Annotated in this window: 50 protein-coding genes and 1 pseudogene (2 of these 51 running past the window's edge); 26 read left to right on the top strand and 25 right to left on the bottom strand. The window is 70.3% G+C overall.

Annotated features, from left to right (window positions below; translation table 11 throughout):
- From V6V47_RS01905 to V6V47_RS01885, 5 genes are all read right to left on the bottom strand, one after another.
- On the bottom strand, nt 1–1,675 hold the 5' portion of the coding sequence (locus V6V47_RS01905; protein ID WP_334626165.1) for a PEP/pyruvate-binding domain-containing protein. 266 nt of this gene lie to the left of the window's left edge; 1,675 of the gene's 1,941 nt are visible here — the first part of the coding sequence; the start codon lies at nt 1,673–1,675; the stop codon falls past the left edge of the window.
- Nucleotides 1,665–2,216, bottom strand: a complete 552-nt coding sequence (locus tag V6V47_RS01900) for an adenylyltransferase/cytidyltransferase family protein (RefSeq protein ID WP_334626164.1) — start codon at nt 2,214–2,216, stop codon at nt 1,665–1,667. Before V6V47_RS01900 ends, V6V47_RS01905 begins: the two co-directional genes overlap by 11 nt.
- Nucleotides 2,217–2,548: 332 nt before the next feature.
- The gene (locus V6V47_RS01895; RefSeq protein WP_334626163.1) at nt 2,549–3,391 is read right to left on the bottom strand and encodes a SigB/SigF/SigG family RNA polymerase sigma factor; all 843 of its coding nucleotides are present in this window, start codon (nt 3,389–3,391) and stop codon (nt 2,549–2,551) included.
- Entirely contained in the window at nt 3,388–4,800 is a 1,413-nt protein-coding gene (locus V6V47_RS01890) for an AI-2E family transporter (protein WP_334626162.1), read from the bottom strand. The genes V6V47_RS01895 and V6V47_RS01890 overlap by 4 nt, the downstream gene beginning before the upstream one ends.
- A 105-nt stretch (nt 4,801–4,905) precedes the next feature.
- Nucleotides 4,906–5,331 carry a hypothetical protein gene (locus V6V47_RS01885; protein WP_334626161.1) on the bottom strand — a complete coding sequence of 142 codons (426 nt, stop codon included), beginning with the start codon at nt 5,329–5,331 and terminating at the stop codon, nt 4,906–4,908.
- Between the two features lie 304 nt (nt 5,332–5,635).
- Here V6V47_RS01885 and V6V47_RS01880 point away from each other — a divergent pair, with 304 nt between their 5' ends.
- Nucleotides 5,636–6,358 carry a GAF and ANTAR domain-containing protein gene (locus tag V6V47_RS01880; RefSeq protein WP_334626160.1) on the top strand — a complete coding sequence of 241 codons (723 nt, stop codon included), beginning with the start codon at nt 5,636–5,638 and terminating at the stop codon, nt 6,356–6,358.
- Nucleotides 6,355–7,143: a GAF and ANTAR domain-containing protein gene (locus V6V47_RS01875; protein WP_334626159.1), complete on the top strand. Its 789-nt coding sequence runs from the start codon at nt 6,355–6,357 to the stop codon at nt 7,141–7,143. The genes V6V47_RS01880 and V6V47_RS01875 overlap by 4 nt, the downstream gene beginning before the upstream one ends.
- Before the next feature lie 102 nt (nt 7,144–7,245).
- On the opposite strand, the gene V6V47_RS01870 is transcribed toward V6V47_RS01875, so the two are convergent.
- The 3 genes from V6V47_RS01870 to V6V47_RS01860 form a co-directional block, all read right to left on the bottom strand.
- Nucleotides 7,246–8,574, bottom strand: coding sequence for a M1 family metallopeptidase (locus tag V6V47_RS01870; protein WP_334626158.1), 1,329 nt, complete (start codon nt 8,572–8,574; stop codon nt 7,246–7,248).
- A gap of 5 nt (nt 8,575–8,579) precedes the next feature.
- On the bottom strand, nt 8,580–12,428 hold the full coding sequence (locus tag V6V47_RS01865) for a Pls/PosA family non-ribosomal peptide synthetase (RefSeq protein ID WP_334626237.1): 3,849 nt from the start codon (nt 12,426–12,428) through the stop codon (nt 8,580–8,582).
- 218 nt (nt 12,429–12,646) lie between these two features.
- Complete coding sequence (locus tag V6V47_RS01860) at nt 12,647–15,448, bottom strand: AfsR/SARP family transcriptional regulator (RefSeq protein ID WP_334626157.1); 2,802 nt, start codon at nt 15,446–15,448, stop codon at nt 12,647–12,649.
- A gap of 386 nt (nt 15,449–15,834) precedes the next feature.
- Here V6V47_RS01860 and V6V47_RS01855 point away from each other — a divergent pair, with 386 nt between their 5' ends.
- Nucleotides 15,835–16,920 (top strand): hypothetical protein, encoded by a 1,086-nt coding sequence (locus V6V47_RS01855; RefSeq protein WP_334626156.1) that lies wholly within the window; start codon nt 15,835–15,837, stop codon nt 16,918–16,920.
- A gap of 20 nt (nt 16,921–16,940) precedes the next feature.
- Here the strand turns inward: V6V47_RS01855 and V6V47_RS01850 are convergent, their stop codons facing one another.
- The 3 genes from V6V47_RS01850 to V6V47_RS01840 form a co-directional block, all read right to left on the bottom strand.
- Complete coding sequence (locus V6V47_RS01850) at nt 16,941–17,546, bottom strand: class I SAM-dependent methyltransferase (protein ID WP_334626155.1); 606 nt, start codon at nt 17,544–17,546, stop codon at nt 16,941–16,943.
- Nucleotides 17,547–17,576: 30 nt separating this feature from the next.
- On the bottom strand, nt 17,577–18,290 hold the full coding sequence (locus V6V47_RS01845; protein WP_334626154.1) for a VOC family protein: 714 nt from the start codon (nt 18,288–18,290) through the stop codon (nt 17,577–17,579).
- Between the two features lie 103 nt (nt 18,291–18,393).
- Nucleotides 18,394–18,936 carry a GNAT family N-acetyltransferase gene (locus V6V47_RS01840; protein WP_334626236.1) on the bottom strand — a complete coding sequence of 181 codons (543 nt, stop codon included), beginning with the start codon at nt 18,934–18,936 and terminating at the stop codon, nt 18,394–18,396.
- A gap of 149 nt (nt 18,937–19,085) precedes the next feature.
- On the opposite strand from V6V47_RS01840, the gene V6V47_RS01835 reads away from it, so the two are divergent.
- Both V6V47_RS01835 and V6V47_RS01830 read left to right on the top strand, forming a co-directional pair.
- Nucleotides 19,086–21,116: a hypothetical protein gene (locus V6V47_RS01835; protein WP_334626153.1), complete on the top strand. Its 2,031-nt coding sequence runs from the start codon at nt 19,086–19,088 to the stop codon at nt 21,114–21,116.
- Nucleotides 21,117–21,232: 116 nt separating this feature from the next.
- Complete coding sequence (locus tag V6V47_RS01830) at nt 21,233–21,937, top strand: VOC family protein (protein WP_334626152.1); 705 nt, start codon at nt 21,233–21,235, stop codon at nt 21,935–21,937.
- 3 nt (nt 21,938–21,940) lie between these two features.
- On the opposite strand, the gene V6V47_RS01825 is transcribed toward V6V47_RS01830, so the two are convergent.
- The 4 genes from V6V47_RS01825 to V6V47_RS01810 all read right to left on the bottom strand — a co-directional run bounded on the left by V6V47_RS01825 (nt 21,941) and on the right by V6V47_RS01810 (nt 23,589).
- Nucleotides 21,941–22,144 carry a hypothetical protein gene (locus V6V47_RS01825; RefSeq protein ID WP_334626151.1) on the bottom strand — a complete coding sequence of 68 codons (204 nt, stop codon included), beginning with the start codon at nt 22,142–22,144 and terminating at the stop codon, nt 21,941–21,943.
- Between the two features lie 65 nt (nt 22,145–22,209).
- Nucleotides 22,210–22,356, bottom strand: a complete 147-nt coding sequence (locus V6V47_RS01820; protein ID WP_334626150.1) for a hypothetical protein — start codon at nt 22,354–22,356, stop codon at nt 22,210–22,212.
- Nucleotides 22,357–22,433: 77 nt separating this feature from the next.
- A complete protein-coding gene (locus tag V6V47_RS01815) occupies nt 22,434–22,916 on the bottom strand; it encodes a nuclear transport factor 2 family protein (RefSeq protein WP_334626149.1) in 483 nt (160 codons plus the stop codon).
- The gene (locus V6V47_RS01810) at nt 22,906–23,589 is read right to left on the bottom strand and encodes a pyridoxamine 5'-phosphate oxidase family protein (protein WP_334626148.1); all 684 of its coding nucleotides are present in this window, start codon (nt 23,587–23,589) and stop codon (nt 22,906–22,908) included. The genes V6V47_RS01815 and V6V47_RS01810 overlap by 11 nt, the downstream gene beginning before the upstream one ends.
- Before the next feature lie 140 nt (nt 23,590–23,729).
- On the opposite strand from V6V47_RS01810, the gene V6V47_RS01805 reads away from it, so the two are divergent.
- Nucleotides 23,730–24,254 (top strand): CGNR zinc finger domain-containing protein, encoded by a 525-nt coding sequence (locus V6V47_RS01805; protein ID WP_334626147.1) that lies wholly within the window; start codon nt 23,730–23,732, stop codon nt 24,252–24,254.
- 16 nt (nt 24,255–24,270) lie between these two features.
- On the opposite strand, the gene V6V47_RS01800 is transcribed toward V6V47_RS01805, so the two are convergent.
- From V6V47_RS01800 to V6V47_RS01790, 3 genes are all read right to left on the bottom strand, one after another.
- Nucleotides 24,271–25,497 carry an RNA polymerase sigma factor gene (locus tag V6V47_RS01800; protein WP_334626146.1) on the bottom strand — a complete coding sequence of 409 codons (1,227 nt, stop codon included), beginning with the start codon at nt 25,495–25,497 and terminating at the stop codon, nt 24,271–24,273.
- Nucleotides 25,497–25,877 carry a YciI family protein gene (locus tag V6V47_RS01795; protein WP_334626145.1) on the bottom strand — a complete coding sequence of 127 codons (381 nt, stop codon included), beginning with the start codon at nt 25,875–25,877 and terminating at the stop codon, nt 25,497–25,499. Before V6V47_RS01795 ends, V6V47_RS01800 begins: the two co-directional genes overlap by 1 nt.
- 147 nt (nt 25,878–26,024) lie before the next feature.
- Entirely contained in the window at nt 26,025–26,609 is a 585-nt protein-coding gene (locus tag V6V47_RS01790) for a hypothetical protein (RefSeq protein ID WP_334626144.1), read from the bottom strand.
- Between the two features lie 144 nt (nt 26,610–26,753).
- Between V6V47_RS01790 and V6V47_RS01785 the strand changes: the two genes are divergently transcribed.
- The 4 genes from V6V47_RS01785 (at nt 26,754) to V6V47_RS01770 (ending at nt 29,603) form a co-directional block, all read left to right on the top strand.
- Entirely contained in the window at nt 26,754–28,151 is a 1,398-nt protein-coding gene (locus V6V47_RS01785) for an acyl-CoA synthetase (protein WP_334626143.1), read from the top strand.
- Nucleotides 28,152–28,357: 206 nt separating this feature from the next.
- On the top strand, nt 28,358–28,498 hold the full coding sequence (locus V6V47_RS01780; RefSeq protein WP_334626142.1) for a hypothetical protein: 141 nt from the start codon (nt 28,358–28,360) through the stop codon (nt 28,496–28,498).
- 13 nt (nt 28,499–28,511) lie between these two features.
- Nucleotides 28,512–29,081, top strand: a complete 570-nt coding sequence (locus V6V47_RS01775) for an alpha/beta fold hydrolase (RefSeq protein ID WP_334626141.1) — start codon at nt 28,512–28,514, stop codon at nt 29,079–29,081.
- Between the two features lie 102 nt (nt 29,082–29,183).
- Nucleotides 29,184–29,603, top strand: coding sequence for a VOC family protein (locus tag V6V47_RS01770; RefSeq protein ID WP_334626140.1), 420 nt, complete (start codon nt 29,184–29,186; stop codon nt 29,601–29,603).
- 32 nt (nt 29,604–29,635) lie between these two features.
- Here the strand turns inward: V6V47_RS01770 and V6V47_RS01765 are convergent, their stop codons facing one another.
- Nucleotides 29,636–29,929 carry a helix-turn-helix domain-containing protein gene (locus V6V47_RS01765; RefSeq protein WP_334626139.1) on the bottom strand — a complete coding sequence of 98 codons (294 nt, stop codon included), beginning with the start codon at nt 29,927–29,929 and terminating at the stop codon, nt 29,636–29,638.
- A 76-nt stretch (nt 29,930–30,005) separates the two neighbouring features.
- Here V6V47_RS01765 and map point away from each other — a divergent pair, with 76 nt between their 5' ends.
- Nucleotides 30,006–30,824 (top strand): type I methionyl aminopeptidase, encoded by an 819-nt coding sequence (gene map / locus V6V47_RS01760; protein ID WP_334626235.1) that lies wholly within the window; start codon nt 30,006–30,008, stop codon nt 30,822–30,824.
- Between the two features lie 348 nt (nt 30,825–31,172).
- Here map and V6V47_RS01755 read toward each other — a convergent pair whose 3' ends face one another.
- Nucleotides 31,173–31,811 carry an NAD(P)-dependent oxidoreductase gene (locus V6V47_RS01755; protein WP_334626138.1) on the bottom strand — a complete coding sequence of 213 codons (639 nt, stop codon included), beginning with the start codon at nt 31,809–31,811 and terminating at the stop codon, nt 31,173–31,175.
- A 75-nt stretch (nt 31,812–31,886) separates the two neighbouring features.
- On the opposite strand from V6V47_RS01755, the gene V6V47_RS01750 reads away from it, so the two are divergent.
- The 3 genes from V6V47_RS01750 (at nt 31,887) to V6V47_RS01740 (ending at nt 39,956) form a co-directional block, all read left to right on the top strand.
- Nucleotides 31,887–32,411, top strand: a complete 525-nt coding sequence (locus V6V47_RS01750) for a MarR family winged helix-turn-helix transcriptional regulator (RefSeq protein WP_334626137.1) — start codon at nt 31,887–31,889, stop codon at nt 32,409–32,411.
- 278 nt (nt 32,412–32,689) lie between these two features.
- Nucleotides 32,690–35,620, top strand: a complete 2,931-nt coding sequence (locus V6V47_RS01745) for an ATP-binding protein (RefSeq protein WP_334626136.1) — start codon at nt 32,690–32,692, stop codon at nt 35,618–35,620.
- A 286-nt stretch (nt 35,621–35,906) separates the two neighbouring features.
- Nucleotides 35,907–39,956, top strand: coding sequence for a S8 family peptidase (locus tag V6V47_RS01740; protein WP_334626135.1), 4,050 nt, complete (start codon nt 35,907–35,909; stop codon nt 39,954–39,956).
- Between the two features lie 48 nt (nt 39,957–40,004).
- Here the strand turns inward: V6V47_RS01740 and V6V47_RS01735 are convergent, their stop codons facing one another.
- Entirely contained in the window at nt 40,005–40,439 is a 435-nt protein-coding gene (locus tag V6V47_RS01735) for a RidA family protein (RefSeq protein WP_334626134.1), read from the bottom strand.
- Between the two features lie 99 nt (nt 40,440–40,538).
- Nucleotides 40,539–41,312, bottom strand: coding sequence for a DNA alkylation repair protein (locus V6V47_RS01730; protein ID WP_334626133.1), 774 nt, complete (start codon nt 41,310–41,312; stop codon nt 40,539–40,541).
- 71 nt (nt 41,313–41,383) lie between these two features.
- Between V6V47_RS01730 and V6V47_RS01725 the strand changes: the two genes are divergently transcribed.
- From V6V47_RS01725 to V6V47_RS01690, 8 genes and pseudogenes are all read left to right on the top strand, one after another.
- On the top strand, nt 41,384–42,268 hold the full coding sequence (locus V6V47_RS01725; protein ID WP_334626132.1) for a pyridoxal-phosphate dependent enzyme: 885 nt from the start codon (nt 41,384–41,386) through the stop codon (nt 42,266–42,268).
- A gap of 232 nt (nt 42,269–42,500) precedes the next feature.
- Entirely contained in the window at nt 42,501–44,636 is a 2,136-nt protein-coding gene (locus tag V6V47_RS01720) for an MMPL family transporter (RefSeq protein WP_334626131.1), read from the top strand.
- A 120-nt stretch (nt 44,637–44,756) separates the two neighbouring features.
- Nucleotides 44,757–45,281, top strand: a complete 525-nt coding sequence (locus V6V47_RS01715) for a hypothetical protein (RefSeq protein WP_334626130.1) — start codon at nt 44,757–44,759, stop codon at nt 45,279–45,281.
- A 53-nt stretch (nt 45,282–45,334) separates the two neighbouring features.
- Nucleotides 45,335–46,180 (top strand): DUF4097 family beta strand repeat-containing protein, encoded by an 846-nt coding sequence (locus tag V6V47_RS01710; RefSeq protein WP_334626129.1) that lies wholly within the window; start codon nt 45,335–45,337, stop codon nt 46,178–46,180.
- A 193-nt stretch (nt 46,181–46,373) separates the two neighbouring features.
- Nucleotides 46,374–47,003 (top strand): VOC family protein, encoded by a 630-nt coding sequence (locus tag V6V47_RS01705; RefSeq protein ID WP_334626128.1) that lies wholly within the window; start codon nt 46,374–46,376, stop codon nt 47,001–47,003.
- Nucleotides 47,004–47,145: 142 nt separating this feature from the next.
- Nucleotides 47,146–47,262: pseudogene (locus V6V47_RS01700) on the top strand (IS5/IS1182 family transposase); the annotation flags it as partial.
- Nucleotides 47,263–47,411: 149 nt separating this feature from the next.
- Nucleotides 47,412–48,572, top strand: coding sequence for a hypothetical protein (locus tag V6V47_RS01695; RefSeq protein ID WP_334626127.1), 1,161 nt, complete (start codon nt 47,412–47,414; stop codon nt 48,570–48,572).
- Nucleotides 48,573–48,667: 95 nt separating this feature from the next.
- Nucleotides 48,668–49,630 (top strand): TAXI family TRAP transporter solute-binding subunit, encoded by a 963-nt coding sequence (locus V6V47_RS01690; protein WP_334626126.1) that lies wholly within the window; start codon nt 48,668–48,670, stop codon nt 49,628–49,630.
- Between the two features lie 26 nt (nt 49,631–49,656).
- Here the strand turns inward: V6V47_RS01690 and V6V47_RS01685 are convergent, their stop codons facing one another.
- Together V6V47_RS01685 and V6V47_RS01680 are read right to left on the bottom strand one after the other, a co-directional pair.
- Nucleotides 49,657–51,138 carry a sensor histidine kinase gene (locus V6V47_RS01685; protein ID WP_334626125.1) on the bottom strand — a complete coding sequence of 494 codons (1,482 nt, stop codon included), beginning with the start codon at nt 51,136–51,138 and terminating at the stop codon, nt 49,657–49,659.
- 6 nt (nt 51,139–51,144) lie between these two features.
- Complete coding sequence (locus tag V6V47_RS01680; RefSeq protein WP_334626124.1) at nt 51,145–51,828, bottom strand: response regulator transcription factor; 684 nt, start codon at nt 51,826–51,828, stop codon at nt 51,145–51,147.
- Between the two features lie 144 nt (nt 51,829–51,972).
- On the opposite strand from V6V47_RS01680, the gene V6V47_RS01675 reads away from it, so the two are divergent.
- From V6V47_RS01675 to V6V47_RS01660, 4 genes are all read left to right on the top strand, one after another.
- On the top strand, nt 51,973–52,995 hold the full coding sequence (locus V6V47_RS01675; RefSeq protein WP_334626123.1) for a tripartite tricarboxylate transporter substrate-binding protein: 1,023 nt from the start codon (nt 51,973–51,975) through the stop codon (nt 52,993–52,995).
- Nucleotide 52,996: 1 nt separating this feature from the next.
- Nucleotides 52,997–53,458, top strand: a complete 462-nt coding sequence (locus tag V6V47_RS01670; protein ID WP_334626122.1) for a tripartite tricarboxylate transporter TctB family protein — start codon at nt 52,997–52,999, stop codon at nt 53,456–53,458.
- A gap of 20 nt (nt 53,459–53,478) precedes the next feature.
- Nucleotides 53,479–54,984: a tripartite tricarboxylate transporter permease gene (locus V6V47_RS01665; protein ID WP_334626121.1), complete on the top strand. Its 1,506-nt coding sequence runs from the start codon at nt 53,479–53,481 to the stop codon at nt 54,982–54,984.
- 933 nt (nt 54,985–55,917) lie between these two features.
- The gene (locus tag V6V47_RS01660; RefSeq protein ID WP_442934174.1) at nt 55,918–57,324 is read left to right on the top strand and encodes a DUF4132 domain-containing protein; all 1,407 of its coding nucleotides are present in this window, start codon (nt 55,918–55,920) and stop codon (nt 57,322–57,324) included.
- A 35-nt stretch (nt 57,325–57,359) separates the two neighbouring features.
- Here V6V47_RS01660 and V6V47_RS01655 read toward each other — a convergent pair whose 3' ends face one another.
- Nucleotides 57,360–57,406: the 3' portion of a DUF488 domain-containing protein gene (locus tag V6V47_RS01655; RefSeq protein WP_334626119.1), read on the bottom strand. It continues 502 nt past the right edge of the window; the window shows 47 of its 549 coding nt (coding positions 503–549); its start codon lies off the right edge, out of view — the gene reads right to left on this strand; it ends in the stop codon at nt 57,360–57,362.

Raw genomic sequence — 57,406 nt, 5'->3', positions numbered from 1 at the left:
GGAACACCATGTCGACGAGGCGGTCGTCGTCGGCGAGCCGGTCGTGCAGGTGAGCGTTCAATGAGGTGCTCGCCTGACGGGCCCCGACAACCGTGGCCCGACCCCGGGCCCGCCCCGCCGAGATGACACCGGTGGCGATCAGGCCCGTGTCCAGTCGATCCGTCGGCCGATCCGTCTCGGCAACGTCGATCAGATACGCGCTGACCGAACCCCGATCCTCCAGAAATCCGAACTCCAATGCGCCGTCCTCGATCGTCTCGAAGATCGGTAGCAGTTGCGTGACACCGTCGACCAGTTGCGGGTCGCTGGGCAGGTGCCGGGCGGGCTGCTCCTCGCGCAGGACGTGCCCGTCGGCGAAGCGGTACGCGATCGCCTGGTCGGGGCAGTCCCGCGACGCGATCCGCAGCGTGGTGTCCAGGATGTAACGCGACGTGACTACGACACCCTTCGGTACGAAGTGGCCCTGCGCCAGCTCGACCAGGTACCCGTCGGCGGTTCTGCGGAGGATGCCCGTCCACGGCGCGTCGTAGATCTCCTGCACCAGGCAGACCGACAACCACGCGGTCCCGAGACCCTTCTCGAGGACGGCGCTCACGGTCGACGCCACGTCCCGAAATCCTGGGTATCGGCGGATCGCGTACCGCTGGCGTTCTTTGGTGAAAAGCTCGACATCGTCGTGGCGCGTCGCGGCGAACTCTCGTACCACGCTGTCGTCGACTCTCTCCGGAGAGAGCAGGACCACGCTGAGGCCGGCGGTTTGCGGGCTCGGCCGGAAGCCCAGGTCGTGGCCGTTGGCGCCGCTGTGAGCGACCAGCGCTGCAGCCCGCGACATCGGCACGCCGGCCCGCAGCGCCGTGCGACGCAGCGCCAGCTTGGAGTGCCCGGCGACGATCCTGGGCAGCGAGTCGATCGCCTCGACACTGGTGAGTTCGACCTCGTCGCGGGCGGGCAGGACCACCGGCCGCGCCTGTAGCAGCCAGACCTTCCCCGTCCCCGTCTCGACTGCCCATTCCAGATCCACCGGCGCCCCCCAGAGCGCCTCGACGCGCAGGCAGACCTGCCGAAGCTCGGCCACCTGCGAAAGCATCTCCGCGAAGGGGCCGGCGACCTGGTCCGGAATGTCACCGGTCCTCGGCAGCTCGACGTACTCGCCGGCGATCCGGCCGGCGACGAAATCGTCGCCGCGGCCGCGAGTCCCGGCAAGCACCAGGCGACGTCGGTCGTAGGAGATGGGATGCGCCGAGAAGAGGACCCCGGCGAAGGCGCAGTCGATCATCCGCTGCGCGATGACGCCGGTCTGCCTGCCTGCGGCGCTGCCCCGCACCGTCGCCATGGCCCGCACCGCCTCTGCGGCGGTCATCTCGTCGAGCACCGTCACGAAGGATCCCGCCAGGGACTGGCGGGAGCTGTCCTCGCCGTACGCGGAACTCCTGATGGCCAAGGGAGCACGGTCGGGCATCGTCGGGCCGTCGAAGAGCACTCCCAGCGCGGCCCGCAGCTCGGCCGGCGACGGCAGCGGCACGTCGGCGGGGACGACAACAGCGGGCGGCACGGCGATCCCCGCCTCGGCCAGGCGCCGCAGGTTCCACGCCTTCTCGCCCCAGCTTCGACGCTGCGGCGGCAGCTCCCGGCGCAGCGACCGGATCACGTGCGCACCGCCGACGTCAGATGTCACGGGCGTAGCTTTCGAGCAGCGGGGCGACCCGCGCGGGGACGTACCGCCTCCACTCCGACGAGCCGGCCCGCAGGGCCGTCCTGATCTCCGTGCCCGAGGTCAGCCGCTCCTCCATCGTGCGCCGCCACAGCGTCTCGACCGGGTACCCGAGTCCTTCCAGGCGGCGTTTCTTGGACTCGCCCCACTCGTCGTAGATGGTGACGAAGAAGGTGGCCTGATCGGGCGGGGGGAGATACTGCGTCAGCCGGTCGAGCTGGTTGATCGGCGCCGGGACGATGAGGTGGTCGCCGGACGCCCAACCGTCGTCCAGGCAGGCGGCCTCCACCATCATCGCCCGCTGGTGGTACGTGAAGGGGTTGTTCCGGCTGGCCCCGCGCGCCGGATCATCGGTGGTCACCCCGAGCTCATGCAGGTCTGGGTTGGTGATGCCGATGACGAGCCGCGTACATCGCTGCTTGGCCGCCCGCAGGTATTCGACGTGGCCGAGGTGCACAGGCTGAAAGCGACCCAGGACGAGACCAAACTGTCGCTGCGCTAGCACGGGTGCATCACCTCGAATCGGCCTGTCCTCGATCGGTCTGGCTCGGCGTCGGGTCGCGCCCGCCCCGTCGACGCCCGGTTGGCGGTTCAGGACATGTCCGCAATCGAATGCGGCCCTGCGGGGGTGCACCTGACGACGTGGTGGGGGTCGGCCCGGTGGCGCGGCGGCTCCCGTGCGCTTGGCCCCCGTGTGACACGATGTCCCGATCGTATTCACCGATGACGATCCTGAGTGATCGTCCGAACAGGCCGATCTGGCAGCGTCGCCGCTCTCCGCAGCGGGTCTGCCTGTCGGCCGTCAGCGTGGCGTTGCGGAGGCGGTGCGACCGCCCCCTAGCGGACGTCGTCGGTGAGGTAGCCGTGCAGCCTGGCCAGGGCTGTGGCGATCAGGCGGGACACGTGCATCTGGGAGACGCCGACCTGCTCGGCGATCTGGGCCTGGGTCATGTTGCCGTAGAAGCGCATAGTGAGGATCTTGCGCTCGCGGTCGGGGAGGGCGGCCATCGCTGGTGTGAGGGCGACGTGCAGTTCGACCAGTTCGTAGTCGTGCTCGGTGGTGCCCAGGGTGTCGCCGAGTTCGGTGGTGCTGTCGGTGCCGAGTGGGGTGGAGAGCGAGGTGGTCCGGTAGGCGCGGGCGCCCTCGATGCCCTCCAGTACCGCCTCTTCGGTGACGCCGAGGTAGGTGGCGATGTCGGCAACCTTCGGGGAGCGCCCCAGTGCGTGGGTCAGGGTGCTGTTCGCCGCGCTGATCGCCAGGCGGAGTTCCTGGAGGCGGCGGGGCACCCGGACGGCCCAGGCGCGGTCGCGGAAGTGGCGTTTGAGTTCACCCAGGATGGTCGGGATGGCGTACGCCGTGAAGTCCACGCCCCGGTTGTCGTCGAAGTGGTCGATCGCCTTCACCAGGCCGACTGCGGCGGTCTGGATCAGGTCGTCGATGTGCTCGCCGCGGCCGGCGTAGCGCTTGGCGAGGTTGTTGGCCAGCGGCAGCCACGCCTCGATCGCGCGTTCTCGCAGCGCCGGTCGGTGAGGATCCCCGATGGCCGTCGAGGCCACCTCCTGTAGCAGGTCATCCCCATTGGCCGCACTGCGGCGACTCGATCGGCTCGCGGGATGTGACGTGGCAGCTGCCGGGGGACTGGCGGTCACGGGAAGACCGGACCTCGCGCCCCGGGTCATGTGGTCCTCGCCGATGTGAGCGGCTGCTGGTCGTTGGTGTCCTCGCGTACCCCGACGGACGTGGCTACCGGAGGCGGCGCTGCGGGGTCGGCCTGCTGGTCGGCTCGGTCGGCAGCCTCTTCGATATCGGCCTGCTCGTCGTCGGTCGGCCGGGTACCCGGCGGTGTGCGATCGGGGGTCGGCTCGCCTGCGGGGTGGTGGGCCAGGTAGCGGATGGCGGTGTTGAGCACGGCGAGCAGTGGGACGGCGACCAGGCCGCCGACAATTCCGGCGACGAGGACGCCGGTGGCGATGGCGAGGATCACCGCGAGCGGGTGCAGAGCGACCGCGCGTCCCATGATGAGCGGCTGGAGCAGGTGTCCTTCGACCTGCTGGACCGCGATGACGACGCCGAGGATGATCAACGCGCTGACCGGCCCCTCGGTGACCAGCGCGACGAGGACGGCGACGACTCCGGTGATGGTCGCGCCGACGACCGGAATGAATGCGCCGAGGAACACCAGCGCGGCCAGTGGCAGCGCGAGGGGGATGCCCAGCACCGCGAGGCCGATGCCGATGCCGACCGCGTCGACGAGCGCCACCAGGACGGTGGCGCGTACGTAGGAGACCAGGGTGTGCCAGGCGTAGTGCCCGGCCCGAGCGGTCGGGATGCGGGCGTTCCGGGGGAGCAACCGGCAGAGGAAGGCCCAGATCTGACCGCCGTCGCGGAGGTAGAAGAACAGCGTGAACAGGACGAGGAAGAATCCGGCCGCTACTTCACCGATGGTGGCGGCCGTGTTCAACGCGCCGGAGGTGAGGGCGGCCTGGTTGTCGGTGACCGAGGCCTGGAGGCGGTCGACAGCGTCGCTGAGTTGGGTCTGGGACAGATGCAGCGGGCCCTGCGCCAGCCACGTCTGGATCTGGTCGACGCCCTCGCCCACCTGCGTGCTCAGGTCGTCCAGTTGCGAGATGAAGGTTTGCACGATGAGTGCGAGGCCGCCGAAGACCACGGTCAGACCGGCGACGAGAACCAGCACCGCGGCCATGGACCGATTCATGCCTCGCCGACGGAGCGCCGCGGCCATCGGCTCGAACAGCGCGGCCAGTAGCAGGGCGACCGCGACGGGGATGACCACTACGCGCAACGCGCCAACGACTCGGATGATCAGGTACGTCGCACCGATGAACAGGACGACCCGCCACGCCCAGGCTGCCGCCGTGCGGACTCCGCGGGGAAGACCGTCGTCGACGGTCGGTGCCTGCTTGACGACCATGACCGGCGCCGACGTGTCCCCGAGCTGCGGCCCGGCGGTGAACGGCGGCGGCTCCCACCCCCGCCGCGCTACGGCGAGGCGGTTGCGTGCGCGTCGCCGGGCGGTGTCCGCCCAGGTGGTGACCGGATCTGTGGGGCCAGGAGATGGTACGGGCATCGAAACTCCTCAAGGTGGTGTCCGCCGGACCAGCGTTTCGGTGCGGCGAGCGAGAGCTGGAAGCGGCGGCGGGCCCGGCAGAAAGAGCGCCGCCGAAAGGTGGAGTCAGCCGATGCGGCCGGAGACCGCCGGCGCGACATCCTCGGACTCGAGCCGTCTTGAGCCCTTGGTCGGCGCCCAGGAATCAGACGGTGGCAGATCGTCGCGCAGAGTCGCGATGTGCCCCGCGTCTGTCAGATCCAGCAACCGCTGGATGCTGGTCGTAGGACGGCACACGAGCAGTGCGGAGCGGTCGGGAAGATTGAGGTGCACCCGGGCCAGGAAATTCGGCAGGGTGGAGCAGGCGAAGGTGACCTCAGCCACGTCAACGACGATCTGGGTCGGCGCGATGGCGGACAGGCGGTCGGCCACGGCCGATAACGCCGAGTTGGCCGCCAGGTCGATCTCGCCCGCGAGGCAGACCAAAGCGGTGGGAACCTCTGGGGCGGCCAGGACGGTGATGGAGAAGTGATCGCCCGATACCTGGGCCATAGCCTCACCTCGGCATGATGTGACTATGCCGGGGGCTAGGGCAACGGCCCACCTCGGACCGTTTCTGAATGCTACCGCGCAACGACCCGCTGCGCGAAAGCTCAGTCAATGTCGAAACGGCTCGCCATGCAGTGCGGCCGATCCGCGCCTACGATGAGCTAACCGGATCTGCGAGTCCTGCTGCCCCGGCCTTCGGCGGCGCCTCACCTGGAAGGTGCCGTCGTGCTGCATCCACATTTCACAATTTCCTGCACGTCACCGCTCTGCCGGTGCGTCGGTGCGTCCCGCGACATCGGTGCGAGCCATGTATGACCGCGCTGCGGTCATCAAGGACCTCATCCTGCGGCAGCCCGACGGGTCTGGCGGCAGCGATGGCCTGCTACGCCGGGTGTGCGATGTCGCCGCGCAGGAGTTGGCGGCGTCCGGCGTCGGAATCAGCGTGATCACCGAGGACGGAGTCCGGGGGGCCTCCGCCGCGTCCGATCCGGTCAGCGAGCGTATCGAGGAGCTGCAGTTCGTGTTCGGTGAGGGACCCTGCATCGACGCCTTCGCCAGCCGTCGCCCGGTGTTGATTTCCGATCTCGGTGATCTCGTGAACGGCGCGGACGGTCGTTGGCCCTTCTACGCACCTGCCGCCCACGCGGACGGTCTGCGCGCGGTGTTCGCGTTCCCGCTGCAGATCGGTGCTGCCCGCCTGGGCGCCCTGGACGTGTTCCGTGACCGTGCCGGCCCACTGACCGACGCTCAACTCACCGATGCCCTCACCTTCACCGACGTCACCGTGACCGCCCTGCTCGACCGGCAGGCGCAGCGGGCCACCGGCGGTCACGCCGACATCGATGACGGGGCCGAGTACCGTGCGGAGTTGTTCCAAGCCCAGGGAATGGTCATGGTGCAGCTCGGGGTCACCCTCGCTGAGGCGATGGTGCGCATCCGGGCCTACGCGTACACCGAGGATCGCCGGCTCAGCGACGTGACCCGCGACGTCGTCGCACGCCGGCTGCGGTTCGACCACGACGAGCGGTGACTCCAGATGCCGATGACTGCGCGTATGAGGGCCGGACGAGCCGGGAGGCAAGCATGACCATCGTTTCCGCCGAACGGATGGCGAAGATCTTTGTCGAGGTGGCCGACACCCTGGTGGACGACTTCGACCTGATCGACTTTCTCCACATGCTGACCGATCGGGCGGCAGACCTGGTCAGCGCGGCCTCCGTCGGGCTCCTCCTGGCTGATCAACACGGCCGGCTCGAGTTCATGGCAGGCTCGAACGAGAACGTCAAACTGGTGGAGCTGTTCCAGCTGCAGAATCATGAGGGTCCGTGCCTGGAGGCCTTCCGGACTGCCGTGCCCGTCATCAACGTCAACTTGGGCGAAGCAGGTGGTCGGTGGCCCCAGTTCGCGCCACGTGCCACCGCCGCCGGTTTCCAGTCGGTGCACGCGTTCCCGCTGCGGCTGCGCCACCAGGTGATCGGAGCGTTGAATGTCTTCGGTGGCACCAAGGGTGGTGACCTGGAGGACACCGACGTGCCGGTGATGCAGGCCCTGGCCGATGTCGCGGCGATCGGGCTGCTTCAGGAACGCGCCATCCGGCGCGGCGAGCACCTGACCGAGCAACTGCAAGGCGCATTGAACAGCCGCATCGTCATCGAACAGGCCAAGGGGGCGGTCGCGCAGGCCGTCGGTGTCGACGTCGATGAGGCGTTCGCCCTCATCCGCGGTTACGCCCGCCGCCACAACCGCAAACTGACCGACGTGGCCCGCGCCTTCGTCACGGATCCGGCCGTACTGGCCCGCGTTCTCCGCGACTGAGGGGGCGCCAGGCACGGTCGCCGACGGACGGGCCGTCTACCTCGTGCCGGGATGCCACCCGGGGCAGCAGCGCAGACCAGATTGGCGTACGCGTGCCCGTGGTCAGCGAGGCAACGGGGGCAGCTCCGGGCTGTCGAGCCAGGCGCCGAACAGGTCGTCCAAGGGCTCGCGGGCGAAGCGCTGGGCGTGCGATCGGAACTGCTCGGTCGTCACGGTCGCGTGCCGGTGCTCGGCGACCCAGGACCGCAGGAGCGCGAAGAAAGACTCGTCGCCGACCCTCTTTCGCACCGCGTGCACCGTGAGCGCGCCACGCTTGTAGACCAGCGGGTCGAACATCCGGTCGACGCCGGGATTCGCGACGAGGACGTCCCGCGCGTGCTCCGCGATCCGCGCGTACCACTGTGCGGCCAGAGCGTCCGCCGGCAGATCGCCGCAGATGCCGGACCAGAGCCATTCGGCGTACGTGGCGAAACCCTCGTTGAGCCAGATGTGCCGCCAGTCCGCCACCGTGAGGCTGTTGCCGAACCACTGGTGGGCCAGTTCGTGCACGACCAGCCGCTCGTGCGTGCGCCGCCCGTCGACGTGGTTCCGCCCGAAGACGGCCATGCCCTGCGCTTCGACCGGATCGTCGAGCTCGTCGTCGGCGACCACGACGACGTACTCGCGGAACGGATACGGCCCGAAGAGCCGCTGCAACGCCGACATGATCTCGCCGTGCCGGCCGAAGTCGTGGGCGACCTCCCTACGCAGCGCGGGCGGGATCGCGGCACGCTGCACCACGCCACCGACAGCCAGGTCGACCACCTCGTACCGGCCGATCTGGACGCTCATCAGGTACGGCGGGGTGGGCTCGTGCCGCTCGTAGACCCAGGTCGTGCTGCCCGCGCCGCGCCGCCGCGACACGGGATCACCGGTCACCAGGACGGCGTACGGGGAGGAGGTCGTGACCGCCACCCGGAAGGTGGCCTTGGCGCCGGGCTGGTCGTCGCACGGGAACCACGAGGGTGACCCGTTCGGCTGGCTGGCCACGAGCACCCCGTCGGTGAGCTCGTCCCAGCCGAGGTCGCCCCAGCGGCCGGAGATGGGGACCGGCTTCCCCGCGTACCGGATGTCCACCCGGAAGGTGTCCTCGGCGCCGATCGGCCGCTCGGGCTTGATCTGCAGCTTGTCCGGCCGGTGGACGAACTTCGCCGGGCGCCCGTCCACCCGCACGTCCTGAACGCGGAACCGACCGAGATCGAGAGTGAACCGCGACAGCGGCTGCCCAGCCACTGCGGTGATGTCCGCGCGCCCGGCGAGCCGGTTCGACACGACCCGGTAGTCGAGGTCGAGGTCGTAGTGCAGCACCCGGTAACCGCCGTTGCCGTGTTCGGGGAGGTACGAGTCGCTCGAGTGGTCGGCACCGGGCGTGGCGAGCGCCTTCGGAGTCATGCCGGTCACGAGGCCGGCGCCGGCCAGGTGGCGATCGGATTGCCCAGCCACCGGCTGTCGGCCGGCACGGCATCACCGCGGGTGACCAGCGAACCGGGCCCGACGGTGGTGCCCGCGCCGATGCTCGCGCCGGGCAGCACGATGCCGTGGGGTCCCAGCGTCGCACCCGCGCCCAGGGTCACCTCGTCCATGCTCATGACACGATCATGGAACAGGTGGGTCTGCACCACACAACCGCGGTTGACCGTGGCGCCGTCACCGAGCCGAACCAGGTCGTACTCGGGCAGCCAGTAGGTCTCCAGCCAGACGCCTCGGCCGATCTTCGCACCGAGTGTGCGCAGCCACGCCGTGAGCAGCGGCGTGCCGGTCGCGAAGCGGACCAGCCACGGCGCGGCGAGGACCTCGACGAACGTGTCGGCGAGTTCGTTGCGCCACACGAAGCTGGTCCACAGCGCGCGCTCCGCGACCCGGAACCGCCCGACCAGCAGCCACTTCGCGGCCGTCGCGACGCCGGCGGCGACGATCGCCGCGCCCAGCAGCACCGGCCCGGCGGCGAGCGCGGCCACCCACCAGCCGGCGGTGCCCCAGATGAACGCGAGCACGGCCAGGACACCCAACGCCAGGGCGGCGGCACACATCACCGGAACGACCCGGCACAGCTCGATCGCGGCCCGGGCCAGCTTCAGCCGGACCGGCGGATCGAAGGTGCGGCTGGTGTCGGCCGCCTCCACGGTACGACGCAACGGCATCGGCGGCGCGCCGAGCCACGACGAGCCCTTCTTCGCCTTGCGTGGCGCCGACGACAGCACGCCGACAAGACCGCGCTTGGGCACCGTACGGCCGCTCGCCGCCATCCCGGAGTTGCCGAGGAACGCCTGCTTGCCGATGCGAGCCGGGGCGACACGCAGCCAGCCGTGACTCAACTCGTACGTGGCGACCATGGTGTCGTCGGCCAGGAAGGCGCCGTCGGCGACCGTGGTCATCGCTGGCACCGCGAGCACCGTGGAGGCCTCCACCCCACGCCCCACCCGGGCACCCAGCAGTCGCAGCCACACCGGTGTGAAGAGGCTGGCATAGAACGGGAACAACCCGACCCGGGCCAGTCCCATCAGCCGCTCGGTCGTCCACACCTGCCACGCCACCCGCCCCTGCACAGGGTGGTACCCGGCGCGCAGGCCGAGGCTGAGCGCCCGGACGGCCCCGAGCACCAGCAGCGCAAAGCCCACGACATAGGCGACGGTCGCCACCGCGACGGCAGCCAGCACAGTGCCAGCAGCCGGTCGGACCTCGAGCGTCCAGCCGACCAGGGCGAGCGCCGGCAGGGCGGCCACGACCGGCACCAGCCCGAGCAACTGGGCGGTCAGCCCGTACGCGGCCGCCCAGAAGCGCGCCCTCGTCCGCGTACGCGGGGGACGCTGCCGGGGCCAGTCGGCGGGGTCCTTGGCAGCGGGTGCGGCCGGTGAGCCGGCCCAGAGCTGGTTCGCCGGCACGGCGCCGGCCACGGTCGAGCCGGCGGCGATCCGCGCGCCCTTGCCGACGCGGGCGCCGGGCATCAGGGTGCTGCGAGACCCGACCCGGGCACCCGCGCCGACGCGTACCTTGCCGATTCGGACGACATCGCCGTCGACCCAGTGGCCGGACAGGTCGACCTCCGGCTCGATCGCCGCGCCGCGACCGAGCCTCAGCAGGCCAGTGACCGGCGGCGCGGAGTGCAGGTCGACGTCGGGGCCGATCTCCGCGCCGAGTGCCCTGGCGTAAGTGATCATCCAGGATGCGCCGGCGACGCTGGTGGCGCCGGTCAGCTCGGCGATCCGTTCGGCGGCCCACAGCCGCAGGTGCACGCTGCCACCGCGCGGGTAGCTGCCCGGGCCCACCCCGCGGAGCAGCAGTCGCGCTCCTCCGGCGGCCAGGGCGATCCGGCCGAGTGGGCTGAACAGCAGCGCCCATCCCAGCGCCACCCACCACCAGGACACCTCCGGCGCCCAGGGCACCGGGGCGAGCAGCGCGAGAACGTTGCCGAGGGCGGCCAGCACGGTCAGCCAGCGCAGCCCGACCAGAGCGAGCATCGGCACCATCAGCACGGCCTGGACCAGCCCGGCGCGCCGCGGGGTCCGCCGGACCTGCCGGTGCGTCGGAGCGGTGGTCTGGAGCGCGTCGAGCACCGTCGCGAGCTGCGACAGCCTCGGGTGCAGGTAGATGTCCGCCACCGACACCCGCGGATGCCGACGCCGGATCCACGCCACGAGTTGCGCCGCGTTCAGGCTGCCGCCGCCGTGGGTGAAGAAGTCCGCGTCCGCCTCGGAGGGACGTACACCCAGGATCTCCGCCCACCCGCCGGCGAGCCACTCCTCGGTCGCGGTCAGCTCACCCGCCGCGTCCTGCGTGGTGGCAAGCGGCCAGGGCAGCGCGGCCCGATCGACCTTGCCGGACGTCCGGGTCGGCAGCGCACCCACCACGGTCAGCAGCGGCACGAGCGCGGCCGGCAGTTGCTCGCGGATCCGCAGCGCCGCCGCCGCGACGTCGAATTCGACGCCGTCGTGCGGGACCACGTACCCCACCAGCAGTTCGTTGCCCGCAGCGGTCCGCTGCACGGCGGCGGCCGCACCGGCGACCCCCGGCAGTGCCTGCAGCGCGGCGTCGATCTCACCCAGCTCGATCCGGCGACCGCCGAGCTTGACCTGTTCGTCGCCGCGCCCGACGAAGACAAGTCCCTCGGGCTCCGCGCGCACGATGTCGCCGCTGCGGTACGCCCGCTGCCAGCCGAGTGCGGGCAGCGGGGCGAACTTCTCTGCGTCCTTGCCGGCGTCCAGGTAGCGGGCGAGTCCCACCCCACCGATCACCAACTCGCCGATCTCGCCCATCGGGACCGGAGTGCCGGAAGCGTCGACCACCGCGAGTTCCCAGCCGGCCAGTGGCAGCCCGATGCGTACCGGCCCCTCACCAGTCATCCGCGCGGCGCAGGCGACCACGGTCGCCTCCGTCGGCCCGTACGTGTTCCAGACCTCGCGACCCTCGACGGCCAGACGCTGCACGAGCTCCGGCGGGCACGCCTCCCCGCCGAAGATCAGCAGCCGGACTTCCTCCAACGCCTCGACCGGCCACAACGCGGCGAGCGTCGGCACCGTCGACACCACCGAGATGCGCTGCTCGGCCAGCCACGGACCGAGGTCGACACCGCTGCGGACGAGCGACCGCGCGGCCGGCACCAGACAGGCACCGTGCCGCCACGCCAACCACATCTCCTCGCACGACGCGTCGAACGCCACCGACAGCCCGGCCAGGACCCGATCCTGCGGGCCGATCCCCACACTGGCGTCGCCCGCGAGGAACAGGTGCGCCTCGGCGTCCACGAAAGCCGCCGCCGCGCCGTGGCTGACCGCGACACCCTTCGGCGTGCCCGTCGAGCCGGAGGTGAAGATGATCCAGGCGTCGTCGGCCGGGCCGGGCCGGCCGGTCCGGCCCGCAGGGGTACGACGGAGCGACACCCTCAGCCCGTCACCGAGCACCGCGGCGACACCCGCCTCAGCGAAGACGAGCTCGGCGCGTTCCTCGGGATCGTCCGCGTCGACCGGCACGTAGGCCGCGCCCGCCGCGAGCACACCGAGGATCGCCAGGTACAGCTCGGCCGTACCGGAAAGGATCCGGATGCCCACCCGGTCGCCGACGCCGATCCCGTGTCCGGCGAGCGACACCCGGACGGCCTCGACCTCATCGGCCAGTTCGCGGTACGTCAGTACCGTGCCACCGCTGTCCAGAGCACCGGCCGCGGGGTGTGCGCGGACGGTCTCGTCGAGGATGTCGACCAGCGTGCGGCGGGCCGGGGCCGCGGAGGAACGGAACACTGCGGTAGCCATCGGCGAAGGCGCGACCAGCCGCGGGTCAGTCGTCACGGTCACCGGGCGTCCACCATCTTCACCTCGCGGGTCAGCGTCAACCAGGCGTGCGGCATGCGGACCCGCCCTGGGCAGCCCTCAACGCTACGTCGCACTATCGGAAAGTGACGGTGGTGCAGCGGATTCGTGTCCACCACCACAGCGATCCGTCTACTGATCACCGCCGCCGATCGGCACCGCTACGTCGTCGATCGTTCGGACGGTGTCCGGCCGACGGTGCTCTCCAGAAGCAACTCCGCCAGCCGAGTACGCATCTCGTCGAGGCGACGATCGCCCATTGTCTCGAGAATGGTGACGGCTTCCTGCAGGGCCGCGACCGCGGCGGGAATGTCTCGTCGCGCTGCTGCGACGTCGGAGCAGCCGTGCAGGGCCCAGGCTTCCTGCATTCGGTCGCCGGTGCTCCTGGCCAGTCGTACGGCGGTGTCGTAGTGGTGCTCGGCCAGGTCGACGTTGCCGCGCAGAAGGTGCAGCCGGCCGAGATTGGTGTGGACGCTCGAGGACAACCAATCCCGGTTGCTGGATCGTTCGGCTGCGGCCAGCGCCGCCGTGTAGGCATCGAGTGCCGCCTGCTGGCGGTCGGCCCGGCGATGCAGAAAGCCGAGGTTGAGTTCGACCTTGAAAATGAGATCGGGATCGTTCAGCAGGGTCGCGGCGCGTTGGGCCCGCAGCAGTGGTGGGAGTGCTTCGTCAAGCTCGCCGCTCTCGGTGAGCATCGCGCCGAGGCTCGCTTCGACGTCAGCCTTGCCGGCATGGTCGCCGTCACGTTCATACAGCGCGCTGGCGCGCTGGTACGCGGCGCGGGCCTCAACGCGGTGCAGCAGGAGGCTGTGTGCCACGCCCAGGCTCCCTTGCAGCATGGCCTCGCCGGTTCTGCTGCCGGCCAGGGCCGCGGCCCGGATCCCCTGCTCGGTGACGGCGATCCAGGTGTCTCGGTGGGCCCGGCGCAGTAACCAGCCGCGAATGTTCACGGTGAGGGGCCAGACGAGATCAGGGTGCCGCCGTGTGTGCTCGGTGATCATCTTGATGATCGTGTCCGCCTCGGTGTCGACCCAGCTGGCGGCTGTCGCCGTATCGGGCAGGTCAGGGAGGAAGAGGTGAAGCGGATCAAGGGCGGCCTTGCCGCCAGCTCTGCCTACCGTCGATGGAAGGCGTTGCTGTGCTTCGCCGGTTGCCTGCCCGTACCAGGACAGCAGTTGTCGTTCCGCGACAGCGCGGTCGGCCGACGTGTCCTCGAGTTGGCCCTGCTCGCGGGCGAACATGCGAGTCAGCTGGTGAAAGGTGACTCGACCCGCTTCGAGGGCGACGAGGTTGGCTGCGGTGAGCCTGCCGATCAGTCCGGTCAGCACCGCGCCAGAGGTGACACCGGCCAGTGCCGCGACGGCACCCAGCGGGACAGCACCGGCACCGGACAGCCCGAGGCGGCGCAACAGCCGACGTTCCGGGGGCGCCAGCCGCCGGTATGACACCGCGATGACGGCGCGCACGCTGACATCACCGTCGGATGTGGTCAGCCGGGCGATGCGGGTTCGTTCATCATCGAGGGCCGCCACGAGGGCGCTCGGCCGTGCTCCCAGCCGCAGGTGAGCTCCCACGATCCGGAGGGCCAGCGGCATGCCGTGGCACAGCTCCACCAGCGTCCCGACGTCGCCACTCGCGGGCTCGGACATCCCGGCGGTCGCCTGGAGCAGACGGGTGGCCGGCTCGACGGGCAGGGGGGCGAGCACCAGCAGGTGCAGGCCTTCACGGGCGACGAGCCCGTCGAGACGGTTCCGACTGATGATCACCAAGAGGCTGTCACCGCTGCCGGGCAGGAACGGCCGGGCCTGCTCGGCGGTGCTCACGTTGTCCAGGACCATCAGGATCGTTCGGCTGGAGAGCAGTGAGCGCAGTTGCGCCGCGCGCGCCTCCGCCTCCCGTGGCACCTCGTCCGGGGTGACTCCGAGATCGACGAGGGCTCTGGCCAGGGCGGCCGCCGCCGGAGCGTCGTTGTCGAGGTCGAGGTAGAGCTGCCCGCCGGGGAAGCTTCGCCGGTGTTGATGGGCCCAGTGGGTGACCAGGGCCGTCTTGCCCATACCGCCGGCACCGGTGACGACCATCGAGCCGCTGACCCGTTGGCCGCGAGCGGCCTTCGGGTGAACGCTGTCAAGGACCGCAAGCTCGTCGTCGCGTGCGACGAAGTTGCTGGGTGGGGCGGGCAGCTGCGCCGGCCGAACGGCATCGGGAACGGCCGACGGCGCACCTGCTGGCGCGGGACCGCGCAGGATGGCGGCGTGCAGCTGTTGCAGACGCGCGCCCGGGTCGGCGCCGAGCTCGTCGGCGAGCAGGTGCCGGGTCCGCTCGTAGGTGGTCAACGCCTCCGCCCGGCGGTCACTGCGCACGAGCGCCAGCATCAGCTGTGCTTGAAGGCGCTCACGCAGCACGTTCTCCGCCGCCACGGCCGACAGTTCGGCGCACAACTCGCGGTGCAGGCCAAGGCTGAGCTCGATGTCCACGCAGCTCTCGTAGGCGGTCATCCGCTGCTCGCCCAGGTGGTCGGCGGCCGCCCGTACATGCGCGGTGTCGGCGGTGCCCTGGTATGCGTCCGTTCCGCGCCACAGACGAAGCGCCTTCCGGTAGCTCCCGCGCGCCTCGGTGAGTCGGCCCCGCGCCTCGTCCTGCGCGGCGCTGTCGATCAGCGCCGCGAACTCGTTCGCGTCGAGTTGGTGCCCGTCCAGCCTGATTCGGTAACCACCCGTCGCACGAACGATCGATTCGTCGCCCAGGTTGCGACGCAGGTGATGGACGAGCACCCGTAGTGCCACGCGCTTGCTGTCGCTCGGGCCGTGGCCCCACAGGGCTCCCATCAACGTGCCATCGCTGACCGTACGACCGCCGGCGGCAAGCAGGCACGCCAGCACCACCTGATGCTGACGCCCGCCCGCCGGCACCCTCGACCCGGATACGTCGACGGCTCGCAGGGGTCCCAGGACTTCGAATCGCATGATTCCTTCCCTGGACGTACCGGCACGGGCCCCGATCGTGGCACGGCGGCCGTCGCTCAGCGAATGCCCCAGATGGCTTGCGTGGCCCGAACTGGCACCGACCTCCGGCCAACATCGCGCCAACATCCTCTTGGAAGACTGGGGGCATCGGGGGTCGACCACGCTCAAGATTGAGAGGGCCAGCCATGAAACCCCATAGCCGGCCCGAGCGGTCGGGTTAGCGGCAGCGTCGGCGGGGGTGGCCGGGCACCTACCTGAACGCCACCTCCGCCGTCGACCGACCCCTCGCCGAACGCGGCCCGCATCGGCTCACGTTCCGAAGAAGTTGACCGTCTCTGAGCACGGCTACTCAGGCGCGTTGCCGTTCAGTCCGTGAGGGTGGTGGCATGCGTCGACTGCTCCCGCAACTGCTGATCGTGCTCGTCTTCGCCGCAGCCTGCGCCGAGCCGGATGCCCGGCCGGACCGCCCGGAACGGTCGACCGAGGAGTCGGCGCCCGCCTCGCTGCTCGCCGACGGCAGTGTCCCGTGGGCCGACCTGACGATCACGGGGGAGGACCTCAACGGTCGCCCGGCCGGACCTCGGGTTCCGGCCGCCGGGAGCAAGCCGTGCCGGGCCGCGCAACTGTCCGGCCGGCTCACCAGCTGGCGGCGGCCCAGCACCGGTGGTGAGACACCCCGCGGCATGGACGCCGCCCTCGCCAAGCTCTTCGGCGAGGTGGACGTGCGCAACTCGTCGCAGGTCGAGTGCACATTGCAGGGCGAAGTGCCCACCACCATGCTCGCTGGCGAGCACGAAATTCCCATGCTCTACACCCATGACATCACCGAGGAGGCCCAGGCCCAGGTGATCGCGGTGCCCGCTGGCGGCCACGCCGGCCTGCGCCTGGACTGGTCCGGGCCGTTCTGCCAGCCGACGGCGGGGCCGCTGGAGCTCGCGATCGAGGTGCCGCACGGCGGCGGCACGTTACGCGCACCGATCACCGCAGACGACCGCCCGGGCTGCGCGCACGGCGAGGGAACGAATCCCAACGCCAAGCCGACGCTGTACGCGAGCGGCTTCGCCGAGCCGGCCGTGGGGCCGACCCGCCCAGCCTCGCCGCTCGGCCAACTCACCGTCGCCGTCGCGGGGCCGCCAACCGCCGCGGCCGGATCGCGGGTCACCTTCCGCGTGACGCTCGGCAACCCCACCCGTGGCCCGCTCGCGCTGGACCCCTGTCCGGGCTACCTGATGGAACGCTTCTCCCTCGGCGATGCGACGAACGAGGCGGTGAACACGGCCCAGCTGTACCGGCTGAACTGCCGCCCGCTAACGGTCATCAGCGCTGGCGGCACTGCCGTTTTCGAGATGGTCGCCGAGGTGCCGGCCGGGATGCGCGCAGGGCGCGAGCTGACCGTCACGTGGAAGCTCTACCTGCCGCAGTACGCGCAGCGCGGCAACCAGTTCGGTGCCCTCGTCCTGAAAGTCACCTGAACCTCGGTGCACTCATGCACTCACCGGTCTGCGACGGCGGCGATGGCGGCGTACGGCCGATGAGTGCCGTCGCTTGGCCGCTGCAGGCGCTCCACCTCCGTGAAGCCCGCCCGCCTCAGTCGCTCGGAGAACTCGTCGACGGGCCAGCGATAGGCGGTCACGACCTTGTGGTCGAAGGCGGCGACGTCGTCACCGACGAAGAAGCTCAGCACCAACGATCCGGCCGGGGCCATTACTCGCCGGATCTCCGCGAGCATGCCGTGGAGATCCTGCGGCGGCAGATGGATCAGCGAGCCCCACGCCAGGATGCCGGCGATGGATTGGTCGGCAACGGCGAGGGTCTCCATCGACCCGAGGTGGTAGCTACCGCCCGGATGGGTCGTCCGCGCATGGGCGATGAACTCGGGGACCATGTCGATCCCGGTTGCGTCGACGCCCAACGAGCGGAGGTAGTCGGTGATATGGCCCGGCCCGCAGCCCAGATCGAGCACCGTGCCAGGTCGCGCCGCCAGATGTCGCGCGATGAAGTCGAGGTCGTCGGCGTGTACCTGCTGGCTTGTGCCGAACAGCCTGATGTAGAGCTCTGCGACGGAGGCGTACGCCTGCCGGACCGGTTCCACGTCCACCGCACGACCATACGGGCACCCGGATCCGGGCTACCGGATGAGGCAGAACGGGTGACCCGCTGGGTCAGCGAAGACCGTGAAGCTCTCATCGCCGGCGCTCAGCCGGCGGGCACCCAGCTCCAGCGCCTGGGCCTCCCCGACGGCGAGATCGTCGACACGGAAGTCAAGGTGGGCCTGCTGTGGCTGCGCCGCATCCGGCCAGCGCGGCGGGTTGTAGTCGGTGATCTGTTGGAACATCAGGCTCTTACCGTCACTGGCGAGAAGCGCGCCCTCGGGGCCGTCGTAGGTGACCTCCATACCGGTGAGGTCGGCGTAGAAGTGGGCCAGCGCCGATGCGTCGGGGGCGTCGATCGTCACCGCGAACAGCCGCATCACTGGGCCGACGCCGTCGGCCTGGCAGAGGTCGAACGGGTGGCCGGCAGGGTCGGCCATCGTGATCCAGGTCTGGCCGTCGGCCAGCCGGGTGGCGCCGAGGCCCAGCGCGGTCTCGGCCGCAGCGCCGGGGTCGTCGGTCTGCAGATCGAGGTGGAACTGCTGCGGGTGCTTCTGCCCGGGCCACTCCGGCGCGACATGGTCCGGTGCTCGCTGGAACTCCACCTCCTGACCGTCGGGAGTCCGGATGCCGAACCGGTCAGACTCCTGACGGACGACGTCCCAGCCGGTGAGCTGGGCGTAGAACGCACCGACCTTGTTGATGTCCGCGGCATCGAAGATGGCCAAGTCCAGGTTGGCTTTTGCAGTCATGGTGACATCCTGCCCCAGCTCGCCGACATGTTGAGCGATCGGCGGTTCCGAAGGACACCACCGATCGCGCAGGATCCACGGGTTGCCCCGGCGGGCGATCAGGCTACCGCGGCTGCACCGGTCGCATGGACGCGCCGAGGAGCACCTCGTACCGGTAGAGGTCACCGTTGATGCCAGTGCGACGGAACCCGGCCCGTTCGAGGGTCCGCTGGGAAGCGACGTTGTCCTCGGTGGTGTCGGCGCAAACGCGGGTCAGGTCGTGGTCGGCCGCGAGGTTCAGCACGGCGACGAGCGCCTCCGCGGCATAGCCGTGACCACGGGCCGACGGGGCAAGACCGTAGCCGACCTCGACACGTCCGTCGTCCGGCCGACCCTTGAAACCGATACCACCGATGGCCTTCCCGTCGGCGGTCCGGGTGATCCGGTAGTGCCCGAAGGGGCGCTGGTCCCCGTGGGTCGCCGTAGCGGCGAGAAAGGCCGTGACGCCCCTGACGTCGCCGTCGAAGGGATAGTCCTCAGCCCAGGCATCCCCGGCTCCGGCGCGCCTCCCGACGATGCGTTCACCCTCTTTCGCGTCGATGGCGTGCAGGCACAGTCGCGGCGTTCGAAGGTCGGTCACGGGCAACAGCGAAGCAGCCCTCGACACGCTGTACAAACCGATTACGCCACCCCCCGGGGGAAGCCGGCCGCGAAACGACCCTTGCTGAGATTCCCTCGCGGGCGTAGGAAGAACACCACCCATTGACCACCGTCGGCGTCTGCGTCGACGCTCGTCCAGCGTCGAAGGAGATGCGTGTGACCAGACCCGGACGCCTCCGTCTCGTCGTGTCCGTGTTGGTGACCGCGGGCGCCGTCCTGTTCGGCGCGGCGGCCGCCGCGGCACCGCCAGCGACTCCCGGACCGACCGGTCATCGGGCCTGCGATCCGATCGACCCAGCGGCCTGCCTGCTGCCGTTCCCGAACGACTACTTCACCGTGCCGGACCGGACCAGCCCCACCGGCAAGCGGGTGCGGTTCGCGGCCTCGGCGATGCCCGCCAACGTGCAGGGGACGCCGATCGACCCGGCGGAATGGAACCGGCAGGACGGATTCAGCCCGGGCTCGCCGATCCTGGTGCGGGTGCCGGGCCTCGACGCTGCGACAACCGGGATCGCGCCGGTCACCGACATCGGCCGCTCGCTGGCACCGGACGCGCCGATCGTGCTGCTCAACGCCCGGACCGGCAAGCGCACGCCGTACTGGGCCGAGCTGGACGCGCACGCCGCCGGCCAGCCCGACCGCCAGCTGCTGATCATCCGGCCGGCGGTGGCGCTGACCGAGGGCACCCGGTATGTCGTCGGTCTGCGTAACCTGCGCGACGGCGCTGGTGTGTTGATCCCGGCGCCGAAGGCATTCACGGCGTACGCGACCGGTGCCGACCTCGACCATCGGGACAGCCGCGCCCCGCAGATGAAGCGGATCGTCGCCGACCTGACCAGGACCGGCGTGAAGCGGCACAGCCTCTACCTCGCCTGGGACTTCACCGTCGCCAGCCGCCACGGTCTGACCGGTCGGATGCTGGCGGTCCGGGACAGCGCGTTCGCCGCCCTCGGCCGGGCCGCACCGTCGTTCACCGTGACCCAGGTGACCGACTACCCAGCCGAGCAGGAGCCACTGATCGCCCGGCAGGTGACCGGAACCATCGGCGTACCGTCCTATCTGACCGGCGACGGCGGTCCCGGCTCCCGGCTGCACTATGGGCCGGTCGGCAGCGAGACGCCGCCGACGCCGAACGCCCTGCCCACTCCGTCCGGCGCGACGGTCGCGGCGGACTTCGTCTGCAACATCCCGCGCACTGCCTCCGCGGCGAAACCGGCGCACCTCTCGCTCTACGGCCACGGCCTGCTCGGCAGGCCAACCGAGATCAACGCCGGCAACGTCAGGACGATGTCGCACACGTACGACTTCGCCTTCTGCGCGACCAGCTGGATCGGCATGGCCGCCGCCGACGTCCCCTACGTGGCGGGCGCCTTCAGCGACCTGAGCGCCTTCCCCGCCGTGGCGGACCGGTTGCAGCAGAGCTTCCTGAACTTCCTCTTCCTGGGCCGCGCGATGATCCACCCGGGTGGGTTCGCCGCCCACCCGGCGTTCCGGGACGCCACGGCGCGGCCGCTGATCAACGTGGCCGGCGGGCTGCACTACGACGGCAACAGCCAGGGCGGCATCAACGGCGGTGCGCTCACCGCCATCGCCCAGGACTGGACCCGGTCGGTGCTCGGCGTACCGGGGATGAACTACTCCACGCTGCTGCAACGCAGCGTCGACTTCGCCCCCTTCCAGACCATCATGGACGGCTCCTACCCGGACAAGGTCGACCAGCAGTTGATCTTCGCGCTGTTGCAGATGTTGTGGGACCGGTCCGAGGCCAACGGGTACGCCCAGCACATGACCGACCGGCCGTTGCCGGGCACCCCGGCGCACCAGGTGCTGATGCATGTGGCCTTCGGCGACCACCAGGTCTCGCCCGCCGCGGCGGAGGTCCAGGCGCGCACCATCGGCGCCCGCCTGCACACCCCCGCGCTCGCGGACGGCTGGTCACTGGACGTGCGGCCGTACTGGGGTATCGCGCCGATCCGCCGCTACCCGTACACCGGCTCGGCGCTCGTGATCTGGAACAGCGGCGCGGCCAACGCGCCGCCGCCGACCAACCTCGCGCCGGCCGGGCCGGAGTATGGCGACGATCCGCACGAGTTCCCGCGCGCCCAGGCCGCTGCCCAGAAACAGAAGGCGGTGTTCCTGCTCACCGGCAGGGTCATCGACGTCTGCGCGCGGAAGCCCTGCCCATGACGCGCTAGTCGGTCGCGCCGCACGCACCACGAGCCTCGCGGTACGCCGACGGCTTGTCCGTGCACCCGTTCGTTAATGCCTTGTTGCCTCGGCTTGGCGGTGTCTACGGTCTGGTGATGCGTTCGCGACTGCTGGCAGTGACGTTCGAGGCGCACGACCCGGCTCGTCCGGCGCAGTTCTGGGCCGCTCTGCTCGGCCGGGAGGTCATCGAGGATGCCACCGGTGCGCTGTTGCCGGGCGATGACGCTCAGCTCGGTCTCCGGTTCGTTCCGGGCCGCGCGGGCCAACTCGGCGCAGACAACATGCATCTGCATCTGACCAGCGCTGACCTCGACGAGCAGCAGCACACGGTGGCGATGGCGCTGAAGCTTGGTGGCCGCCACCTCGACGTCGGGCAGCGACCTGAGGACGAGCACGTCGTCCTGGCCGACCCCGCGGGCTACTCGTTCTGCGTGATCGAGCCGGGCAACGCCTACCTCGACGGGTGCGGCGTCCTGGGTGAGCTCACCTGTGACGGCACCCGGGAGGTCGGCGTGTTCTGGAGCAATGTGCTGGGCTGGCCCCTGGTGTGGGACCAGGACGAGGAGACCGCGATCCAGTCACCACGCGGCGGCACCAAGGTCGCATGGTCAGGGGAGCCCGTGGCCCCGAGAGAGGAGTCGAACCAGCAGCGCTTCGACCTCGTCTCGGCCGCTGGCGACCAGCAGGCGGCGGTCGACGAGCTGATTTCCCTCGGGGCTACTCGGCTCGGCATCGGTAAGGACGGCGCAGTCCTGCTGGCAGATCCGGACGGCAACGAGTTCTGCGTCCGGGGGGCCTGACCGCTACGCCTCCCGCGCTCGGCCGGCGCCGCCTGAGCGCTTGACCATGACCGCTCCGCCGGCAACGAAGACGATGCTGAGGGCCACACCGATGAGGTTGCCTTCGGACAGACCGGAGAAGAGCCCCAGAATGCCCAGGATGATCGCTACTCCGCCGACAAATCGCATGACGTAGCCGCCGACGGACTTCACTCGTTCATTCGCCATGGTGTGTCTGGTGCCCAGTGTGCGGGGATCACAAACGGTCGATGGCAAGGCTCGCCGCGCCCTCGTCAGACGGTCGCCGAGTCGCCGGGCCGCAGGTCGACGAGCAGGACCGTCAAGCCCGCCTCCTCGAAGGCGCGGACGACGTCGTCGGCACCCCGGGTGTCCCCGGGTGGGTTGCTCGGCCCGGTCAGCTTGTTCACGTTGCTCTCCATGATCTTCCTGGTGCTTGCGGTTGCCCCGACGCTCGGCGAGAGCAGGCGGTCAGCCCGCCGGGTTACCCGTGGTCGTGTCACCGAAGCGGTAGGTCGGTGTCGCTCCCGGACGGCTCCCGGCCATGGATGCGACGCTGGTCCGCGGTGATGGGGACGTCGTTGATGCTGGCTTCCCGGCGGCTCATGTAGCCGCGATCGTCGAACTCCCACTGTTCGTTGCCGTAACTGCGCCACCACTGGCCGGTGGCGTCGTGCCACTCGTACTGGAATCGCACGGCGATGCGGTTCTCGTGGAACGCCCACAGCTGTTTACGCAGGACGTAGTCGAGTTCGCGTTCCCACTTCTCGGTGAGGAACGCTTCGATCTCGTCGCGGCCCGTCAGGAAGGTCGACCGGTTACGCCAGACGCTGTCGGGTGTGTAGGCGCCGGCAACGCGCTGGGCGTCGCGGGTGTTCCAGGCATCCTCGGCGGCCTGAACCTTGAGTCGAGCGCTGTCGGCCGTGAAGGGTGGCAACGGGTGTCGCAGCGGTGTGCTCGTGTCGTGCGAGTCAGTGCTCATGGCTCTCCCTGTCCTGGCGCTGGTCGGCGTGCGGGTGGCCGGGTAGCTGTCCGCGCAGGGCGTGGTTCTCCGCGCGCAGGCGGGCGAGTTCGTCTCGCACCGGTGCGAGCGCGTCCGCGAGTTCCGCCTCGCTGAAACGAGGCGTGATGTGCTGGGGGCAGTTCCAGTCGTAGCCGTGCACGTCGACGGTGATCACACGTTCCACCTTGCCCGATTGGCCGGGCACGCTCAGCCGTTCCCGCAGGTCCTCGGATGTGCGGTCGCGGACGTCCAGGACGCTGGCCGTACCGATGATTTTCAGGCGGCGTTGGTGGGCGTAGTCCATGAGAAGCAGTGATACGCGGGGCGAGGTGCCGAGGTTGCCGACCGACAGGTACTGCCGGTTGCCGCGCAGGTCGGCCCAGCCGAGGACGCTGTGCCCGTCGACGGGGTCCAGGACGCGCAGGAAGCCGGGTGGGCCGCCGCGGTGCTGCAGGTACGGCCAGCCGTTCTCGCTGACGGTGCCGAGGTAGAAGCTGTCGCGTTCGGCAATGAAGCCGGCCTCATCGGCGCCGAGCAGTGCGTCGGTGTGCCAGCCGGAGACCATTCGCTGGACGGCGGGTCGGCTGCCGTAGCGCTGTTGCGCTGCGGCCACCGACGGCGTGGTCAGTTCTTGCAGGTAGCGATGGGGCATGACGCGTCTTCCGGGTTAGGGGCCGGGGCGGCACCGGCGGTGAGAGGCACTCCTCTAACCATCTTGGCAAGTCTGGCAGGTTAGAAGTTACGTCGTTCCGACTAACCTGTCAAACATCGGACGATGGTAAGGTGATGTCCATGACGCGGCGGCCGCTGGTGGGCGAACCCCTGGCACTGGACCTGGTCAACACCCAGTGGGTCGAGCGTGGCCGCACGGTCGACCTGTTCGACGAACCCGACGGACTGCAGGGATGGCTTGCCGAGCACCGGCTGGCGGGCGACCCCACATCGGTGGAGGCCCCGCTGCGCCAAGCGCGTTCGGCGCTGCGCGGCGTCCTCGAGCAGCCCGGCGAGGACGCCGAGCGGGGGATCAACGCGATCCTCGCCCACGGTGCCTCGCGCTACACGCTCCGCCAGGGGACCGCGCACGAGCACCATGACGTCGACGCCGACTGGCTCCCCTCCTGGCAGGCGGTCCTCAACTACCTGGACCTGCTGCGCCAGCAACCCACCCGAATTCGACGCTGCGGCAACCCCGGCTGCGTCCTGCACTTCTACGACACGTCGCGCAACGGCACCCGGCGTTGGTGCTCCATGGACGGTTGTGGCGGTCGCGCCAAAGCCGCCCGCCACTACCAACGCCATCGCGCCACCACCTCGTAGGCCGGGTGCCGCCACGTCAGCTCAGCGCGGCCGCCTTGCGCAGCAGCACCGAGCGTTCGCGCTGGTTGGCGCACAACCGGGCCGCCAGCTCCAGCTCCGCGCGCGCTTCCGGTCGCCGTCCGAGCCGGGCCAGCAGCTCACCTCGTACGGTCGGGACCAGATGTGAACCGGCAAGCCGGTCCGAGGCGATCAGCTCGTCCACGATGGCCAGGGCGTGCGCTGGGCCAGAGGCCATGGCAACGGCGACGGCCCGGTTGAGCACGACCACGGGCGAGGGTGCGACCCGGTTGAGTGCCTCGTACAGCAGCACGATCCGGTCCCAGTCGGTTGCCTCGACCGAGGGCGCCGACGCGTGGGCGGCGGCGATCGCGGCCTGCAGGCCGTAGGGGCCGAGGCCGCGAGTCGACGCCTTGGCCAGCGCGGCCAGGCCACGGCGGATCGCCGAGGCGTCCCACCGGCGCCGGTCCTGGTCCTCGAGCAGGATCGGCGAGCCGTCCGGGCCGGTCCGGGCCGGAAAGCGCGCGGCCGTCAGCTCGCACAACGCGAGCAGCCCGTGCACCTCCGGCTCGGCCGGTTGCAGCGCGGCCAGCGTGCGGGCCAGGCGGATCGCCTCGTACGCGACGTCGGGGCGCAGCAGCCGGTCGCCCGACGTGGCCGTCGACCCCTCGGTGAAGATCACGTAGATGACGCTGAGCACGCCGCCCAGCCGCTCCCGGCGCTCGGCGGCCGGCGGCAGCTCGAACGGCACCCCGGCCGCCGCGATCGTCTTCTTGCCCCGGGTGATGCGGGCCTGCACGGTCGGCACGGACACGAGGAACGCGCGAGCGATCTCCTCGCTGGAAAGGCCGCCGACCACCCGCAGGGTCAGTGCCACCCGGGCCTCGGGGGAGAGCACCGGGTGGCAGCTGACGAACATCAGCGCCAGGATGTCGTCGTCGATCCTGTCGGGATCGATCTCTTCGTCGACCACCGAGTCGACAACGAAGCTGGTCGCCAGCAGGGCGTATCGGTCCTGAAGGGCGGTCCGACGACGGATCGCGTCGATCGCCCGCCGCCGGGCCGTGGCCATCAGCCAACCGGTCGGATTCGCCGGAGAGGCGAGCGACCACGACACCAGCGCCTCGGCCACCGCCTCCTGGGCCGCGTCCTCGGCCAGCCCGAAGTCGCCGGTGAACCGGGTCAGCGCGGCGACGATCCGCGCCGACTCGATCCGCCAGACGGCCTCGACGTCGGCGGCACCCATCAGCTCTGGACGCTGCTGTCCTGCGGGACCTCGTCCTCCTCGGGCACCCGCCGGATCTCGATCTTGGAGCCGGGGGCCGCCGGGACCCGCTTGGCCCACTCGACCGCCTCCTGTTTCGAGGCGACGTCGAGCAGGAAGAAGCCCCCGAACAGCTCCTTGGTCTCGCCGTACGGCCCGTCCGTGACCACCGGGACTTCGCCGCTGAAGTCGACCACGACGCCCTGGCCCGGATCGTCCAGCCCTTCCGCGGCGAGGAGAACGCCGGCCTTGACCGTCTCCTCGATGAACTGGCGGGTCGTGGCCATCATCTCGTCGATGTTGGCCATCATGGCCGCGTTCGACTCGTCGGTGCCCCGCATGATCAACAAGTACTTCGACATCACGTTCTCCTCATCCGGCGGGGCCGTCTCTCGGCCCTCGCACCCTCATGTCGAACGAGTGGTCCGCAGATCGACACGGTCTCCCAGAAATCTCTCGCCGCGACACAGCCGGTACATCGGTGCACCTTGGGCCTGCTGGGAGTGAGCTCAGGTGAAAGGCGGCAGGACTTCGATGATCGTGGCTGTGCCAGCGACGGGTCGGGCCTCGTGCATGGTGATCACGTCACCGCACTTCAGGTGCCTCCAATGCTCGGGCCGCAGGGGGGCCAGCCGAACGTCGGCGGTCTCGCCCGGGCCAAGCTCCTCGGCGAACTCCACCCATAGCCTTGCGATGTCCAGACTCTGCTCCCCTTCAGCGGTGCGGTGGCCGATGTCCCACATCGGCCTGAGTCGACCGTCCCCGGCGAACGCGGTCCGGCGTCGGCCCTCGTCCGCACTCACGAGACTCAGAGTCGCCCGGACGGTGCCGTGCTGGGCCTCCCAGCCCTGCCACTCGCACCAACGACGGCTCCGCTCGAGCATCATCTGCCGAGCGGCTTCGGCAAGAAGTTGCCAGAAACCCGGGGACGCGGGCTCAACGTCCCCGATCTCGACGAGAACAGCGAGCACCATCTCCCACTCTTGGCGTCCGATGTCCTCGCGGACATCCGCGATCGTCTGGCCACTCGCTGCCGTGGCATCGTCGGGCAGGAGATCGACGGCCTGCCGGAGGAGTGAGAACGCGTCGTCCATGCCCTGCATTGTCGCCCGACCCGGACGGCCTTTTCGTAAGCGCCCAGGGGTCTGGCCCGCACACGACTGCCCAGTCGGCCTGGCACCGGGCCCGGCCTCGTGCTGACGGCCGCGCACCTGTCGTATCCGGCGTAGCCTCTGCGCATGCGTCTGCTCGCCGGTCTCGCCCGATCCGCCGCGACCGCGAACGACCTGATCCGGTTCGGATCGGAGACGATGTCCGCCGAGCGTCTGCTCGGGTGCGCCGCGGCGGTGGCAGACGACCTGCACGGTGAGCCGGTGGTCGCGGTGCATGCCACGGCGACCGTCGAGACGGTGGTGGCGGTGGTCGGCGCACTGCTCAGCGGGGCAGCCGTCGTTCCCGTCCCGCCCGACTCCGGGCCCCGGGAAAGGGCGCACATCCTGCGCGACTCGGGCGCGGCGCTGCTGCTCGTCGGCGCGCGGGACGTTCCCGCGGAGGTCGACGTCCACCCGGTCGACCTGCGGCGTACCTCGGACACCCGATACCCGGAGCCGACGCCCGACCGGACCGCTTTGATCATGTACACCAGCGGCACCACCGGCGCGCCCAAAGGGGCCGTCCTGTCACACCGCGCGGTTGAGGCGGGCATCGACGCGCTGGCCGACGCGTGGGCCTGGACCCCCGACGACGTTCTGGTGCACGGTCTGCCCCTGTTCCACGTGCACGGCCTCGTGCTCGGCGTGCTCGGCGCCCTGCGGGTGGGTTGCCGGCTGCACCACACCGGCCGACCGACACCCGAGGCGTACGCGGACGCGCGCGGCACCCTCTACTTCGCAGTGCCGACCGTCTGGTCGCGGATCTGCGCGCAGCCGGAGCTGGCCGGACGCCTACGCTCCGCGCGACTGTTGGTCTCCGGCAGCGCGGCGCTACCCGCTCCCACATTTGAGCGGATGCGCGAACTCACTGGCCAGCGGCCGGTCGAGCGCTACGGCATGACCGAGACGCTGATCACGCTGAGCAATCGGGCCGACGACCCGGATCGTCGGCCGGGCCTGGTCGGCACACCGGTCAGGGGCGCGGAGACCCGGGTGGTGGGCGACGACGGGCGTCCGGTGCCCGCCGACGGTACGGCCATCGGTGAGCTCTGGGTTCGTGGGCCCATGCTGTTCGACGGCTACCTGGGCAAGCCCGACGTCACCGCCCGGTTGCTCGACGACGACGGGTGGTTCCGTACCGGCGACATCGCGAGCCTGGCACCCGACGGCGCGCACCGGATCGTCGGCCGCCGGTCCACCGACCTCATCAAGACCGGCGGCTACCGGATCGGCGCGGGTGAGGTCGAGGACGCCCTCCTGGCCCACCCGGGCGTCCGCGAGGCTGCGGTGGTCGGAACGCCCGACGACGACCTCGGCCAGGCGGTGACCGCCTTCGTCGTGGCCGACCAGGTGACTGCCGACGAACTCGTCGACTTCGTGGCGCGAACGCTGTCCGTACACAAACGGCCCCGGCAGATCCGATTCCTCGACACGCTGCCTCGCAACGCGATGGGCAAAGTCCAGAAACACCTGCTCGCCGGCTGACGGCCGAACAGGCGTACGCCGGGCGCCGCGCCCGTATCATCCGCTCCATGCCGGACGCCGCGCCACGAACCGAGCCGTTCACCCCGCGGACCGCCCCAGCAGTGATCGACGACCTGCGGGCGCGGCCGCGCGCGACGCGCTGGCTGACGCACCCGAGGACGCCGGCTGGGCGCTCGGCACCGACCTCGCGAACGGCACCAACCCACTTGAGCAGTACGAGCGCGTCCGGCTTCTCGCTCGTCACCGAGCCCTCGCGCGGCGGGCACTTCGCCGCGTTCGAGCAGCCCGAGGTCTACGTCCAGGAGCTCCGGGGCTTCTTCCGCCCCTATCGGCCGGCGGTCAACTGAGAGGGTCGAGATCATGGCAGGAACGCGGCAGGTCCTGTTCATCCAGGGCGGCGGCGCCAGCGTGCACGACGAATGGGACAACAAGCTGTTCGACAGCCTGCGGCAAGGGCTGGGAGACGGCTACGAGGTCCGCTACCCGCGGATGCCCGAGGAGGATGATCCGAGCTACGCCAAGTGGTCCGCCGCCATTTGGGAAGAGATCACGGCATTGGACGACGGGGCGGTTGTCGCCGGTCATTCCGTGGGCGGAACGATTCTCATCAACGCGCTCGCCGAGCGCGCCCCGGGGCGAGAACTCGCCGCGATCGTGCTGATCGCCGCTCCGTTCGTCGGGCCGGGCGGCTGGCCCAGCGAGGAGTTCGACCTGCCGCAGAACCTCGCCTCGAGGCTGCCGCGCGGCGTGCCAGTGCATGTGTTCCATGGGCTTGAGGACGAGACTGCTCCACCAGCCCATGCCGACCTGTACGTCCGCGCGATCCCGCAGGCACAGCTGCACCGGCTGCCCGGACGCGACCACCAGCTCAACAGTGACCTGGGTGAGGTGGCGAAGGTGATCAAGATAGACCTCGTCGCCCAGGAATGACGGGAAGCGGGCACCTCCCGTGGCGCTCTTGTTTCGACCCGAACGTCCCGGGAATACCGCCGCCGCTCGAGCGGAGGACGGCGGCGAACAGGAGAGGCAGTCATGACTTTGGCCAACCCGGCTCCCGACTATTTCCAGCCCGAGGACGGCATGTTCCTCGCAACTCTTCTTATCGTCCGTGATCTGGAACGGTCCCGAAAGTATTACGAAGAGGTGTTCGGCGCGACCTGCGTCCACGAGCGCAACCCGTTGATCATGCGATTCTTCAACAGTTACATCATCATCAACGTCGAGGGCGGCCCGACGGATGACAAGCCGACGGTGCAGGCCAAGGCCCCGGCCGACTCCAATACTCTGAGCTGCGCGATGAATGTCCGAGTCAGAGACATCCGTAAGCTCTACGTGGAGTGGAAAGCCCGCGGGGCGGACTTCATCACCGAACCGAAGGATCACGGCACGGAGATCCGTTGCTACCTGCGCGACCCCGACGGGTATCTGGTGGAGATCGGCCAAGGCCTCTAGAGCTTGTCGGCTCAACCCTTCGGGACGAGGTCTTACGGGACTACCTGGGCGGCTGGTCTCCAGGGCGCCTGACGGATGGGCATGTCGGCCAGCCAGACGTCAGCCAGGTCGCTGAGGGGGACGTCGAGGGCCTGGCTGAGGCAGACCACGGTGCCGAATGCCGGTGCGGGTAGCCGGCCCGCCTCGATCTTGCGCAGCGTCTCCGGAGAGATGCCGGCTGCCAGGGCCACCTCGACGAGGCTGCGGCCGGCGCGCGCGGCGCGGAGGGCGACTCCGAGGCGTTGGCCCGCTGCGATCTGTTCGGCGGTGAGCGGTTGGCGAACCATGCCAGCAGGATATCCCTCCGCAACACCCCCGATCCCGCGTGGTATAAAAATACCGCACAGGGAGAGGGAGGCTGTCGTGATCGAGCTCAAATCCACCGAGGAGATCGGCCGGATGGCGGTATCCGGCCAGTTCGTGGGCGAGCTGCTTGCCGAGCTGAGCGGTGTCGCCGCAGTCGGCGTCAACCTGATGGAGATCGAGCACCACGCCCGCCGGCGGATCAAGGAACGCGGCGCCGAATCCTGCTACTGGGACTACGCCCCTTCGTTCGGCCGCGGCCCGTTTCGCAACGTGCTGTGCCTGTCCGTCAACGACGCGGTGCTGCACGGCCTGCCCCACGACTACGTTCTGCGGGACGGCGACCTGCTCAGCATCGACATGGCGGTCGGCATCGACGGCTGGGTCGCAGACTCCGCGCTCTCCGTCATCGTCGGCACCCCCGATCCGGCCGACCAGAAGCTGGTCGAGGCCACCGAGGTCGCGCTGGAGGCCGGCATCGCCGCCGCTCAGCCCGGCGGCCGTCTCGGCGACATCTCCGCCGCGATCGGTGCGGTCGCCCACTCGTACGGCTATGGCGTCAACGCCGAGTTCGGCGGCCACGGCATCGGCCGCACCATGCACGAGGCCCCGCATGTCTCCAACAGTGGCCGCCCCCGTCGCGGCATGAGGCTCGACCCCGGCCTGACCATCGCCATCGAACCCTGGTTCTGCCGCTCCACCGACAAGATCAAGTTCGACAGCGACGGCTGGACGATCCGCTCCGCCGACGGCTCGCGCACCGCCCACTCCGAACACACGATCGCGATCACGGCTTCCGGCCCCCAGGTCCTGACCCGCCGTCCCGCGCGCGGCGACGCCTCGACCGAGCCCACCAGGAAGTCCGCCGCAACGTCCTGACCGGGTCGCGGGCGGGACGCAGCGGCTCGACCCGCGCCCGTCAACGCCCTGAGTGAGGGTGCGGTCGTCCGGGTATCACGAAGCGTCGAGAGCTCCGTAATCACCCAGACGACCCCACCCGCTCTCGCCGCCGCACACTCAGGCGGTCGCCGTTGGTGACCCAATCAGGGTCTCCGGCATGGACGTCGGTGTGCCAGTTGTCGGTCCCACTGGTCGGATCCGCTTGTGCCGTCCCCACCGTCAGAGCGGTTAGCGCCGTGGTGGCCGCCAGCGCGAGAACAGCTGTTGCGGTAGCTCGATATCGGAAGCCCACAGTCTCGTCCGAAGGCGAGGGAGGCGGGCCAGTGGTCAGTACGCGACGCCGATTGCTCGGCGGATCGTCGTGGAGTCGTTGATGGCGGCGATCATGGAATGGGCGACATCGGCCTTCGAGATCGTGTAGCCACGGGGGACGTTGCTGCCGACGGCGGTGCGGTACCGGCCGGTCAGTGGTTTGTCGACGAGCTTGGGTGGCCGTACGACGGTCCAGTCCGTGTCGCTTTCCGCCATGGCTTGCTCCATCGCGCGCAGGTCCGCGTAGACGTCCCTGAGCAAGGCGCCGATGCCGGGGAGTATGAGACGGCGGTTGAGGAAACTCTCCCCGACTGGCACGGGGCCGACTGGGACGGCGCTGACCGTGATGAGACGGCGTACACCTTCGGTCTGCATGGCGGCCAGGATCGTGCGGGTGGCCGTGGAGGCGACCGGACCGTCCTTGCGGCCCCGTGGGCCCACTCCGGACAGGACCACGTCGCTGCCGCGCAGGAGCGGCCGCACCGTGGCGGGATCCTTCAGGTCCGGTGCGGCCGCCACGTCCAGCATCGAGTGACGGACCTCCAGGCGCGCGGGATCGCGGACCACCGCGGTCACCGCCCACCCGTGCTCGAGCGCTTGGCGTGTGACGTGGCCGCCGATGCCGCCGGTCGCGCCGAAGACGGTCACCTTCACCCGCGCCTCCCCTAATGTAGGTCCGTCAAGTGATTGTCACCGTACACGACAATCACTTGGGCATACAATGCCTGGGTGTCCGACGACTTCACACCAGGCGCGGGCCGGCCACTGACCGGCCGGGCCAACTTCTTGCTGTCCCAGCTCGGGTTCCAGATCGCGCAGACGTTCGCCGCGCGGTTGGCCCCGCTGGGCATCGCGCCGAACCACTTCGGGATCCTCACGCACCTTGAGCGCGGCGAAGGCAGCTCCCAGCAGCGGCTCGCCGACGCACTGGGCATCCACCGCAAGGTCATGGTCGGTCTGCTCGACGACCTCGAGCACCGCGGCCTGGTGGAACGCCGGCGACACCCCGACGACCGCCGAGCCCACGCCATTCATCTGACCGAAGCCGCACGCACGCTGCTACCTCAGGCACACAGCGTCGCGGATCAGCACGAGGACGAGGTCCTCGCGGCGCTCGACGCAGGCGAGCGGACTCACCTCATCGCCGTCCTGCAACGCGTCGCCGACCACAGCGGCAACCCGCCAGGTGTCCACCCCGGTCTCAAGCACACGCCCGCCCGCCGCCAATCTGCCACGCAGGCAGACGACGCGTAGGCCCGCACGACGCTGGCGACAGAGAGCGAGGCTGACGGGACCCCCGCCAGCGCCCTGGCTCACCGAGGATCCCGCCGCCCGGCACGTGCACCAGCCGGTCGAGAACGAGGTAGGTCCAGGAGCGGCTTCAGCGCTGGTACAGCGTTCGATTCGTCCCGTATGGAGCCCGCCGAACACGGCAGCGGACGTGACAGGATGCCTGCAGTCACGCGCCCGCACCTGGGCGCCCGCCGTGCTGAGCCCGACCCGGCGGCGACGAACGACGACGGGAGCCGCCGATGGCGATGCGGGAGGCGGGGCCGGGGGACGCGCGGCATCCCTCCCTCAGGCCGTCACCCCCCGGCTTCGTCGGACGCGAAGCGGAACTCGAGGCCCTCGGTGCGGCGCTCGACACCGCCCCGGCCGTGGTGCTCATCGAGGGGGAGGCGGGCATCGGAAAGAGCCGCCTCGTCCGGGAGCACCTCACGTCGGCCGCCGGTCGGCGCACCCGCAGCCTGGTCGCGACCTGCCCGCACTTCCGGGAGCCCTACACCCTCGGGCCCATCGTGGAGGCGGTGCGGCAGGCGACCGAACGGGTCGCGGATCTGCCGCTCAGCGACCTCGCCGGTGCCCTCCGGCCGCTGTTCCCAGAGTGGGCCGACGAGCTACCTGCCGCACCGGAACCGCTGGGCGACGTCCGTGCCTCCCGGCACCGGCTGTTCCGGGCCATCCTCGAACTGCTCGGCAACCTGGACCTGGCCGTGCTGGTTGTCGAGGACGTCCACTGGGCCGACGACGCGACACTGGAGCTGCTGCTGTTCCTCGTGGCCCGCGAATCGCCGCCGCTCAGCGTGGTGGTCACCTACCGACCCGAGGACGTGCCGGTCGGGTCGCTACTGCTCCGGCTGTCCTCGCGACTGCCGTCGACCACCACCCGGTTGCGTCTGCAGGTCGGTCCGCTCGACGTGTCGCAGACCGCGCAACTGGTGTCGTCGATGCTTGACGCCGAGCACGTCTCGCAGACCTTCGCCGGTTTCCTCCACCAGCGGACCGCCGGAATCCCCCTGGTGGTGGAGGAGTCGGTACGCCTGCTGCGGGACCGCGCCGACGTGACCCGCGTCGGCGGCGAGTGGGTACGCCGCAGTCTCGACGAGATCGACGTTCCGCCGACAGTGCGCGACTCCGTCCTGGAACGCGTCGCCCGCATCGGCCCGCACGGGCAGGCGGTGCTCCGGGCAGCCGCGGTGCTCGCCGAGCCCAGTGACGAGGCGACCGTGACGGCGGTCGGCGGGATGACACCGGGGGAGGCCGTCGACGGGCTCACCGAGGCGCTCGGCTCCGGGCTGCTGCGCGAGAACGACCGTTGGCTGGTGTCGTTTCGGCATGCCCTGGCCAGTCGGGCCGTCTACGAGGCCATCCCCGCGCCCCAACGCCGCGGGATGCACCTGCGTGCCGGGCTCAGCCTCGAAGACCGCGCGCAACCGCCGGCCGCCCGGTTGGCGTACCACTTCCGTGAGGCCGGACGCACCGACGAGTGGTGCCGGTACGCGGAGCTCGCCGCGGATCTGGCGTTGGAGTCCTCCGACGAGGCCACGACGGCGGCGCTGCTGCACGATCTGCTGACCGGGGCCGAGCTACCTGCCCGCACGGTGGTCCGGCTCGTCATGAAGGTTCCGTTCGGCGCGTTCGCCGGGCGGAACCGCCACACGGACGTGGTCGACGCGCTGCGTACCGTGCTGGCCGGCGGCACCCTGCCGCCGGCCGACGAGGCCGTGGTCCGGTTCCGGCTCGGCTGTGTGCTGTTCGTGACCGAGGACTACGAGGCGAGTCGGGCCGAGCTTGAGCGGGCGATTCCGCAGCTCACCCACGAGCCGGTCAAGGCGGCTCGGGCGATGGCCTTCCTCGCCTTCCCGCAGGGTGCCACCGCGCCCGCCGAGACCCATCTGGCCTGGCTGCGCCGGGCGGCCGAGATGCGCGGGTCGATGTCGCCAGCGGACCGGCTGATCCTCACCGTCGACACGGCGTCGGTGCGGTTGATGCTCGGGGAGGAGGCGGGCTGGCAGGACGCGGCGAAACTCCCCGTCGACGCCGATTCCCCCGTCGTGCGCCAAGAGTTGGTCCGCGGGCAGCTGAACGTCGGAACCGAGGCCGTGGTGTGGGGCCGGTACGCGGAGGCCGAGCGCCGGCTCAGCAGCAGCCTCCAGCTCGCCGAACGGCATCAGTACCTGCGCTACCGCGGATGGATCCTGGCGACCCGGCTGCAACTGGACTGGTTCCTCGGACAGTGGAGCGGCCTGGCCGAACGGATCGACCAACTCGTCGACGACGAGGACCTGGACTCCGCCGCCCGGAGCAAGGCGCTCCTGGTGCGCACGTCGCTGCGGGTGGCGGCGGGGGGCACGCTGGCCGGGGACGACGAGCTGGTGGCAGCGGCCCACACCCTCGGTGTCGCCGACGTCGGGATGAGTCCGGCGGCGGTGCTGGGGCGAGCGTGGTTGCTCGACGACCGCGTCGATGAGGTGCTCGCGCTGACCGGCGAGGCCCTCGCCGTGGTGGCACACCGTGGGGTCTGGATCTGGGCCACCGATCTCGCCCCGGTCCGGATGGATGCGCTGATCACCGCGGAGCGGCCCGCTGAGGCCGCCGACCTGGTGGCCGCGTACGCCGACGGTCTGGACGGCCGTGACGCCGCGGCCCCCCTCGCCTCGCTGGCTCTGTGCCGGGCGATCCTCCTGCAGGCTCGCGGGGACATCGAGGGCGCCGTCGCGGCCTACGAGCGTGCGGCCGAAGCGTGGCAGGCGCTACCGCGACCGTACGACGCCCTGCTCACTCGGGAACGGCAGGCGAACTGCATGATCGCCGCCGGACAGCCCGAGGCCGGGCTCGCACTGCTGGCCGAAGTGCGCCGCGACCTCACCGGGCTCGGGGCGCACGCGGACGCCGCCCGGACGGCGGAGCTGCTGCGGGCGCACGCGGTCGATGACCGACACGACGTACGACGTGGGCGACGCGGCTACGGCGACCAGCTCTCCCCACGGGAGCTGGAGGTGGTCCGCCTCGTCGTGACCGGCCGGACCAACCGCGAGATCGCCGAGGCGCTGTCCCGGTCACCGAGGACGGTCGCCGCGCAGCTCAACTCGGCGATGCGCAAGCTCGGTGTCTCCTCGCGGACGGCGGTGGCGGTCAGCGCGCTGGAGTCGGGCGTGCTCAACGGCCCGTCCAATCTTTAGGTCATCTGGCGCATCACAACCAGTCGCTGCCGGCTGAGACTCGGGATCTTCAGGTCCTGAGAGGAAAACCCATGGCAGACGACCCCACCGGCGCGCGTATCCACGGCCCCCGCACGCAGCCCGCGCAGCCCGAGCAAGCCCCGTTGCCGCAGCCCGAGGGGCAGGACCGCGACGACATCGGCGACTCGTCGACCGGTCGCGGAGCACAAACCAACCGCGGATCTCGATCGGCGTACGAACCGCTCTAGCTCGACCCTCTTCGCCCCTCGCCCCAAGGAGTCCCACGATGCGCGTGACACCCGGTTCGAGACGGCCGCTCGCCGTCCTCGCGGCACTCGTCGCGATGGCGACGGCGACGGCCGTGGCGCCACCACCGGCCGCGGCCGGAAGCCCTCTCTCCCTCCCGGCTCCGGCCGGTTCCGCCCAGACCCCTCCGGCTCAGGCCGCGAACCCGATCCAGCTCACCGGCGTCGGCGCCGGCCCGCACACCGTCACCCTGGTCACGGGGGACAAGGTGACGCTGTCGAGCAGGGGCGGGCCGTACGCCGTCGAGGTCGAACCGGCCCTACGCCCGGATGGCAAGCGCCCCCAGTTCGTCACCCAGTCCGAGCCCGACGGCGTGTACGTGCTGCCGACCGACGCCATGCCGGCGGTCCAGGCCGGGCGGGTCGACCGGGAACTGTTCGACGTCAAGTACCTCGTGGAGAACGGCTACGCCGACGCGCGGACGGCGAAGCTGCCGGTGATCGTGCAGTACGCCGGTGACCGGGCCGCGAAGTCGGTGTCGGCAGCGACCACCGCACTTCCGGCGAGTACGCCCACCCACCAGTTGGAGAGCATCCACGGCGCCGCGCTCGACGTGGCCAAGCAGCAGGCCGAGAGCTTCTGGACCGCCGTACGTGGTGACGCGCCGGCACCAGGCCAACCGGCCACCGCGCGGACCAACGGGCTCCGCGGCGGCATCACCAAGCTGTGGCTGGACCGCAAGGTTACTGTCAAACTGGACTACAACCTGTCGCTGATCGGCGCCCCAAAGGCGTGGGCCGCCGGGCACGACGGCACCGGGGTGAAGGTCGCGGTGCTGGACACCGGGATCGACGCCACGCATCCGGACCTGGCGGGCAGGATCGCCACGTCGCGGTCCTTCGTTCCCGGCGAGGATGACGTGCGTGACGGGCACGGGCACGGCACGCACGTCGCCGCCACCGTCGCCGGCTCGGGAGCGGCCTCCGGGAACGCGCGCAAGGGCGTGGCACCGGGCGCGCAGCTGGTGGTCGGCAAGGTCCTCAACGCCGCTGGTGAGGGCGACAGCTCCTGGATCATCGAGGGCATGGAGTGGGCGGCGACCAGCGGAGCCAAGGTCGTCAGCATGAGCCTCGGGGGCAGCCCGACCGACGGGTCCGACCCGATGAGCGAAGCCGTCAACGCGCTCACCGCGTCGACGGGGACGCTGTTCGTGATCGCGGCCGGCAACGCTGGCGCCCAGCGGACGATCGGCGCGCCGGGCGCGGCGACCGCCGCGTTGACCGTGGCCGCGACCGGCGAGACCGACCTGCTCGCCGGGTTCTCCAGCCAGGGCCCACGCCTGGACGGGGCACTCAAGCCCGACATCGCCGCACCCGGCATTGAAATCGTGGCGGCCCGCGCCGCCGGCACCACCATGGGCGAGCCCGTCGACGAGCGCTACACGAGCGCCTCGGGCACCTCGATGGCCACTCCGCACGTGGCCGGCGCGGCCGCGATCCTGGCCCAGCAACACCCCGACTGGCCCCCCGCCCAGCTCAAGTCGGCGTTGATGAGCACCAGCAAGGACGCCGGCCACACCGCCTACCAGCAGGGCGCCGGCCGGCTCGACATCGCCCGGGTCGACCGGCAGCGGGTCTTCGCGACGACCCCGAACGTCGACTACGGAATGCTGCCCGCCACCGAGCCTGGGACGACGAGCCGGCAGGTCAGCTACGCCAACCTGACCGACGAGCCGGTGACCCTCGCCCTCGCCACGAGGTTGGCCGACACCAAGGGCGCCCGCGTCGATGGCGCACTGCGCACCGAACCCACGGTGACCGTGCCGGCGAACGGCACGGCGACGGTGACGGTGACCGCCGACCTCGACAAGCTCGGAGAGGGGATGTACACCGGGGCCGTCGTGGCCACCGCCGGCGAGGTGCGGTTGACGACGCCGGTCGGGCTGGTGCGGGAGCCGGAGAAGTTCGCCCTGACCGTGCGGACCCTCGGTCGCACCGGCCAGGCCCTGCACCCCATCTTCCACGACGTCATCGACGTCGCCGATTCGCGGGGACGCGTCCTCGAGGCGTACGCGCCAGAACCTGGGGTGATCGTCCAACACGTGCCCGCCGGCACCTACAGCGTGGCGCAGCTCGCGTACTGGGTCGGCGACGACTCGCGGGTCAACTACGCCTGGCTGTTCGCCCCCGAGGTCACCGTGACGGGTGACACCGAGGTGGTCGTGGACGCACGCCAGGCCCAGGAGATCACCTTCCACACACCCAGACCCGCCCAGCCACTCAACAACAACGGTGGGGAATCGGCGTACCAGCGGACCGACGCCAGCGGTCAGTCGTTCGGCATTGCGCCGATCATGGGCGGGCCGTGGGGTGCCTGGCCTCACGTCCTGGCGACCCCGACCAAGCCGGTCAAGGTCGGCAAGTTCCGGTTCCGCCACCAGTGGACCCTTGGCCAGTCCGAACTCGCGATGCGGGTCCGTGGAGCGCGCGAGGTGGACCTGCATCCGATCGTCCCGGTCCATTGGGAGACGCAGACCGCGGACGACAGTTGGCTGCCCTTCCAGTTCGACAGCTTTGGCTGGACCCCGTTTCGCAACGGAAATCTCCCTCTGATCGACGCGGGTCGCGGTCGCCCCGAAGACCTCGCCGGCCGCGACCTGCGGGGCAAGCTCGCGCTGTTGGAGACCGATTCCGCGCCGAGCGGCGACCCGGCGTGCTACGTGGGGATCAGTCAGATCGAGGCCGTCCGCGACGCCGGTGCCGCCGGACTGGTCGTCTTCCCGTCGAACGCGGGGTGCGCGGCGCCCGTGTTGATCGCGCAGGAAAAGTTCAAGGACCCCCGACCCGCGAACATCGCCAACATGTCACTGTCCACGAAGGAAGGTTTCATGCTGCGTGACCGGCTCGCCGGGCAGCAGGTGACGATCCAGACGACGGTGACGCCGGAGACGCCCTATACCTACGTACTGAACCCGTACGAGGAGGGGCGGGTCCCGGCCTCCCTGCGCTACACCTTCACCGAACGACAGCTCGCCCGGGTCGACCTGAGCTTCCACGCCGACAAGCCGACCAGGATGAACGACTACCAGTACACCTACAAGCAGGATGACCTGGCCATGCTCGTCAGCGGCACGGCCCACGGTGCGATGTCGTTCACCGCGCCACGAAGCCGGGTGGAGTACGTCGGACCGCTCCGCCCCGACGTCATCTCGGAGAAGGGCGTGAGCGCTCGCGAGTCGAATACGCAGACCACGACGGAGTTTCTCACCTCCGTCCACGATCGGCCGACGACCGTCGACCGGCACTGGTTCGCCGATCCCCACACCCCGGGTCCGTACACGACCAGTGACGACGTCTATGACGTCATCGACCGCTACGGGCCGAGCAGCACCACGGCAGTGAGCTTCTGCATGACCTGTCGCCAGGGCAACGGTCTGGTCGTGCGTCCCACCGACGCCTCGGCGAATCGAGGCGATCGGCAGATGCACTTCAACCCGACCGACCGGGAGATGCGGTTGTCCAGGGACGGCGTGGACATCACCCCGGCCCAGCTCGGGATCATCCGGGTGTTCCCGCTGTCGGACGGTCCGGGAAGGTATCGCCTCACCTCGCGGAACGCCGAAAACTCCGCGACGTGGACGTTCTCCTCGGCGCCACCGACGAAGCCCGCGATGCCACCGGGCCACACCTGTCTGCCCGAAGCCTTCAGCCCTGGGCACTGCCGACCGGAGCCCCTGGTGTACACCACCTACGACCTCGGGAGCACCATCGATCTGAACAACACCGTGTCGGCGCGGGGAAGACACACGTTCCGTGTCAACGCATTCCACGAACGGTCCAGCGCGGCGATGCCGGCGATCGCCGGACTGAAGCTGTGGAAGAGCACCGACGAGGGAAGGACCTGGGAGCCCGTACAGGTCAAGCGGGACCGCACTGGCAGCTACCTCGCCACCACCACCTACGGCCACGCGGCCGGCAAGAAGGTCAGCTTGAAGGTCGAAGCCTGGGACACCGCGGGTAACCGCCTCGAGCAGACCACTCTGCGGGCGTTCACGCTCCGGACCACCGGCCACCGCGACCTCACCAGGTAGCCGACGGATCGAGGGCGGGGGTGGGACTCGGAGGAGTCCCGCCCCCGTCTAGGCCGGCGGCACCACTGCGATCACGTCGATCTCAATCAGCATCCCGTCCAACGCCAGGGCGGGCACCGGGATCAGCGTCCACGCCGGCTTCCGGTCACCCCAAACGCGGTCGAACTCCTGCCTCACCACTGCGAACTTCTCCTCGTTGTGGTCGACGACGAGAAGGTTGAACTTCGCTACGTCCGACATGGTGGCGCCAGCGGCCGCGAGCACAGTTGCCGTGTTCGCCAGCGCTTGCCTGAGCTGCGCCCCGAAGTCGGCTGCCAGGACGCCGTCCTCGGTCTCGCCGCCCTGTCCGGCCGGAAGGATCATCCGCCAGTCGGCCGGGAAGAGCGCAAGATGCGAATAGGCGTTCGGCCGAGGATCGTAGAGGCCCTTCGGGTTGATGAAACGCAGCCCGTCGATCTCTCCCGCGCGCACGTTACCGGCCACGTCATCTTCCCCCTGCGCATGCTGCGAATGTCTGCCCTGAAGGACCCCAGGGCGATCGAATAGATGTGCCTTCCATCGATGCGCACTGTCACTGGGATTTTAGTGCTGGAGCCATGGCTGGTGGCTCGGATTCTGCGTAACCTGACGGGCCGGCCCGGTCACCTGGATCGCGCCGGACAGGTATTCCCGACGTCGCTGCGGATCGAACTTCTCGATCGCGTACCGCAGCATGACTCGCGGCATGACCTGGTAGCGGCCGTTCAGGAACTCCTCCGCCGCCGCTCTGTCGCGGTTGCCCACCTCGCGCAGCATCCAGCCCACCGCCTTTCGAACGAGGTCGTGCGGGTCGCGCAGGAGCCGGTCGCCGAGTCGGAAGGTCCACTGGAAGTCGCCCGCCCTGATGAAGGCGAAAGTCGCCATGATGGCGATGCGTCGGTCCCATACCAGGCTCGACTCGGCCAACCGGTCCAGGACGCTGCGGTCCTTGTCGATCAGCCAGGGGCCGACGATGTACGGGGCCGATGAGTCCACGAGGTCCCAGTTGTTGATGCGGTCGGTATTGGCCAAGGTGATGCCGAAAATCCGCCCCCGTTCCTCCTCATCGCCCTTGGCGAACTTCCGTACGAGGATGAACAGCGCGGTCAGCCTCTCCTCATGAACGCTGCTGCCCAGCAACCGTGTCGTCTCCGCCAGCGAGAGTTCGCGCCAGTGCCGGGCGGCGACCCTGCGCTGGTCCGGCACCGGCACGCCGATGGACCGGTCGCCCTCGCCGTATCCGCCCGGAGTCATCTGCAAGAACCGGCTCAATCCCTCGGCCCGGTGCGGGTCGGCGAGGCTGGCGAGGTCGCGGCGGACGTCGGCGATCGGGGCCATGACCTGCAAGCTACCGCGACCCCGGCGCCGAAGAGCTGCAGGGCGGGCGGCGGGGGTGGTTAGCTGCACGAATGATCACCCCCGTTTCCCTTGGCACGTGGCCGACACCGTTGGAGGCCGCGCCCAAGCTCGCCGCTCGGTTGGGGCTGGCCGAGCTCTGGTTCAAGCGTGACGACCTCAACGGCCTCGGCGGCGGCGGCAACAAGATCCGCAAGCTGCAGTACACCTGCGCCCAGGCAATCGCCGAGGGCGCGACCACGCTGATCACCTCGGGGGCACCGCAGAGCAACCATGCTCGGCTCACCGCTGCCGCGGCCGCGCGGCTCGGCCTGGCGTGCGTGCTGGTGCTCGCCGGCTCGCCCCCACCGAATCGGCGCGGCAACCTGCTCCTCGACGGGCTCGCCGGGGCGGAGATCGTCTGGGCCGGGGACAGCCCGCTCGCCGAGGTGGTGGCGGGCGAGGCGGAGCGGCGATCGGCGTACGTCATCCCGTTCGGTGGCACCTCTTCCGTGTCGACCCAGGGTTATGTGGATTGCGGCCGGGAGTTGCGCGCCCAGGTGCCGGACATCGGCCGGACCGAGGTCCTGGTCGCGCTCGGCTCCGGCGGAACGATGGCCGGGTTGGTTCGTGAACTCGGCGTCGAGCGGGTCGTCGGCGTTCATACCGGCGCGGTGTCCGACCCTCGTGCGACCGTTGCCGGGCTGCTCGTCGGTGAGGTCGAGCCGGACGCGCTGCGGATCGACGGCTCGCAGGTGGGCACGGGCTACCAGACGCTCACCGACGCGGTGCGGGCGGCGCTGGAGACGACCGCGCGGGAGGAGGGCGTCTTCCTGGATCCGACGTACACCGGCCGGGCGATGGCGGCGCTGCTGGCGGGCAGCTTCCCGCACGGTGACAAGGTCGTCTTTCTGCACAGCGGCGGCTTGCCGGGACTCTTCGGCCATCCCGGGCTCTAACGGTCGGCCCGGCTCGGACCAGTGACGATGCCCGCCGAGCATCTGCCCGTCGCCGCTGCGCCCACCGTTACTGACGCAGATGGCACCATGTCTGAGCCAAGTCATTTGCACGCTGAGCCAATACGGTGCCATGATGGCACCATCGAGGCGTCGGGCAGTCCACCACCGTTGACAGGAGTTCTCCCACATGTTCGCCAGATTCGGACGAGCCATCGTCGTCAATCCATGGAAAGTGATCGCGGTATGGCTCGTGCTGCTCGTCGGCTCGTTCTTCGCGCCCTCCCTGGCTGATCAGGTCAGTACCGATCAGGCCAGCTTCCTGCCCTCCAGCTACGAGTCGGTGCAGGCGCAGCAGGTGGCAGAGCGCGCGTTCGGCCAGGGCGACGGGGCGAGCGCCACCATCGTGGTCAAGCGCGTCGACGGTCAGCCTCTCGGCGCCGCCGACACCGACCGGGTCGGCCAACTCGCCCAGACACTCCAGGGCGCCGGCATCGACCGGGTCGGCACCGCCCTCACCGGGCCGCAGGCCGTCTCGCCGAACAAACTGGTACAACTGGTCAACATCGCGCTCACCGGCTCGCCTGCCGACCCGGTGCTCGGTGACGCCGTCGTGTCGGTCCGCGACCGTACGCAGGCCGCCTTGAAGGGCTCCGGCCTGTCGTACGCGGTGACCGGAGATGTCGCGCTCCTTGTCGACAACCAGGACGCGTTCGACACGGCCCTGCTGGTCGTCAGCATCGTGACCCTGGCTCTGGTCGTCGGCCTCCTGCTCATCATCTATCGCAGCCCGGTCGCGGCCTTCCTGCCGGTCGTGGTCGTCGGCGTGGTGTCGGCGGTGTCGAGCGCGGTCATCACGTTGTTCGTCAAAGCGTTCGGCATGCAGGTCGACCAGTCACTGCTGACCATCCTCACCGTGGTGCTGTACGGCGTCGGCACGGATTACATCGTCTTCCTGCTCTTCCGCTACCGCGAACGGCTCCGCGCCGGCGACGCCTCGAAGGACGCGCTCGCCACGGCGGTCGGCCGGGTCGGCGAGGTCATCGCCTCTGCTGCCGCGGCGATCGTGATCGCGTTCGGCGCGCTCCTGCTCGCAGTGTTCGGCGGCTTCCGGAGTCTCGGCCCGGGCCTTGCCATCGGCGTGGTCGTCATGGCGATCGCCGCGGTCACGCTGGTCCCGGCCATCGTCTCGCTCATCGGCCCCAAGGTGTTCTGGCCGTCGAAGTCCTGGCAGCGCAATCCCCGGGGCAGCGTCTTCCAACGCCTCGGCCGGTTCGCCGGGCGTCGACCGGCGATGGTCGTCCTCGCCTCCGGTGGGGTCATGGTCGTCCTGGCGTTGGGTCTGTTCGGCCTCAAGGTCGACTACGACCAGATCGGGCAACTCCCCGCCAACACGGAGTCGGCGCGCGCCCTGGAGGACCTGAAGACCGGCTTCCCCGCCGGTGCCCTGAACCCGACCACCGTCTACGTACGCGCGGAGAACGGCCAACGTATCGACCCGGCGACCCTCACCGGCTACGCACAATCACTGACCGAGGTGCCCGGGGTCGGGAGCCTGATGCCCGGGCCCGATGGCAGTCCCGCCACCATCAGCTCGGACGGCACGGTCGCCCAGATCAACCTGCTGCTGAACACCAGCCCGTACTCGACGGCAGCACTCGATCTGGCCGGTGACGACCTCCGGCAGGTGGCCCACGCCCAGGCTCCGACCGGGACGAAGGCGCTGGTCGGCGGCGTCAGCTCGGTGTTCGCCGACATCCGCGACGCGAACAACCGCGACCTGTGGGTGATCTTCCCGGTGGCCGGAGTGCTGATCGCCGTGATCCTGGGGCTGCTCCTGCGCAGCCTCGTCGCCCCGGTGTACCTCATGATCGCGGTAGGCCTCGGCTTCGTGGCGACGCTCGGCGCGACCGTCCTTGCCTTCCAGGGCATTGGTGGCCGGTCCGGCTTGTCGTTCTCGCTGCCGATCATCCTGTACCTCTTCGTGGTCGCGATCGGCACCGACTACAACATCCTCATGATCGCTCGGCTACGCGAGGAGGCGCGGGCCGGCAACGATCCCCGTACCTCGGCAGCCTTGGCGATTCAGCACGCCGGACCGTCGGTGGCCGCCGCCGGTCTGATCCTCGCCGGCACGTTCACCTCGATGCTCTTCGCCGGAGTGTCGTTCCTGACCGAGATGGGCTTCGCGGTCTCGGTGGGAATCGTGCTGTCCGCCTTCGTCATGTCCCTGTTCCTCGTCCCCGGCATCACCGCGCTCCTCGGCCACACCGCCTGGTGGCCCGGTCACGGCGACGCCGTCCGCTCCGACCGATCGGCGACACCGACCCTCGCCGACGAGCCGAGGCCGGAGGGCGCACCGACCCACTGACCGTCCGCGACACGCGGTGGGCGGGGTCGACTGCCCCGTCCACCGCGGTTTCCGAGGTCGGCCCCGTCACCCCGATGTGCCGCTGGTGAACCGACCTGCGGTCTGAGCCAAGATAGTGGCATGGAGCTGAGGTCGTACGTCGAGAACCTGCGCAACGAGTTCGCGGTGGCCGCGGAGGGCGTTGACGCGGACGGTCGGGCGCTGGCGGAGCGGCTCTTCACCCAGTTGGAGGCGGCGACTCGCCTGACCCTGCTCGAGGCGTTGTCGGACGCGGCCGACGAGATCACGCGTGATCTCGCCCCGGGGTCGGTGCATGTCCGGCTGCGGGGGCGTGAGCCCGATTTCGTGGTGACCCCGGCGAGGCCGCCGGCCGACGAGTCGGGCGTGGACACGGGGCCGCCCGTGCTGCCGGCGCCGGTGCTCGCTCCCGACGGTGACGAGGGTGGCACGTCGCGGATCAACCTTCGCCTTCCCGACCACTTGAAGGCCAGCGTCGAGGAGGCTGCGAGCCGGGCGGGGCTGTCGGTCAACGCCTGGCTGGTCCGAGCTGTCGCCGGCGCGATCGGCGGGGGCGAGACGGATCGTCGTCCGCCGCGCCGGGCCGAGCCTCGCTCCGGTCAGCACTTCACCGGCTGGGCGCGCTGACCCCCTCTTTCCCACCTCTGGCGACGTTCGCCGCGCACTCCCGGGAGACCGCCGTGCCTGTTTTCGATACACCAGAACCGATCACCGTTCAGGTTGAGCTGCCCGTCGGGGACGTCTGGATCGCGGCGACCGACCGCACCGACACGGTGGTGGAGGTGCGGCCCCGTGACGTGTCGAGCAAGGCCGACGCGAGCGCCGCGGAGCAGACCGCCGTCCAGTACGCCGCCGGCCACCTGCTGATCAGGGCGCCGAAGAGTTGGCGTCGTTACGGCTTCTTCGGCACCGGACCCACCGTCGACGTCCGGATCGAGGTGCCGAGCGGATCGCGGGTGCAGGCCGACGCGTCGTGGGCGGCGTTTCGCGGCGAGGGGCGGCTCGGTGAGTGCCGCGTCAAGACCGGAGGGGCGATCCGGCTCGAAGAGACCGGGCCGTTGGACATCGATACCAGCCACGGCGAGGTCGCCGTGGAACGTGTCCACGGGTCGGCCCGGGTGAAGGCTTCCTCCGGCAAGGTGCGCCTCGGCGCGGTCGACGGCCCCACGGAGATCAAGAACTCCTCCGGCGACTGCTGGATCGGCCAGTGCGACGGCGACGCCCGGGTCAACACCGCCTACGGCGACATCGTCATCGACCGAACGACGGCCTCGGTGACGGCCCGTACCGCCTACGGCAACCTCCGGCTGGGTGAGGTGGTGCGAGGGGCGATCGAGCTGGACACCTCGTACGGCGCCATCGAGGTCGGCGTCCGCCGCGGCACCGCTGCCTGGCTGGACGTCAGTTCCCGCCACGGCCGGGTGCACAACGCGCTCGAGACGACCGACAGCCCGGCGCGGACCGACGAGACGGTCGAGGTCCGGGCGAGCACGTCCTACGGCGACATCACGATCCGCCGCGCCTGACGGCGGCCGCGAGGAGATCAGTGGCCGACGCGGCGGACTCGGCGAAGGTCCGGTGTCGGTCGTAGCCCAAAGCGGCATCCCAGCTCGGACGCAAGCAGTAGCGTGGTCCTCGGGGCCGTCGCGGCACGCCGGCCGACAATCCACGAGTACGCCGGGCAAGCGCATGACCGGCACGCCAGCCAGGGAGGCCCCGATGAGCCCGAAGGACGCCCAGGGCGGCGCGAGTGGAACGTCGCGCATCGAGAGCCTTGACATGAAGCTCGAGGTGATCGTCCTTCCGGTGGCGGACGTCGGCCGCGCGAAGGAGTTCTACCAACGCCTCGGGTGGCGGCTCGACCAGACACCGCCCGGCATCGTCCAGCTCACGCCACACGGCTCCGGGTGCTCGGTGCAGTTCGGCCCGGATCTCACGACGGCGGCGCCCGGTTCGGCCACGACGTACCTGATCGTGTCCGACATCGAGACGGCCCGCAACACCCTGGTCGCCGCTGGCGTCGACGTCGGTGACCTCTTCCACGTCGGCCCGAACGGCCCGGTCGACGGCATGGACCCCGAACGACGTAGCTACGTATCGCGCGCCACGTTCCGCGACCCGGATGGCAACACCTGGCTGATGCAGGAGATCACGACCAGGCTTCCCGGGCGCGTCGAGGGTGGGCTGACGTCGTTCGGCTCCGCGAGCGACCTGGCGGGCGCGCTTCGGCGCGCGGCCGCCGCCCACGGCGAGCACGAGAAGCGCACCGGCGAGAGGGACGACAACTGGCCCGACTGGTACGCGACGTACATGGTGAGCGAGCAGTCGGGCGCCACGCCGCCCCAGTGAACCCTCGCCTCACCGGCGCCGGTCCCGCCCCCGCAACAGCGCAGAGGGACCACCGAGGCTGCCGTCGCAGGTCCTGCCACAACCGTTCTGGGATCACGCCGCCCCACTCAGCGAAAGCCGCCGTCATGGGCCTCGCACCGGCGGCGTACTGATTCTGACCCGAGACCACCGGCTCGCAGCTCAGAGCAAAAACTACCGGTGCTCGACGAATCCGCAGGTGGCGACCGATGCCGACGCCCGCCTGGTCATCGCCCTGGGCGACCGCAAGTCGGCGACCGCAGCTACCCGATGGTACGGGCGATGTGCACGAGTTGTACGTCCAGCGCTACTTCTTGACGCATCTGTGCGGAATGTGGAACTCTCAAGTGATCTTGGTAGAAGTCGTCCTGTGCTGATCGGGGAGGGGACATGCGGCGAAGCCGTGTCTACGGAGGACTCATCGCGCTGCTCGTCGGCTCGACCGCGGTGGTCGGGCCCACCGCCGGGGCGAGCGCGAGCGCCATTGGCGACGGAGTCTGCGAGCCCGTTGTGCAATCCGCGCGGCCGGCGAAGGGGCTGCAACAGAAGTGGGCCACCTTCGGTGACCGGGCCCGTGCCGGCGAGTGGGCGGGTGGCGACGGCACGTACTCGATGCCGCTGCCGGACGGACGTACCGCCTGGTTGTACAACGACACCTTCCTCGGCCCGGTCGGACCCGGCCGCAGCATCACCCCGCACGATCCGGTGCACAACACAATCGTGACCTCGCCCCGCGGCAGCGACCGGCCGACCAGGACGATCCTGAACGGTACGGCGAAGAACCCACTGCCGATCGTCGGCCCGGCCGGCACCGAGAAGCCGTGGTACTGGAACGGCGACGGCATCGTCGACAACGGCAAGCTGTACGTCTTCGAGTTCCAGCAGCAGGCGGCCGGCGAGGGCCACTTCGGCTTCGAGTGGATCGGGACCGACCTGGCCGCCCTGTCCCTGCCGGACCTGCGGCTGCGCAAGGTCACCCCGACCTACGACGGGCACGGGATCCAGTGGGGCGTGAAGCTGCTCCGCTCGGGCGGCTACATCTACATCTACGGCGTGGGATCGACGCAGTGGCCGGGCAAGCAGGCGCACGTCGCCCGGGCCAAGGTCGGTCATCTCGACGGAGCCTGGGAGTTCTACACCGGCAGCGGTTGGTCGCCGGAGGAGGGTGATGCCGCGGTGATCCTCGACGAGGTCGGCTCGTCGTACGGGGTCGCACAGGTGCAGGGGCAGTACGTGCTCGTCACCACGGACAGCTACCTCGGTTCGAAGATCTACGTCCACACGGCGGCGACGCCGTTCGGCTTCGCGGGGTCGGAGCGGGTCGAGGTCTACGACACGCCCGAGGGGCAGCCGGAGTACGACGCCGACGCGGCGGGGGACATCTACACCTACAACGTGGCCGTGCACCCGACGTTGAGCACCAGGAACAACCTGGTGGTCTCGTACAACATGAACAGCACGAGCATCGCCGACCTCTACGGCGACATCAGCAACAACCGGGCGCGCTTCCTGGACCTGCGGTTCGCGCCCGCACACCGCAACTGCCACTGATCACCAACGCCCCGGCCGGTCCGCTCTCGGGCTGGCCGGCCGGAGCGGATCGAATCAACCAGTTCGACGTCGGCGACCGTCCGTATCATCTCGGCATGGGGCTGAGCCTGGAGCCGGCACGGATCAGCCGGCGCGCGGTGCTCCTGGCCGCCGGAGGGCTGCTCGTTGGTTGCTCCCGTCAGCCCGAGGCCGACGAGGTCCACCTGCGACTGGCCACCGGGCCGGCGGGGGCGGTCTACCGACGCATCGGCGGTGCGCTGGCCGCGCACATCTCCGAGCAGGTGCCGGGCGCAACGGTGACCACCGTGCCGAGCGGGGCGTCCACCGACAACATCCGGATGTTACGGGCCGGCGAGGTGCACCTCGGGCTGACGAGCCTGGACGCGCTGATCACGACCGACGGCAGCGCGCCCGAGGGCCTCTCGGCGGTGTGCCGGCTCTACGACAGTCACCTGCATCTCGTGGTCATGGCCGGCTCCCCGATCGACGAATTCCGGGACCTCGAGGGCAAGCGCGTATCCCTCGGCGCCCGCGATTCGGGCACCGAGTTCACCTCGTTGCGGGTGCTGAAGCTGGGCCCGGTGAACGCTGGCGGTCGGCACCTCAGCCAGGCCGAGTCGGCGGCGGCGCTGCGCGACGGCACGATCGACGCGATGTTCTCCCTGACCGGCGTCCCGACACCCGCCATCACTGAGCTGGCGCAGCGACACCCGGTTCGGCTGATCCCGTTGGACGCGCAGGCGGGCGCGCTCTTCACGGCGTACCCGGGCCCCTACGCTCCCGCAATGATCCACGCGACCGCCTACGTCGGCGTCCCGGCCACCCGCACGGTCGCCGTGCCGAACGTGCTGCTCGCGCGCAACGACCTGCCCGACGATCTGGTCTACGCCATCACCGACACGATCTTCCGGCACACGGGCACGATCACCTCCGCCAGCCGCGGCGACGCCGCGGCCGTTCCCGAGGCGTGGCAGATCAACGTACGCACCGGCATCTCCACTGCCTCGGTGCCGCTCCACCCCGGCGCGGCGGCCTGGTTCCGTGACCGCAAGCGCTGACCGGAGACGGCGGACGGGACCGGGTCTCAGATCGGCGGGGGAGCCGGAGCGCCGGCCGACGACACCACCGGCGTGACGTCCGGCAACGCGATCACCGCGGCGAACCCGTATCCGGAGCCGTCCGGACGCGGCAGGCCCTCCTCCAACCGCAGCTCGCCCCCGGCCGCCCCGACCAGGTCGGCGCAGATCGCCAGTCCCAGGCCGGTCCCGGACACGTTCTGGTGCCGCGGCGACCGCCAGAACCGTCGTACGGCCTGAGCCCGCTCGGAAACCTCGATGCCCTGCCCGTCGTCGCGCACCGCGACGGTGACCACGCCTCCGGCTGCGGAGCCGATGCGGTGCCCGGTGCCCGCGCCAGCAGGAACACGCCGGGCCGTGACCTGCACCGCCTGCGCGCCCGACAGCCGTAACGCGTTGCTGACCAGCTCGTCCAGGATGCTGCCCAGTCCGCCCGGCGGCTCCAGCAACCGAAGCCCCGGCGGTACGTCGACCGTCAGCGTCTGCCCCGCCGTCGCCGTCAACGCCCGCCACCGCTCCACCCGGGTCGCCAGCACCTCGTCGAGATCCACCGGCGACGCCGTCCGCATGCTCTCCATCCGCGCACTGGCCTGCAGCGAGTTCAACATCCGCTGCATCGCCTTCAGCTCGTCGACGGCGACGTCGTACACCTGCCGTCCGTTGCCCTCCGGCCGCAGGTGCGGCGCGAGGCTCTCCACCGCGAGCCGGAGGCTGGTCAACGGGTTGCGCAACTGGTGCGACGCGTCGGACACGAACGCCCGCTGCCGCTGCACGGCGTTCTCGACGGCGTCCATCATCGTGTTGAACGACGCCGCCAGTCGCCGCAGCTCGATCGGGCCGGCCTCGGCGTCGGCGCGGATCGTCAGGTCGCCCTCGGAGATCCGCGAGGTCGCCGCGTCCAACTGGCGCACCGGTCGCAGCACCCAGGCCGACACCGGCCAGGCGACGGCCGCCAGCGCGAGCAACGGCAGGAGCCCGAGCCCGGCGAGCCGGGCCCAGCGTACGAGGATGTCGTCGCGGGTCTTCGACAGGTCGGAGATCGTCACGACGGCGCCGACGACCTCGCTGTCCCGGCCCACCGGCTCGGCCACGACGAGTGCGGAGTCGTCCCACGGCCCCCATTCCCAGGACGGCTCCGATCGCGTCCCGGCCAGCGCCGCGGTCACGATCCGGGGCAAGGTCGGCTCGGCGCGGGCTGCTTCCTGGTACGCGCCGGCCGGCCCGAGCAGCACCCTGCCCGACGGATCGATCAGCGCGACCGGGATCCCGTACAGCTCGTGGTAACGCGTCAACTCCTGCTGCAGGGCCTCGGTCCGCCCGGTCGACAGCGCGGTCTCGGCCAGCGAGGCGAACCGGCCGACGTCGTCGAGCCGGTTGACGTAGGTCTCCTGCATCTCCCGCTCGGCCACCGTGACGCTGAGCGGCACCCCGAGCGCCGCGACGAGCAGCACCGCGAGGGGCACCAGGACGACGAGCAGGCGGCGGTGCACGGCGCGTCAGCCGATCAGCTCCGGCTGGTCGGCCAGGAGCCGATAGCCGACGCCGTGGATCGTGCGGATGACCACGCCGGGCCCCAGCTTGTGCCGCAGCGCCGCGATGTGGGTGTCCAGGGTGCGACTCGACGACTCCCAGGTCGCGCCCCAGATCTGGTCGAGGATGACGTCCCGGCTGACGACGTTGGGTGCCCGCCGGGCCAGCAACAGGAGCAGCTCGAATTCCTTGCGGGTCAGCGGCACGGGCGTGCCGTCGACGGTGACCTCGCGGGTGCCGACCCCGATCCGCATCGGGCCGAGCTGGAGTGGCTCGGCCGCATGGCTCGTGGCTCGAGCCGCCCGGGTACGCCGCAGGACGGCGTCGATCCGAGCGAGCAGCTCGGGGATGCCGAAGGGCTTGACGATGTAGTCGTCGGCACCGGCACGCAGGCCACGGACCCGCTCGTGCTCCTCGGAGCGCGCGGTCACCGCGATGACCGCGGTCTCCGGGCGGTCGCGCAGCTTCCGGATCACGTCGAGCCCGTCGCCGTCGGGCAGACCCAGATCGACGAGGACCACGTCGGACGGCGCCGCACGCACGGCCTCCGCGGCGGTGGCGATGCGGTGGACCTCGAAGCCCGCCTGGGTCAGGACGGTCACCAGACCCAGCGCGACGCGGTCGTCATCCTCGATGACGGTTATCCGCATACCAGCGGATTCTACGGTCCGGACCGGGCCTCGTGTCAGCCCCGAGTTCTTGGGATTTCTCTGACACCATCCGCGCCGCGACCAGCCGAGACTGGGGGCCACTCACGCACCGAGGTATGCGCATGCGCTGATGAGGAGGCCGTTGTGAGAGGGATCAGCAGGTATCGGGTCGCCACGCGGATGATCGCCACGATCGGCGTCGTCTCACTCGTCGCGGCCTGTTCCGACAACGGAGGTGCCAGCGGCGGAGGCGACGCCGCGAGCTTCCCGGACCAGAACATCACGATCGTCGTGCCGTTCAGCGCGGGCGGCCCGACGGACACCGTCACCCGCATGATCGCCGAGCCGATGGCCGCCAAACTCGGCACCAAGATCGTCGTCCAGAACGTCGAGGGCGCCGGCGGCACGGTCGGCGCCGGCGAGGTCGCGCGGGCCGACCCGGACGGCTACACCGTGCTCATGCACCACATCGGCATGTCGACCGCGCCCGCCCTCTACAAGAGCCTGGGCTACAAGCCGCTCGAGGACTTCGAGACGGTCGGGCTCGTCACCGAGGTGCCGATGACGGTCGTCGCCCGCAAGGACTTCGCGCCCGCGACGCTCCCGGACCTGGTGGCCCACGTGAAGGCGAACGCCAACAAGGTCACGCTGGCCAACGCCGGCATCGGCGCCGCCTCCCACCTGTGCGGCCTGCTGTTCCAGACCGCCGCCGGTGTGAAGCTCCAGGAGGTCCCGTACCAGGGCACCGGCCCCGCGTTGACCGACCTCGTCGGCGGCCAGGTCGACTTCATGTGCGACCAGACGACCAACACCAGCGGCCAGATCGCCGCGGGCAAGGTTAAGGCGTACGCGGTCACCACGCCGGAGCGGGTGAAGAGCCTTCCCGACCTGCCCACCACGGCCGAGGCCGGGCTGCCCCAGCTCAAGGTCAGCGTGTGGCACGGACTCTACGTCCCGGCCGGCACGCCGCAGGAGATCGTCCAGAAGCTGTCCGAGGCGCTGAAGGTGGCACTGGCCGACCAGGGCGTCATCGACCAGATGGCCAAGCTCGGCACCGCGCCGGTCCCGGACCAGGACGCGACCCCGCAGGCACACCGGGCCAAGCTCGAAGAGCAGCTCGGCACCTGGGGAAAGATCATCGCTGACGCCGGGGTCAAGGTCTCCTGAGGTGGAGCGCCGTCGGTCGATCCCGGACGTCCTCGCCGGAGGCATCTTCGTCCTGATCGGTGGCGCATTCGTGGTGGGGTCGCTCGGCTACGAGCTGGGCGCCCCACTGCGGATGGGTCCCGGTGCCTTCCCACTGCTGGTCGGGGCGACCACCGCCGCGCTCGGCCTGGCGATCGTCATCAAAGGGCTCGTCGCCGGTGAGGTGATCGCGTTCGGGCCGATCCCGTGGCGTGCGGTCGCCGCCATCGCGGGCGCGGTGCTGTTCTTCGGATTCACCGTCCGGCGCCTCGGATTCGTACCGACGTCGGCGGTGACCGCCCTGCTCACCACCCTGGCCAGCGCGCGCGTACGGCTGCTCACGGCCGTGGCCGTGGCCGCCGGGCTGACCGTGGCCAGCACGCTCATCTTCGTCGTCGGACTTCAGCTGCGGATCCCGCTGTGGGGCCCGTGGCTGGAGTTCTGACGCGGCATCTGGATTGAGGCATGGAACTCTTCGACAACCTCGCGCTGGGCTTCTCGACCGCCCTCCTGGTCCAGAACATCCTCTACTGCTTCGTGGGAGTGCTGCTCGGGACCGCGGTCGGCGTGCTGCCCGGCATCGGGCCGACGGCGACGGTGGCGATGCTGCTGCCGATCACGTTCAGCTTCGAGCCGGTCACGGCGTTGATCATGCTGGCCGGCATCTACTACGGCGCACAGTACGGCGGCTCGACGACCGCCATCCTGATCAATCTGCCCGGTGAGTCGTCGGCGGCGGTCACCGCGCTGGACGGGCACGAAATGGCCCGCCAGGGCCGAGCCGGCCCGGCGCTGGCCGTCGCCGCGATCGGGTCCTTCATCGCGGGCACGGTGGCCACCGTCGCGCTGGCCGTCGCGGCGCCACCACTGGCGAGCGTCGCGTTGAAGTTCGGCCCGGCCGACTACTTCTCGCTCGTGCTGTTCGGTCTGATCGTCTCGATCGCGCTGGCGCGTGGCTCGGCACTCAAGGCACTGGCGATGATCGCACTCGGCGTCATGCTCGGCACCGTCGGCCAGGACCTCTACACCGGCACCCCCCGCTTCGTGTTCGACCAGCGCGAGCTGTACGGCGGCATCGACTTCGTGTCGGTCGCGGTGGGCCTGTTCGGGGTGGCCGAGATCCTGCGCAACCTGGAGAACGAGCAGTCCCGTACAGCGGTCGTCAGCGCGGTGAAGAACCTCTGGCCGACCCGCGAGGACCGGCGCCGGGTCGTCGGGCCGATCCTGCGGGGCACCGGCCTCGGCGCCGCGCTCGGCGTCCTGCCCGGTGGTGGCCACGTGCTGGCCTCGTTCACCTCGTACGCCGTCGAGAAGCGGATCTCGAAGCGGCCGCAGGAGTTCGGGCGCGGGGCGATCGAGGGCGTCGCCGGCCCCGAGTCGGCGAACAACGCCGCCGCGCAGACGTCGTTCATCCCACTGCTCACTCTGGGCCTGCCCGCCCACCCGGTCATGGCACTGATGATCGGCGCGTTCATCGTCCACGGGATAACCCCCGGCCCGAACGTCATCAACGACGAGCCGGCGTTGTTCTGGGGGCTGATCGCGTCCATGTGGATTGGCAACGTGCTGCTCCTGCTGCTGAACCTGCCGCTGATCGGCATCTGGGTACGCATGCTGCGCATCCCGTACCAGGTGCTGTTCCCGATGATCATCCTGTTCGCCGCGATCGGCACCTACTCCCTGGCACTCAACGCGTACGACGTCTACGCCATCGCGTTCTTCGGGATCCTGGGCTACATCCTCATCAAGTGCGGATGCGAGCCGGCGCCGCTGCTCCTCGGCTTCGTCCTCGGTCCCTTGCTCGAGGAGAACCTGCGGCGGGCGCTCATCATCTCCCGCGGCGATCCGTCGGTCTTCGTGACCCGACCGATCTCCGTGGCGCTCCTGGCCCTTGCCGTGGTGGCACTCGTCGTCGCCGTCCTCCCGACGATCCGCAAGCGGCGCGAGACCGTGTTCGCCGAGGAAGAGTAGGAGGCTGTTCGGGCCGCTCGGGCCCGGCCCGCACAGGTCGGACGACGCGGCACCGTGGCTGACAGGATGGACGCACACCGGCGTCGCAACGGGCCGGTGTGTGCAGCGCATCGCGTGATCGAGCGGAGGGTGTTCGTGTCGTTCGTGGGACGGTGCCGGGCCGACCTGGTCGGTGATTGATCCGTGGTGGCCGTACCGGAGATGTACGCCGACGAGGTCCGCCACCAGCGCGACGCCCTGTGGCGGATGGTCGATGAGGCCTCGGTCCTGGCGAAGGCCGGTGACCTGTCAGGTCTGCGGGCCCACGCCACGGCGCTCCGGCGTGCCCTGGCGGCCGGCAACAGCATCGACCGCACCGGCGGACATCTGGACTCGAACGCCGGTGACATCTACGCCGCACTGGACGACATCTACGACGTGGCGTTTCCCGTACGCGTCATCGACGATCCGACGGACGTCCTGGACACTCCGTGGCCGACCACCAGCCGCACGGCCCTGCTCGCCGCCATCGTGGACCACGTGGGCTGGCCGACTCCACCGCTCGAGCCCCTGGCCGACCGGGCGGTGGCCGCGAACGATGCTCACCTGCTGCGGCTGCTGGTCCGCACTCCGCTGGGCCGCGCGCGTCGGGAGACCGTGGTGCGGGTCCTGGACGCCCTGCACGAGGTGGGCGCGCTCGATGTCGACATCATCGAGCAGGCGTTCACCGACGACGAGTACCTGGGCAACGCTATCGTCGGACGCTCCCCGAGCGACAGCGCCGCACCGCCGAGGGCCCACGTCTGCGCGCCCGCCGTGCGGGACTACTTCGACGAGTTGGCCTGGCGCCTGACCGCGCCACCCGAGCCCGACTGGGCCGCGCTCCCCGAGGTGCTGGTGCCACGAGGCCTGCGCTTCGTGCTCCGGGCCTTGGACCGACCAGCGGATCACCGGATGGCCGTACGCCTCGGCGCCGCCGAACTGACCGACGGCGAGTGGGCCGCGCTGGTGGAACACCTGCACGACCGGCCAGCAGAGGAACGGCGCCACGCCTTCGACCTGCGGCTCCCGGCGGGTGACGCCGAGGTGCTGCTGCCGTTGCTGGGGCTGCCCGGCGCGGCGCCGCTGCTGCGGCTGGTGCGGGCGACCTCCACGACGGAGGCGGTCCGCCAGGACAGGGACGCGATTCTCGCTGCGGTGCGGCAGGCCGGCGTCGACGGTGCGCGCCGGCTGCTGGGGCTCTGCCCGAGCGAGAGCGTCTCCGCCGCGCTGGGCTGGAACCGCGCAGCCGTCTCCAAGCGTGTCAAGCACAACGCGCTGGCGGGCATCGCCGCCTTCGGCCTGCTGCCGTTGGCGGAGGGGGAGACGGTGCTCGACCGTTATCTGGCATTGCGGGAGGTAGCGAAGCGGGGGCCGAAGTTGGGCCCGAACCGCCGGCACAGCCACGCCGCTGCGGTGGCCGTCGCCCTTGACCATCTCGCCCAGGTGTCCGACTTCCCGGACGCCGAGCGCCTCGAGTGGGACTGCGAGGCCCGCATCGCCACCGAGGCGCCCGACGACTGGCAGGTGGGCGACTACACCGTCGCGCTGCGGCTGGCCGGTGCCGAGCCGCTCGTCACGATCAGCAAGGCAGGCAAGCAGTTGAAGTCGGTGCCGCCTGCCGTACGCGCCGACCCCAGGTACTCCGAGGTCCGCGACCACCAGGAGCGGCTGCGCGACCAGTCCCGTCGGATGCGTAGCGGGCTGCTCGAGCGACTCGTCGCCACCGGTGGCACCCTCGCGCCCGGTGAGCTCGCCCGTCTGCGGAGCCTGCCAGCCGGCGCCGTGCTGCTCCCTGCGTTGATCTGGCAGGACCAGGGGGGCACGATCGGCTTGCTCGACCAGGTCGACCTTGACGGTCCGGTGACGGTGGTGCATCCGTTTGTGTTGTACGAGCGGGGCCTGCTCGCGCACTGGCAGGGGGAAATTGTCCGGCTTCAGATCCGTCAATCCGTGAAGCAGGCATTTCGTGAGCTGTACCTGTTGTCTCCGACCGAACGCGACGCTGTCGACGTGTCGCGACGGTTCGCCGGCCACACGGTCGACGGCAAGGTGTCGGGTGAGCTGCTGTCCGGGCGCGGCTGGTCGACCCATGGCCAGGACGCGGAGCACCAGGCGACCCGGCCGGTCACCACCGAGATCACCGCCGCGCTGGTCTGCGACCTGCCTGGCTACTTCGGCGGGGGAGAGGTGGTTGTCGGTGAGCTGCGCTTTCTGGCGGCCGGCGCGGTAGTGCCCTTGGCCGACGTGCCGCCGGTAGCGTTCTCCGAGGTCATGCGGGATCTGGACCTCGTCGTGTCGGTGGCCGGAGTCGACCGTTGACCCCGGATCAGCGGCCGATGCGCGACCGGCGTCTCTCAGGCGTCGGTCCACTCGACCAGCCCGTCGAGACGCAGCCGGGCAC

Source organism: Micromonospora sp. CPCC 205539, from assembly GCF_036906815.1.
Lineage (GTDB): Bacteria > Actinomycetota > Actinomycetes > Mycobacteriales > Micromonosporaceae > Micromonospora.
Note: the sequence above shows the minus strand (reverse complement) of the source record. Positions and strands in the feature narration are given on the sequence as shown.

Bases quoted from the DNA above. Each gene is read 5' to 3' on its own strand.
- V6V47_RS01860 (WP_334626157.1), bottom strand. From the start codon at position 15,448: ATGCGATTCGAAGTCCTGGGACCCCTGCGAGCCGTCGACGTATCCGGG.
- V6V47_RS01740 (WP_334626135.1), top strand. From the start codon at position 35,907: ATGCGCGTGACACCCGGTTCGAGACGGCCGCTCGCCGTCCTCGCGGCA.
- V6V47_RS01800 (WP_334626146.1), bottom strand. From the start codon at position 25,497: ATGGGTGCCGCCGACGTCGAGGCCGTCTGGCGGATCGAGTCGGCGCGG.
- V6V47_RS01690 (WP_334626126.1), top strand. From the start codon at position 48,668: ATGGGGCTGAGCCTGGAGCCGGCACGGATCAGCCGGCGCGCGGTGCTC.
- V6V47_RS01765 (WP_334626139.1), bottom strand. From the start codon at position 29,929: ATGGTTCGCCAACCGCTCACCGCCGAACAGATCGCAGCGGGCCAACGC.
- V6V47_RS01815 (WP_334626149.1), bottom strand. From the start codon at position 22,916: ATGAGCACTGACTCGCACGACACGAGCACACCGCTGCGACACCCGTTG.
- V6V47_RS01895 (WP_334626163.1), bottom strand. From the start codon at position 3,391: ATGACCCGGGGCGCGAGGTCCGGTCTTCCCGTGACCGCCAGTCCCCCG.
- V6V47_RS01885 (WP_334626161.1), bottom strand. From the start codon at position 5,331: ATGGCCCAGGTATCGGGCGATCACTTCTCCATCACCGTCCTGGCCGCC.
- V6V47_RS01870 (WP_334626158.1), bottom strand. From the start codon at position 8,574: ATGACTCCGAAGGCGCTCGCCACGCCCGGTGCCGACCACTCGAGCGAC.
- V6V47_RS01725 (WP_334626132.1), top strand. From the start codon at position 41,384: ATGATCACCCCCGTTTCCCTTGGCACGTGGCCGACACCGTTGGAGGCC.
- V6V47_RS01775 (WP_334626141.1), top strand. From the start codon at position 28,512: ATGGCAGGAACGCGGCAGGTCCTGTTCATCCAGGGCGGCGGCGCCAGC.
- V6V47_RS01810 (WP_334626148.1), bottom strand. From the start codon at position 23,589: ATGCCCCATCGCTACCTGCAAGAACTGACCACGCCGTCGGTGGCCGCA.
- V6V47_RS01745 (WP_334626136.1), top strand. From the start codon at position 32,690: ATGGCGATGCGGGAGGCGGGGCCGGGGGACGCGCGGCATCCCTCCCTC.
- V6V47_RS01845 (WP_334626154.1), bottom strand. From the start codon at position 18,290: ATGACTGCAAAAGCCAACCTGGACTTGGCCATCTTCGATGCCGCGGAC.
- V6V47_RS01770 (WP_334626140.1), top strand. From the start codon at position 29,184: ATGACTTTGGCCAACCCGGCTCCCGACTATTTCCAGCCCGAGGACGGC.
- V6V47_RS01880 (WP_334626160.1), top strand. From the start codon at position 5,636: ATGTATGACCGCGCTGCGGTCATCAAGGACCTCATCCTGCGGCAGCCC.
- V6V47_RS01665 (WP_334626121.1), top strand. From the start codon at position 53,479: ATGGAACTCTTCGACAACCTCGCGCTGGGCTTCTCGACCGCCCTCCTG.
- V6V47_RS01855 (WP_334626156.1), top strand. From the start codon at position 15,835: ATGCGTCGACTGCTCCCGCAACTGCTGATCGTGCTCGTCTTCGCCGCA.
- V6V47_RS01705 (WP_334626128.1), top strand. From the start codon at position 46,374: ATGAGCCCGAAGGACGCCCAGGGCGGCGCGAGTGGAACGTCGCGCATC.
- V6V47_RS01730 (WP_334626133.1), bottom strand. From the start codon at position 41,312: ATGGCCCCGATCGCCGACGTCCGCCGCGACCTCGCCAGCCTCGCCGAC.
- V6V47_RS01890 (WP_334626162.1), bottom strand. From the start codon at position 4,800: ATGCCCGTACCATCTCCTGGCCCCACAGATCCGGTCACCACCTGGGCG.
- V6V47_RS01795 (WP_334626145.1), bottom strand. From the start codon at position 25,877: ATGTCGAAGTACTTGTTGATCATGCGGGGCACCGACGAGTCGAACGCG.
- V6V47_RS01715 (WP_334626130.1), top strand. From the start codon at position 44,757: ATGGAGCTGAGGTCGTACGTCGAGAACCTGCGCAACGAGTTCGCGGTG.
- V6V47_RS01825 (WP_334626151.1), bottom strand. From the start codon at position 22,144: ATGGCGAATGAACGAGTGAAGTCCGTCGGCGGCTACGTCATGCGATTT.
- V6V47_RS01865 (WP_334626237.1), bottom strand. From the start codon at position 12,428: ATGGCTACCGCAGTGTTCCGTTCCTCCGCGGCCCCGGCCCGCCGCACG.
- V6V47_RS01785 (WP_334626143.1), top strand. From the start codon at position 26,754: ATGCGTCTGCTCGCCGGTCTCGCCCGATCCGCCGCGACCGCGAACGAC.
- V6V47_RS01680 (WP_334626124.1), bottom strand. From the start codon at position 51,828: ATGCGGATAACCGTCATCGAGGATGACGACCGCGTCGCGCTGGGTCTG.
- V6V47_RS01820 (WP_334626150.1), bottom strand. From the start codon at position 22,356: ATGGAGAGCAACGTGAACAAGCTGACCGGGCCGAGCAACCCACCCGGG.
- V6V47_RS01790 (WP_334626144.1), bottom strand. From the start codon at position 26,609: ATGGACGACGCGTTCTCACTCCTCCGGCAGGCCGTCGATCTCCTGCCC.
- V6V47_RS01695 (WP_334626127.1), top strand. From the start codon at position 47,412: ATGCGGCGAAGCCGTGTCTACGGAGGACTCATCGCGCTGCTCGTCGGC.
- V6V47_RS01830 (WP_334626152.1), top strand. From the start codon at position 21,233: ATGCGTTCGCGACTGCTGGCAGTGACGTTCGAGGCGCACGACCCGGCT.
- V6V47_RS01660 (WP_442934174.1), top strand. From the start codon at position 55,918: ATGGCCGTACGCCTCGGCGCCGCCGAACTGACCGACGGCGAGTGGGCC.
- V6V47_RS01805 (WP_334626147.1), top strand. From the start codon at position 23,730: ATGACGCGGCGGCCGCTGGTGGGCGAACCCCTGGCACTGGACCTGGTC.